62 protein-coding genes, 1 tRNA gene and 1 other RNA gene (1 of these 64 running past the window's edge) are annotated in these 52,612 nt (G+C 66.2%); 31 read left to right on the top strand and 33 right to left on the bottom strand.

What is annotated here, in order from left to right:
- Positions 1-162, bottom strand: the beginning of a protein-coding gene (locus tag CXR42_RS13195; protein WP_180996058.1) for a LysR family transcriptional regulator. The gene continues 690 nt to the left of window position 1, outside the view; 162 of the gene's 852 nt are visible here — the first part of the coding sequence; the start codon lies at positions 160-162; the stop codon falls past the left edge of the window.
- A 120-nt stretch (positions 163-282) separates the two neighbouring features.
- Between CXR42_RS13195 and CXR42_RS13190 the strand changes: the two genes are divergently transcribed.
- On the top strand, positions 283-492 hold the full coding sequence (locus tag CXR42_RS13190) for a DUF1127 domain-containing protein (protein WP_103258012.1): 210 nt from the start codon (positions 283-285) through the stop codon (positions 490-492).
- Between the two features lie 121 nt (positions 493-613).
- Positions 614-1,348 carry a Bax inhibitor-1/YccA family protein gene (locus CXR42_RS13185; protein ID WP_103258011.1) on the top strand — a complete coding sequence of 245 codons (735 nt, stop codon included), beginning with the start codon at positions 614-616 and terminating at the stop codon, positions 1,346-1,348.
- Between the two features lie 56 nt (positions 1,349-1,404).
- Here the strand turns inward: CXR42_RS13185 and CXR42_RS13180 are convergent, their stop codons facing one another.
- From CXR42_RS13180 to CXR42_RS13135, 9 genes are all read right to left on the bottom strand, one after another.
- Positions 1,405-2,097, bottom strand: a complete 693-nt coding sequence (locus CXR42_RS13180) for a VIT1/CCC1 transporter family protein (protein WP_103258010.1) — start codon at positions 2,095-2,097, stop codon at positions 1,405-1,407.
- Between the two features lie 155 nt (positions 2,098-2,252).
- Positions 2,253-2,420, bottom strand: a complete 168-nt coding sequence (gene rpmG, locus CXR42_RS13175; protein WP_008027883.1) for a 50S ribosomal protein L33 — start codon at positions 2,418-2,420, stop codon at positions 2,253-2,255.
- 100 nt (positions 2,421-2,520) lie between these two features.
- Positions 2,521-3,111, bottom strand: coding sequence for an EF-hand domain-containing protein (locus tag CXR42_RS19375; RefSeq protein ID WP_146038071.1), 591 nt, complete (start codon positions 3,109-3,111; stop codon positions 2,521-2,523).
- A 105-nt stretch (positions 3,112-3,216) separates the two neighbouring features.
- Positions 3,217-3,647, bottom strand: an RNA gene (gene rnpB, locus CXR42_RS13160) — RNase P RNA component class A.
- Positions 3,648-3,658: 11 nt separating this feature from the next.
- Complete coding sequence (locus tag CXR42_RS13155) at positions 3,659-4,366, bottom strand: N-acetylmuramoyl-L-alanine amidase (RefSeq protein WP_245875443.1); 708 nt, start codon at positions 4,364-4,366, stop codon at positions 3,659-3,661.
- Positions 4,367-4,378: 12 nt separating this feature from the next.
- On the bottom strand, positions 4,379-5,134 hold the full coding sequence (locus CXR42_RS13150) for a hypothetical protein (protein WP_103258008.1): 756 nt from the start codon (positions 5,132-5,134) through the stop codon (positions 4,379-4,381).
- Between the two features lie 31 nt (positions 5,135-5,165).
- Positions 5,166-6,644, bottom strand: a complete 1,479-nt coding sequence (gene gatA / locus CXR42_RS13145; RefSeq protein WP_103258007.1) for an Asp-tRNA(Asn)/Glu-tRNA(Gln) amidotransferase subunit GatA — start codon at positions 6,642-6,644, stop codon at positions 5,166-5,168.
- Positions 6,641-6,928, bottom strand: coding sequence for an Asp-tRNA(Asn)/Glu-tRNA(Gln) amidotransferase subunit GatC (gene gatC / locus CXR42_RS13140; RefSeq protein WP_103258006.1), 288 nt, complete (start codon positions 6,926-6,928; stop codon positions 6,641-6,643). Before gatC ends, gatA begins: the two co-directional genes overlap by 4 nt.
- 27 nt (positions 6,929-6,955) lie before the next feature.
- The gene (locus CXR42_RS13135) at positions 6,956-7,618 is read right to left on the bottom strand and encodes a ceramidase domain-containing protein (RefSeq protein ID WP_103258005.1); all 663 of its coding nucleotides are present in this window, start codon (positions 7,616-7,618) and stop codon (positions 6,956-6,958) included.
- A gap of 56 nt (positions 7,619-7,674) precedes the next feature.
- On the opposite strand from CXR42_RS13135, the gene CXR42_RS13130 reads away from it, so the two are divergent.
- Both CXR42_RS13130 and CXR42_RS13125 read left to right on the top strand, forming a co-directional pair.
- Positions 7,675-8,370, top strand: coding sequence for a metal-dependent hydrolase (locus CXR42_RS13130; RefSeq protein WP_103258004.1), 696 nt, complete (start codon positions 7,675-7,677; stop codon positions 8,368-8,370).
- Between the two features lie 361 nt (positions 8,371-8,731).
- Positions 8,732-9,367: a hypothetical protein gene (locus tag CXR42_RS13125; protein WP_103258003.1), complete on the top strand. Its 636-nt coding sequence runs from the start codon at positions 8,732-8,734 to the stop codon at positions 9,365-9,367.
- Positions 9,368-9,465: 98 nt separating this feature from the next.
- Here the strand turns inward: CXR42_RS13125 and CXR42_RS13120 are convergent, their stop codons facing one another.
- The gene (locus CXR42_RS13120) at positions 9,466-9,930 is read right to left on the bottom strand and encodes a nucleoside deaminase (RefSeq protein ID WP_103258002.1); all 465 of its coding nucleotides are present in this window, start codon (positions 9,928-9,930) and stop codon (positions 9,466-9,468) included.
- Positions 9,931-9,983: 53 nt separating this feature from the next.
- Here CXR42_RS13120 and CXR42_RS13115 point away from each other — a divergent pair, with 53 nt between their 5' ends.
- The 7 genes from CXR42_RS13115 (at position 9,984) to CXR42_RS13090 (ending at position 16,455) form a co-directional block, all read left to right on the top strand.
- Positions 9,984-10,994 carry a pseudouridine synthase gene (locus CXR42_RS13115; protein ID WP_103258285.1) on the top strand — a complete coding sequence of 337 codons (1,011 nt, stop codon included), beginning with the start codon at positions 9,984-9,986 and terminating at the stop codon, positions 10,992-10,994.
- Positions 10,995-11,063: 69 nt separating this feature from the next.
- Positions 11,064-11,204: a hypothetical protein gene (locus tag CXR42_RS19580; RefSeq protein ID WP_180996057.1), complete on the top strand. Its 141-nt coding sequence runs from the start codon at positions 11,064-11,066 to the stop codon at positions 11,202-11,204.
- Positions 11,204-12,067 (top strand): 5-bromo-4-chloroindolyl phosphate hydrolysis family protein, encoded by an 864-nt coding sequence (locus CXR42_RS13110; protein WP_103258001.1) that lies wholly within the window; start codon positions 11,204-11,206, stop codon positions 12,065-12,067. Before CXR42_RS19580 ends, CXR42_RS13110 begins: the two co-directional genes overlap by 1 nt.
- Before the next feature lie 16 nt (positions 12,068-12,083).
- The gene (locus CXR42_RS13105; RefSeq protein ID WP_103258284.1) at positions 12,084-13,256 is read left to right on the top strand and encodes a toxic anion resistance protein; all 1,173 of its coding nucleotides are present in this window, start codon (positions 12,084-12,086) and stop codon (positions 13,254-13,256) included.
- A 5-nt stretch (positions 13,257-13,261) separates the two neighbouring features.
- Positions 13,262-14,197, top strand: a complete 936-nt coding sequence (locus CXR42_RS13100; RefSeq protein WP_245875441.1) for a DUF2927 domain-containing protein — start codon at positions 13,262-13,264, stop codon at positions 14,195-14,197.
- Positions 14,198-14,216: 19 nt separating this feature from the next.
- Complete coding sequence (locus CXR42_RS13095) at positions 14,217-15,317, top strand: SPFH domain-containing protein (RefSeq protein ID WP_103258000.1); 1,101 nt, start codon at positions 14,217-14,219, stop codon at positions 15,315-15,317.
- A 1-nt stretch (position 15,318) separates the two neighbouring features.
- Positions 15,319-16,455, top strand: a complete 1,137-nt coding sequence (locus tag CXR42_RS13090; protein ID WP_103257999.1) for a TFIIB-type zinc ribbon-containing protein — start codon at positions 15,319-15,321, stop codon at positions 16,453-16,455.
- Here the strand turns inward: CXR42_RS13090 and CXR42_RS13085 are convergent.
- Positions 16,452-16,640 (bottom strand): hypothetical protein, encoded by a 189-nt coding sequence (locus tag CXR42_RS13085; protein WP_103257998.1) that lies wholly within the window; start codon positions 16,638-16,640, stop codon positions 16,452-16,454. The genes CXR42_RS13090 and CXR42_RS13085 overlap by 4 nt on opposite strands.
- A gap of 52 nt (positions 16,641-16,692) precedes the next feature.
- Between CXR42_RS13085 and CXR42_RS13080 the strand changes: the two genes are divergently transcribed.
- Positions 16,693-17,010: an antibiotic biosynthesis monooxygenase family protein gene (locus CXR42_RS13080; RefSeq protein WP_103258282.1), complete on the top strand. Its 318-nt coding sequence runs from the start codon at positions 16,693-16,695 to the stop codon at positions 17,008-17,010.
- On the opposite strand, the gene CXR42_RS13075 is transcribed toward CXR42_RS13080, so the two are convergent.
- Positions 16,952-17,749, bottom strand: coding sequence for a DUF72 domain-containing protein (locus CXR42_RS13075; RefSeq protein ID WP_103257997.1), 798 nt, complete (start codon positions 17,747-17,749; stop codon positions 16,952-16,954). The two genes, CXR42_RS13080 and CXR42_RS13075, sit on opposite strands and share 59 nt — an antisense overlap.
- A 118-nt stretch (positions 17,750-17,867) precedes the next feature.
- On the opposite strand from CXR42_RS13075, the gene CXR42_RS13070 reads away from it, so the two are divergent.
- The gene (locus CXR42_RS13070; protein ID WP_103257996.1) at positions 17,868-18,152 is read left to right on the top strand and encodes a hypothetical protein; all 285 of its coding nucleotides are present in this window, start codon (positions 17,868-17,870) and stop codon (positions 18,150-18,152) included.
- A gap of 62 nt (positions 18,153-18,214) precedes the next feature.
- Positions 18,215-18,721, top strand: coding sequence for an REP-associated tyrosine transposase (locus CXR42_RS13065; RefSeq protein ID WP_103257995.1), 507 nt, complete (start codon positions 18,215-18,217; stop codon positions 18,719-18,721).
- Positions 18,722-18,744: 23 nt separating this feature from the next.
- Here CXR42_RS13065 and uvrB read toward each other — a convergent pair whose 3' ends face one another.
- Positions 18,745-20,928, bottom strand: a complete 2,184-nt coding sequence (gene uvrB, locus CXR42_RS13060; protein WP_103257994.1) for an excinuclease ABC subunit UvrB — start codon at positions 20,926-20,928, stop codon at positions 18,745-18,747.
- Positions 20,929-21,063: 135 nt separating this feature from the next.
- Here uvrB and CXR42_RS13055 point away from each other — a divergent pair, with 135 nt between their 5' ends.
- Positions 21,064-21,921 (top strand): class I SAM-dependent methyltransferase, encoded by an 858-nt coding sequence (locus CXR42_RS13055; protein WP_103258281.1) that lies wholly within the window; start codon positions 21,064-21,066, stop codon positions 21,919-21,921.
- 231 nt (positions 21,922-22,152) lie between these two features.
- A complete protein-coding gene (locus CXR42_RS13050; RefSeq protein WP_103258280.1) occupies positions 22,153-22,464 on the top strand; it encodes an ETC complex I subunit in 312 nt (103 codons plus the stop codon).
- On the opposite strand, the gene CXR42_RS13045 is transcribed toward CXR42_RS13050, so the two are convergent.
- Positions 22,465-23,655 carry a hypothetical protein gene (locus tag CXR42_RS13045; protein ID WP_103257993.1) on the bottom strand — a complete coding sequence of 397 codons (1,191 nt, stop codon included), beginning with the start codon at positions 23,653-23,655 and terminating at the stop codon, positions 22,465-22,467.
- 132 nt (positions 23,656-23,787) lie between these two features.
- On the opposite strand from CXR42_RS13045, the gene CXR42_RS13040 reads away from it, so the two are divergent.
- From CXR42_RS13040 to CXR42_RS13025, 4 genes are all read left to right on the top strand, one after another.
- Complete coding sequence (locus CXR42_RS13040; protein WP_103258279.1) at positions 23,788-24,252, top strand: GNAT family N-acetyltransferase; 465 nt, start codon at positions 23,788-23,790, stop codon at positions 24,250-24,252.
- Between the two features lie 31 nt (positions 24,253-24,283).
- A tRNA-Arg gene (locus tag CXR42_RS13035) sits at positions 24,284-24,360 on the top strand.
- Positions 24,361-24,497: 137 nt separating this feature from the next.
- A complete protein-coding gene (locus CXR42_RS13030; RefSeq protein ID WP_103257992.1) occupies positions 24,498-24,926 on the top strand; it encodes an Rrf2 family transcriptional regulator in 429 nt (142 codons plus the stop codon).
- Between the two features lie 134 nt (positions 24,927-25,060).
- Positions 25,061-25,705 carry an NADPH-dependent F420 reductase gene (locus CXR42_RS13025; RefSeq protein WP_103257991.1) on the top strand — a complete coding sequence of 215 codons (645 nt, stop codon included), beginning with the start codon at positions 25,061-25,063 and terminating at the stop codon, positions 25,703-25,705.
- Between the two features lie 90 nt (positions 25,706-25,795).
- Here the strand turns inward: CXR42_RS13025 and CXR42_RS13020 are convergent, their stop codons facing one another.
- The 5 genes from CXR42_RS13020 to CXR42_RS13000 form a co-directional block, all read right to left on the bottom strand.
- A complete protein-coding gene (locus CXR42_RS13020) occupies positions 25,796-27,034 on the bottom strand; it encodes a mandelate racemase/muconate lactonizing enzyme family protein (protein WP_103257990.1) in 1,239 nt (412 codons plus the stop codon).
- A gap of 137 nt (positions 27,035-27,171) precedes the next feature.
- A complete protein-coding gene (locus CXR42_RS13015) occupies positions 27,172-27,873 on the bottom strand; it encodes an alpha/beta fold hydrolase (protein WP_103257989.1) in 702 nt (233 codons plus the stop codon).
- Entirely contained in the window at positions 27,866-28,642 is a 777-nt protein-coding gene (locus tag CXR42_RS13010; protein WP_103257988.1) for an alpha/beta fold hydrolase, read from the bottom strand. The genes CXR42_RS13015 and CXR42_RS13010 overlap by 8 nt, the downstream gene beginning before the upstream one ends.
- Entirely contained in the window at positions 28,639-29,604 is a 966-nt protein-coding gene (locus CXR42_RS13005) for a threonine ammonia-lyase (RefSeq protein ID WP_103257987.1), read from the bottom strand. The genes CXR42_RS13010 and CXR42_RS13005 overlap by 4 nt, the downstream gene beginning before the upstream one ends.
- On the bottom strand, positions 29,601-30,428 hold the full coding sequence (locus CXR42_RS13000) for an alpha/beta fold hydrolase (protein WP_103257986.1): 828 nt from the start codon (positions 30,426-30,428) through the stop codon (positions 29,601-29,603). The genes CXR42_RS13005 and CXR42_RS13000 overlap by 4 nt, the downstream gene beginning before the upstream one ends.
- A 105-nt stretch (positions 30,429-30,533) precedes the next feature.
- On the opposite strand from CXR42_RS13000, the gene CXR42_RS12995 reads away from it, so the two are divergent.
- The 3 genes from CXR42_RS12995 (at position 30,534) to CXR42_RS12985 (ending at position 34,946) form a co-directional block, all read left to right on the top strand.
- Positions 30,534-32,315 carry an ABC transporter transmembrane domain-containing protein gene (locus CXR42_RS12995; protein ID WP_180996056.1) on the top strand — a complete coding sequence of 594 codons (1,782 nt, stop codon included), beginning with the start codon at positions 30,534-30,536 and terminating at the stop codon, positions 32,313-32,315.
- A gap of 109 nt (positions 32,316-32,424) precedes the next feature.
- Positions 32,425-34,317 carry an acyl-CoA synthetase gene (locus CXR42_RS12990; protein ID WP_103257985.1) on the top strand — a complete coding sequence of 631 codons (1,893 nt, stop codon included), beginning with the start codon at positions 32,425-32,427 and terminating at the stop codon, positions 34,315-34,317.
- A gap of 110 nt (positions 34,318-34,427) precedes the next feature.
- Positions 34,428-34,946: a DUF1176 domain-containing protein gene (locus CXR42_RS12985; RefSeq protein ID WP_146038070.1), complete on the top strand. Its 519-nt coding sequence runs from the start codon at positions 34,428-34,430 to the stop codon at positions 34,944-34,946.
- On the opposite strand, the gene dtd is transcribed toward CXR42_RS12985, so the two are convergent.
- The 4 genes from dtd to CXR42_RS12965 are packed head-to-tail and all read right to left on the bottom strand — an operon-like array spanning position 34,943 to position 37,657.
- Positions 34,943-35,386, bottom strand: a complete 444-nt coding sequence (gene dtd, locus CXR42_RS12980; protein ID WP_103257983.1) for a D-aminoacyl-tRNA deacylase — start codon at positions 35,384-35,386, stop codon at positions 34,943-34,945. The genes CXR42_RS12985 and dtd overlap by 4 nt on opposite strands.
- On the bottom strand, positions 35,383-36,306 hold the full coding sequence (locus tag CXR42_RS12975) for a carbohydrate kinase family protein (RefSeq protein WP_103257982.1): 924 nt from the start codon (positions 36,304-36,306) through the stop codon (positions 35,383-35,385). Before CXR42_RS12975 ends, dtd begins: the two co-directional genes overlap by 4 nt.
- 42 nt (positions 36,307-36,348) lie before the next feature.
- A complete protein-coding gene (locus CXR42_RS12970; RefSeq protein ID WP_103257981.1) occupies positions 36,349-37,314 on the bottom strand; it encodes a phosphoribosylaminoimidazolesuccinocarboxamide synthase in 966 nt (321 codons plus the stop codon).
- A gap of 49 nt (positions 37,315-37,363) precedes the next feature.
- Entirely contained in the window at positions 37,364-37,657 is a 294-nt protein-coding gene (locus CXR42_RS12965) for a hypothetical protein (RefSeq protein ID WP_103257980.1), read from the bottom strand.
- A 172-nt stretch (positions 37,658-37,829) separates the two neighbouring features.
- Here CXR42_RS12965 and CXR42_RS12960 point away from each other — a divergent pair, with 172 nt between their 5' ends.
- The 3 genes from CXR42_RS12960 to CXR42_RS12955 all read left to right on the top strand — a co-directional run bounded on the left by CXR42_RS12960 (position 37,830) and on the right by CXR42_RS12955 (position 38,878).
- A complete protein-coding gene (locus tag CXR42_RS12960; protein WP_103257979.1) occupies positions 37,830-37,964 on the top strand; it encodes an entericidin A/B family lipoprotein in 135 nt (44 codons plus the stop codon).
- Positions 37,965-37,985: 21 nt separating this feature from the next.
- Positions 37,986-38,126: a hypothetical protein gene (locus CXR42_RS19575; RefSeq protein WP_180996055.1), complete on the top strand. Its 141-nt coding sequence runs from the start codon at positions 37,986-37,988 to the stop codon at positions 38,124-38,126.
- 110 nt (positions 38,127-38,236) lie between these two features.
- Entirely contained in the window at positions 38,237-38,878 is a 642-nt protein-coding gene (locus tag CXR42_RS12955; protein ID WP_103257978.1) for an HNH endonuclease signature motif containing protein, read from the top strand.
- Positions 38,879-38,902: 24 nt separating this feature from the next.
- On the opposite strand, the gene lepA is transcribed toward CXR42_RS12955, so the two are convergent.
- On the bottom strand, positions 38,903-40,702 hold the full coding sequence (lepA, locus tag CXR42_RS12950; RefSeq protein ID WP_103257977.1) for a translation elongation factor 4: 1,800 nt from the start codon (positions 40,700-40,702) through the stop codon (positions 38,903-38,905).
- 156 nt (positions 40,703-40,858) lie between these two features.
- Here lepA and arr point away from each other — a divergent pair, with 156 nt between their 5' ends.
- Together arr and CXR42_RS12940 are read left to right on the top strand one after the other, a co-directional pair.
- Positions 40,859-41,266, top strand: a complete 408-nt coding sequence (arr, locus tag CXR42_RS12945; RefSeq protein ID WP_103257976.1) for an NAD(+)--rifampin ADP-ribosyltransferase — start codon at positions 40,859-40,861, stop codon at positions 41,264-41,266.
- Positions 41,267-41,449: 183 nt separating this feature from the next.
- Entirely contained in the window at positions 41,450-41,758 is a 309-nt protein-coding gene (locus tag CXR42_RS12940) for a hypothetical protein (RefSeq protein ID WP_103257975.1), read from the top strand.
- A 184-nt stretch (positions 41,759-41,942) separates the two neighbouring features.
- On the opposite strand, the gene rpmB is transcribed toward CXR42_RS12940, so the two are convergent.
- Both rpmB and meaB read right to left on the bottom strand, forming a co-directional pair.
- Entirely contained in the window at positions 41,943-42,230 is a 288-nt protein-coding gene (gene rpmB / locus CXR42_RS12935) for a 50S ribosomal protein L28 (RefSeq protein ID WP_103257974.1), read from the bottom strand.
- Positions 42,231-42,357: 127 nt separating this feature from the next.
- Positions 42,358-43,332, bottom strand: a complete 975-nt coding sequence (gene meaB / locus CXR42_RS12930; RefSeq protein ID WP_103257973.1) for a methylmalonyl Co-A mutase-associated GTPase MeaB — start codon at positions 43,330-43,332, stop codon at positions 42,358-42,360.
- 242 nt (positions 43,333-43,574) lie between these two features.
- Here meaB and hrpB point away from each other — a divergent pair, with 242 nt between their 5' ends.
- Positions 43,575-46,031: an ATP-dependent helicase HrpB gene (hrpB, locus tag CXR42_RS12925; RefSeq protein ID WP_103257972.1), complete on the top strand. Its 2,457-nt coding sequence runs from the start codon at positions 43,575-43,577 to the stop codon at positions 46,029-46,031.
- 150 nt (positions 46,032-46,181) lie between these two features.
- Entirely contained in the window at positions 46,182-47,375 is a 1,194-nt protein-coding gene (locus CXR42_RS12920) for an MFS transporter (protein WP_219727952.1), read from the top strand.
- Positions 47,376-47,473: 98 nt separating this feature from the next.
- On the opposite strand, the gene CXR42_RS12915 is transcribed toward CXR42_RS12920, so the two are convergent.
- From CXR42_RS12915 to CXR42_RS12900, 4 genes are all read right to left on the bottom strand, one after another.
- Entirely contained in the window at positions 47,474-48,016 is a 543-nt protein-coding gene (locus CXR42_RS12915; protein ID WP_180996054.1) for an isochorismatase family protein, read from the bottom strand.
- Positions 48,016-48,510 (bottom strand): DUF1993 domain-containing protein, encoded by a 495-nt coding sequence (locus tag CXR42_RS12910; protein ID WP_103257970.1) that lies wholly within the window; start codon positions 48,508-48,510, stop codon positions 48,016-48,018. The genes CXR42_RS12915 and CXR42_RS12910 overlap by 1 nt, the downstream gene beginning before the upstream one ends.
- Before the next feature lie 131 nt (positions 48,511-48,641).
- Positions 48,642-49,073: an SRPBCC family protein gene (locus CXR42_RS12905; RefSeq protein ID WP_103257969.1), complete on the bottom strand. Its 432-nt coding sequence runs from the start codon at positions 49,071-49,073 to the stop codon at positions 48,642-48,644.
- Positions 49,066-49,428 carry an ArsR/SmtB family transcription factor gene (locus tag CXR42_RS12900; protein WP_103257968.1) on the bottom strand — a complete coding sequence of 121 codons (363 nt, stop codon included), beginning with the start codon at positions 49,426-49,428 and terminating at the stop codon, positions 49,066-49,068. Before CXR42_RS12900 ends, CXR42_RS12905 begins: the two co-directional genes overlap by 8 nt.
- A gap of 95 nt (positions 49,429-49,523) precedes the next feature.
- Here CXR42_RS12900 and CXR42_RS12895 point away from each other — a divergent pair, with 95 nt between their 5' ends.
- Complete coding sequence (locus tag CXR42_RS12895; RefSeq protein WP_103258276.1) at positions 49,524-50,102, top strand: hemerythrin domain-containing protein; 579 nt, start codon at positions 49,524-49,526, stop codon at positions 50,100-50,102.
- A 48-nt stretch (positions 50,103-50,150) separates the two neighbouring features.
- Here the strand turns inward: CXR42_RS12895 and argF are convergent, their stop codons facing one another.
- Both argF and CXR42_RS12885 read right to left on the bottom strand, forming a co-directional pair.
- Positions 50,151-51,077 carry an ornithine carbamoyltransferase gene (gene argF / locus CXR42_RS12890; RefSeq protein ID WP_103257967.1) on the bottom strand — a complete coding sequence of 309 codons (927 nt, stop codon included), beginning with the start codon at positions 51,075-51,077 and terminating at the stop codon, positions 50,151-50,153.
- 72 nt (positions 51,078-51,149) lie between these two features.
- Positions 51,150-52,340, bottom strand: a complete 1,191-nt coding sequence (locus tag CXR42_RS12885) for an aspartate aminotransferase family protein (RefSeq protein WP_103257966.1) — start codon at positions 52,338-52,340, stop codon at positions 51,150-51,152.
- Positions 52,341-52,612 lie beyond the last annotated feature (272 nt).

The raw sequence follows: 52,612 nt of genomic DNA, 5'->3' as shown, positions 1-52,612 counted from the left end.
CCGCAGGAACAGCGTCAGTCCCAGCGACTCTTCCAGCCGCTTGATCTGCATGGAAACCGCGGATTGCGTCAGGTTCAGGTAGTTGGCCGCCCGCGTCACACCACCGACATCGGCGACGGTGACAAAGGACCGGACGGCGGCGAGATCCAGATTGCGGGGCATATCACAGTTCCTGATGGGTTTCGTCACAATCATTCGTTTGAGAAATATGTCACAGAGGCGCATGTTCATCAACAGAAATGAACGGCCAACCGGCCACCATCACGGAAAAGGATCATCGCCATGCCCGTCCGTACCTTCGCCGCCACCCGCCTGCCCCGCCGCCCGCGCCTTCTGGCCGCCCTGGCCGCGATGCTGGAAACCCGCCGCACCCGCAAGGCGCTGGGTCGGCTTGACCCGCATCTGCGGCGCGACATCGGCCTGACCGACCACGAGGCCCGGGCCGAAGCCAGCCGTCCCTTCTGGGACGCTCCGACGCACTGGAAGCGCTAACATATTCTTCTCGCGCGCGCGTAGAGGTTCTTGAAATCGCATGCGCCTGCCCCGATATTTCGACGACGAGGTCGCGCCGGTTCCCCCGGCGTTGCCCTTAGGGACAACATCGGAGGCTTCAATGGCTCAATACGACACGATCCGCAGCGTAGGCGTCGGCGCCAGCGCCCGGATCGACGAAGGGCTTCGCGCCCACATGAACAAGGTCTACGGGCTGATGTCCGTGGCGATGCTGGTGACGTTCGGCGTGGCCTGGGCGGTCGGCACTTCGGATGCGCTGCTGTCGATCTTCCGCACGCCGACGGGCGGCATGACGATCCTCGGCTGGGTGGCGATGTTCGCACCTCTGGCCATGGTCTTTGCCTTCGGCGCGCTGATCAACCGGCTGTCGGCGGCTGCGGCGCAGCTGTTCTTCTACGTCTTTGCCGCCGCAATGGGCCTGTCGATCGCCTGGATCTTCAAGGCGTTCACCGGCGTCTCGGTTGCGCAGACCTTCCTGGTGACGTCGATCGCCTTCGCCGGCCTGTCGCTCTATGGCTATGTCACCAAGCGTGACCTGTCGGGCATGGGCACGTTCCTGATGATGGGTCTGATCGGCCTGATCGTTGCCTCGATCGTGAACATCTTCCTGGGCTCGGGCGCCCTGGCCTTCGCGATCTCGGTCATCGGTCTGCTGATCTTCGCGGGCCTGACCGCCTTTGACACCCAGCGCATCAAGACCGACTACATCGCGCATGCGCAGTCGATGGACCAGGAATGGCTTGGCAAGTCCGCGATCATGGGCGCGCTGAACCTGTACCTGAACTTCATCAACATGTTCATGTTCCTGCTGCAATTCCTGGGCAACCGCGAATAACGCGCAGTCCGACGACACACAGGCGGGGGCCGGTCGCAAGACCGGCCCTTTTCGTTTCAGATCACCGCGCCGAAGAAATGGCCGACCGCCCAGGTCACCGCCATCGCCACCGCGCCCCAGAAAGTCACCCGCGCCACGGCGCGCGGCAGGCTGGCACCGCCGGCCTTCGCCCCCACCGCCCCAAGCAGCGCCAGACAGATCAGCGACAGGCCGGTGACCCACAGCGCGATCTGCGCCTCGGGCGCCAGGGCTGCCGCCGCCAAAGGCAGGGCCGCCCCCACAGCAAAGGTCAGGGCCGAGGCCCCTGCGGCCACCAGCGGCTGCGCCTCGTTATGCCCGAAGATCCCCAACTCGTCCCGCACATGGGCCGCCAACGGGTCCTTGGCGTGCAGCGCCTCGGCCACCTGGCGGGCAAGGTCGGGCGGCAGACCCCGGTCCTCGTATATTCCGGCCAGGGCGCGCAGTTCCTCGGCCGGGTCGGCGGCAATCTCGGCCCGCTCGCGCGCCACATCGGCCGCCTCGGTATCCGACTGCGACGAGACGCTGACATATTCCCCCGCCGCCATCGACAGCGCGCCGGCCGCCAACCCGGCCGCGCCGGCCAGCAGCACCTCGGCCCGGCCCGAGGCTGCGGCAACCCCCACGATCAACGAGGCGGTCGAGACGATCCCGTCGTTCGCGCCCAGCACCGCCGCCCGCAGCCAACCGACCCGCGCGACATAGTGTTCTTCCCGGTGATTGCGTTCCATGACGATCTCCTGACCTGACCGGCAAGTCTGTGTCCCCCGGGAGTGGGGGCGTCAAGCGGCGGGGCGGAGAGTTCCGTCAGCGCCGGCTTACCGGCAAAGGAAAAGGGCCGCGTCCCTTCGGACACGGCCCCATGATCCAGCGGATCGGCGCGATCTTACTTGATCTTGCCTTCCTTGTATTCCACATGCTCCCGCTTCACGGGATCGTACTTCTTGACGACCATCTTTTCGGTCATCGTGCGGGCGTTCTTCTTGGTCACGTAGAAGTGGCCGGTGCCCGCCGTCGAGTTCAGGCGGATCTTGATGGTGGCGGGCTTTGCCATGGTCGTTTCCTCTGCATCGGGGAATCCGTATCCCCCGGTGAAATCCTTGAAGCCCGCCTTTTATCCGTCTTAGGGGCAGAGTCAACCGCTATCGGCGCGCTTATTGCCACATCGCGGCGCGCAACTCCCATGGGGTGACCTTGCCGTCCTTGTCGGCGTCGGCGGCGTCGTACTGCGCTTTCTCGGCGGCCAGGAATTCGGCCATCGTGACCTTGCCATCCCCGTCGCCATCGCGCGTAGCAAACCGCGCCGCGTGGCGCTCCTGCATGGCGGGCATCATGCCCCAGGGGCTTATCATGCCCATGCGCCCCGCGCCAAATTCGGTGGCCTCCAGCGTGCCGTCGGCATTGGCATCCATCAGCGCGAACATCGCCTCGGCATGGGCCGCCGCCTCCTCGGCCGAGATGTCGCCGCTCTGGTCGGCATCAATCCCGCCCATCATCATCCCGCGTCCCATGCCCGAGCCCTGGCCCTGACCCCAGCCCTGGCCCATGCCCCAGCCCTGGCCCATGCCATAGCCCTGGCCCATGCCCTGGCCCGGCGCCATGCCCTGGCCCCAGCCGGGCCCCATGTCCCAGCCCCAACCCTGGCCCCACCCAGGCATCATGCCCCAGCCCGGCTGTCCCTGAGCCAGCAACGGGCTCGCCGCACCAAACCCGACCATCGCAAGAATACCGATTGCCTTGAACATCACAGCCTCCTGTCCATACCGGGGCGGGTGCGCCCCGACAGTCAGCAGGCGCCTGAACGCGCCGCTCTGCCTTGTTCCAGGTCAAGCGGCACGGGATCGTGATAATTGCGCGGAGAGCCTGTAAGCCGGATTCTGTCCACCCCGGACCGTGACCCGGGGCTGGATGACCATTCCTCTGCCAACCGCGTTACCGCGGCGGTCAAGCTGCCAACCCGGGCCTCTCGGGCGTTGGCGTCCCTGCGGCGGTATCCCGTTTCCAGGACCAGCCCCGCGCGAGGCCCCTATTTGGCATTGCTCCGGGTGGGGCTTGCCGTGCCGGTCCTGTTGCCAGTCCCGCGGTGGGCTTTTACCCCACCGTTTCACCTTTACCACGCTTTGCCGAAGGCGAACCTTGCGGGTCGTGGAAGTCTCTTCTCTGTGGCGCTTTCCCTGGGGTTACCCCCGCCGGGCATTACCCGGCACCCTTGCCAACGGGAGTCCGGACTTTCCTCGAACCCCGGATCAAGTCCGGGGCCCGCGGTCATCCAGCCCTCCGCGCGAGGTTGAGTTAGGCGTCCCCCGCCCCGCCGTCAACCGCAATCCGTCGCAGGCCCGCCGCCAGCGCCCGGTCGGTATCGTCCAGCGGCCCGCAGGCCCAGGGACGGAAGCGCAGCCGAAAGGCGGTCAACAGGGTCTCGGGCGCACTGTCGGGATAGCCGAAAGCTGCAAGGTCGGCCAGAAAACCCGCCATCCCGTCCGAAACGCCTTCGCCCCCCCGCGCGGCAGAGGGGTCGGGGATCGCCGACAGATCCGGCCAGACCGCCAGCCCCTGCGCCGCCAGCCGCCGCCAGTCAAAGCGCGGCCCGGGATCGGACTTGCGGTCGGGGGTCATGTCGCTGTGGCCGATCACCGCCCGCGCGGTCAGCCCATGCCGATCCAGCACGTCGCGCAACAGCCCTTCCAGCGCCTGCATCTGCGGTTCGGCAAAGGGTTCGGCCCCGGAATTCACCAGTTCGATCCCGAGAGAGCGCGAGTTCACGTCCCCCGCGCCGCCCCAGCTGCCCGCGCCGGCGTGCCAGGCCCGCGCGCCCTCGTCCACCAGGGACAGCACCGAGCCATCCCGGTCGATCAGGTAATGCGCCGAAACCTCGGCCACAGGATCGCACAACCGCTCCCGCGCCCCGGCGCAGTCAAGGACCGTGTAGTGCAGGACAACCAGGTCAACCCGCTGGCCACGCCGGTCCCCGAAATTCGGCGACGGATGCGGGCGGATCACCGTCTGGCGGCCTTACTGCAGCGCGGTGCGGAATGGGCGCGGGTCCCAGGAACAGGCGAAACCGTCGCCATCCGGGTCCACGCCCATCCGGTCACGCTCGGGCCCGCCTTTGCTCAGGAATTCCTGCTGCGCCAGATCGGGCGAGGCAAAGCGCGCGCATGCCGCGTTCGGGTCGCGCATCCCCAGGCCGCCACGCTTGTACATCTGGACGCCTGGCGCATGGTTGGTGGCCAGGGCAAATTCCACGATATTCGGGCCGGTATCGCCGGGCCGCTGTGGCAGATCGCCCGGCTGGACCACGACATATTCCGCCCGGTTGCGGGCGATGCGTTCGGCGTCGGATTCGATCGTCTCGCGCGCGGCGACGGCGTTGAAATCCTGCTCGTCCGAGATGCCGGTATTGCCCGCGACTTCCCCGGATTCCTCCTGAATTCCGGCCGGCGCGCCGCCACGCGGGCGGCTATCGGTCAGCAGGCCCGGCGTGGCCGGGGCTGGCGCCGGCGCTGCGGCAGGTGCGGTGACGCCGGAAGCCCGGTCAATCGCGGCCGCCGCGGCGGCGGGGTCGAAGCCCCCGGCGGGGGACGTCCCGGCCGGCGGCAGCACCACCGCTGCCGGAGCAGGGGCCGGCTGCGCGCCACGGATGTAGCTGTCGTAATCCTGAAACCCCACTCCAGAACCTGACGGGCTGGAGGTGGACGGCGTACAGGCACTCAGCAGCAGGGCCGCAAGGACGGCGCCAGCGGCGGGAACGGGGAAGGAACGGCTCATCACTGCCCTCAGAGCAAGGTTTCGCCGCGCATTACCACCATTTCTCGGCCTTGGCCACAAAGCCCGCACGGCTTTCCAACACATGTGCGTAATTCAGCAACTCTGCCTCATCCCAGGGTCGGCCGATCAGTTGCAGACCCAGCGGCAAGCCTTGCGCATCCAGCCCCACCGGAACCGCCACGCCCGGCAGGCCCGCGAGGTTCACCGTCACGGTAAAGACGTCGTTCAGATACATCTTCACCGGGTCGGCATCCGCCATTTCGCCCAAGCCAAACGCCGCCGAGGGCGTGGCCGGGGTCAGGATCGCATCGACGCCATCGGCGAACACCTGCTCGAAGTCGCGCTTGATCAGCGCCCGCACCTTCCGCGCGCGGTTGTAATAGGCGTCGTAGAACCCGGCCGACAGCACATAGGTCCCGACCATGATCCGGCGCTGGACTTCCGGGCCAAAGCCCTCGGCCCGGGTTTTCTCATACATCTCAGTGATGCCGTCCCCGGCGCTCAGCTTCGCGCGGTGCCCGTAGCGCACCCCGTCATAGCGGGCGAGGTTCGACGACGCCTCGGCCGGCGCGATCACGTAATAGGCCGGCAGCGCGTATTTGGTGTGCGGCAGGCTGATGTCCCGCACCTCCGCGCCTGCGTCCTTCAGCATCGCAATGCCGTTCTGCCAAAGCGCCTCGATCTCGGCGGGCATACCGTCCATCCGGTATTCCTTGGGAATCCCGATGACCTTGCCCCGGATATCCCCGGTCAGCGCCGCCTCGAAATCCGGCACCGGGATGTCGGCTGACGTGGAATCCTTGTCATCATGCCCGCTCATCGCCTGCAGCATGATCGCCGCATCGCGCACCGTCTTGGTCATCGGCCCCGCCTGATCCAGCGACGAGGCAAACGCCACCACGCCCCAGCGGCTGACGCGCCCATAGGTCGGCTTGATCCCGACGATCCCGGTGAACGCCGCCGGCTGCCGGATCGACCCGCCGGTATCCGTCCCCGTCGCCCCAAGGCACAGGTCCGCCGCCACCGCTGCCGCCGACCCGCCCGAGGACCCGCCCGGCGTCAGCATCCGGTCATCGACGCGCCAAGGGTTCACCGCATTGCCATAGGCCGAGGTCTCGTTCGACGACCCCATCGCGAATTCGTCCATGTTCAGCTTGCCCAGCATGACCGCGCCCGCGTCGAAGAGCTTGGACGTGACGGTGGATTCGTACTCCGGCTTGAACCCCTTCAGGATGTTCGACGCGGCCTGAGAAGGCACCCCCTTGGTGCAAAAAAGATCCTTGATCCCCAGGGGAATACCGCACATCGCCGGGGCGTCACCCGCCTTCAGTCGCCGATCCGCATCCCGCGCCTGCTCCAGCGCAAGCTCCGGCGTCTTGTGGACAAAGGCGTTCAGCGTATCGCCCGCGTCGATCGCCGTCAGGCAGGACATGGTCAGATCGACCGCCGAAATCTCGCCCTTCCGCAGCGCATCACGCGCCGTCGCGATGGTCCATGTATTCGCGCTCATTCCACCACCTTCGGCACCGCAAAGAACCCCTCGCGCGCATCCGGCGCGTTCTTCAACACCTGGGCCTGGATGTTGCCATCCTTGACCTCGTCCTTCCGGCGCTTCAGTCGCATCGGCGTGACGGAAGTCATCGGCTCCACCCCGGTCACATCGACCTCGTTCAACTGCTCCATGAAGCCCAGGATGCCGGACAACTGCCCCGCCAGTTTCGGCAGGTCCGCTTCCTCGACCCGGATCCGGGCCAGCTTTGCCACCTTGCGGGCGGTATCGATGTCGATTGCCATGGGGCACTCCCTTGGGTTTGGCCCCGTTTAGCCGCCCCCGCCCCGCCCCGCAAGCATGTGGCGCCGCCAGACCTCGATCATCCAGCCCAGCATCAGCGCATTCAGCAGATGCCACAGGAAATGCGTGCCAAAGGGCACCACATCGCAAAGCGGCCCGTCCAGCGTGCGGAAGGTCAGGCTTGCCACCAGGATCGCCGCCCCCACCACCATCCCCCGCGCCGTCGCAGGCGACCGCTGCCACAAAAGGCCAGCATAGGCCAGGATCAGCAGGGGAACCGGCGCATACCCGGCCGAGGATCCAAGGACCGGCATCAGCGCCGCAAAGACCGGCACCATCAACCCGGCATAGGGCAGGAAGGCCAGCACCGCCACCCAGGGGCGCCAGCCGCCCAGGCACAGGAAATCCCGCGTTGCCGCAAAGACATAGATCAGGATGAACCCCAGGATCGGCGTCACATCCAGCGCCGCGGTCAACCCGTTGGCATGGGTATGGAACAGCCACGACCCCACCCCGATCGCCGCAAGCACCGCGCTCAGCGCCCGCCCCAGCGGCAATCCGGCCGTCCGCCGCCACATCACCACGGCCGCCACCAGGAAGGCCAGGTTCGTCAATGCGTTCACCGGCTCGGCCCAATAGGCGGCACTCACGCGTTCGCAATAGGCGTCGATCGGGTCGAACATGGTTGTCATCCGGCTGTCAGTCCTAGATGGTAGGTCCTTCCCAGACATATAGCGAAGGAACACGCATGCAGATCACTTGGCTTGGCCATTCCGGCTTTCGCATCCAGATTGAAGACGCCATCCTCCTTATCGACCCCTGGCTGACCGGAAACCCCCTCTTCCCCGCCGGGCGCGAGGATGAGGCGGTGTCCGGCGCGACCCATATCCTCTTGACCCATGCCCATGGCGACCATGCCTCGGACGCGGCACGGCTGGCCGGCAAGCTGGGCATCAAGGTCCATTGCATCCATGAGCTGTCGGAATGGCTGAACGGCCAGGGCTGCGAAACGGTCGGCTTCGGCAAGGGCGGCACTCTGACCTTGGGCGGGGCGAAGGTCACCATGGTCAATGCCGTCCATTCCGCCAGCATCGACTTCGGCGGCAAGGGCCTCTTGCCCGCCGGCGACGCGGCCGGCTTCATGATCGCGGGCGAGGGCCACACGATCTATGTTTCCGGCGATACCGACATCATGGCCGACATGGCCTGGATGGCCGAGTATCACCAGCCCGACATCGGCATCCTGGCCTGCGGCGGCCACTACACGATGGACATGGCGCGCGCCGCCTGGGCCGCGCGGAAGTGGTTCAACTTCCGCTGGGTGATCCCCTGCCACTACAAGACCTTCGGCCTGCTCGCCCAGGACGCCAGCGTGCTGAAGGCGGGCCTGCCCCCCGGGATCGAAGTGATCGAGCACGAGGTTCTGGACCCGATCCGAATCTGACCTGTCGGCTGCCCACACTGGACCTGCAGCACAGCACTGGAAAAGCAACAGCTTGACCGTGGGCATTTACCTTCGGTCAAGCATGATCGCCACGCCCTGGACGGCTGGCGCTGCTCCACCCGGCCCAGCTCTCTGCATTTGCAGGAGCGGCGTCTGGGCACTTCACCCTGCCCTGCCCCAACTGCTAGGCTTCGCCCTAGGATGACCCAGGCCGCACCGCCCTTCCAAGACGACCTGCGCGCCTCGGTCGAGGCGCTGTTTTCCCATGCGCCCGACCGCGTTCCCAAGACCCTGATGGTCTGCCGCTGCCCGGTCTGCATGACCGAGGCGACGCTGGCCAGCATCCTTGCTACCCCAGTGCGTGCATTGGACCCGGGACCTGATCCGCGAATACTCGAATTCGGCCCACGGCACGCCGACCGACCCGGACGATCTGAACGCCCTTCTGCCCCGATACCTTGACCTGATCGCCCAGGATATCGAGGTGCAGTGGAACCCCGATGATGCGGCGCTGAAACGCTTCGGCACCGCGCGCGACAGCCTGCCCGGCTTTCCCGCCCCCGCGATGGTGGCCGAACTCGACCGTTACGCTCGGCTTCTCCTGCTCCATTTCGGCACCCTTCAGGCCATTGGAACCGGGACGGACCAGACGCTTTGGTCGCTGGTCCAGACGCTGGCCATCGGTGGCTGGGCACCGGCAGTCCTGACCGGCGCGCTGGACGATCTGCTTGCGCAGCCGGACCTTGGCCCACCGGCGCTTGATATCCTTCTGGTCGAGTTGTCAGGCAGCCTGGAGGACGGGCGCCTTGTCCAGACGGCCCTCACCCGCGAACGGCCCGCAGCCGCGCCTGGCTTGGCGGCCTGGGTCGCCGCCCTTCTTGCATCGCCCGCCGTTCAGGCCCGCGTTGCAGCGGCCGACTTGCCCCCCGGGCCCGCAAAGCGCCTGGCCGCAGCCTTTGGCAAAGCGCCCTCGCCCGGCAGCCCGCCCTCTGCGTGAGAGCGCCTTTACGACACAGGCAAACCTTTCCAAATCCCTAACGTCCGCGACCAACCGTCTGATAACATTACCTCATCAGCGATTGTCCACCGTGGACACTATCCCCGCTTTCCCGCGAAAAACCCTTTCAGCAGGGCCTCCGCCTCCCCCGCCCCGATCCCGTCGTAGACCTCCGGAACATGGTGGCACTGGGGGTGGGAAAACACCCGCGCGCCGACCGAGACGCCCCCCGATTTCGGGTCCGCCGCCCCATAGTAAAGCCGCCCCACCCGCGCCGCAGAGATCGCGGCCGCACACATCGGGCAGGGCTCCAGCGTGACGTAGAGATCGCAGCCGACCAGCCGTTCCGACCCAAGGGCCCCGCAGGCCGCGCGGATCGCCAGAATCTCGGCATGGGCGGTCGGATCGGCAAGTTCCCGCGTCCGGTTGCCTGCACGGGCCAGCACCGCCTCGCCCTGGACGACCACCGCCCCCACCGGCACCTCACCGCGCGCCGCCGCCGCCCGCGCCTCCTCCAGCGCCAGCCCCATGAACGACCGGAACCCTTCGCGTTGCTCTTTCATGCCCGCTTCAATATCCTGCCCATCCGGCCACCAAGGCCCGAAGGATGATGGCCATGCCCGGAAAAGAAAAGCCCCCCGCCACCGAGACCCCGGAAGGCGAGCGCATCGCCAAGGTCCTGTCCCGCGCCGGCATCGCCTCGCGGCGCGAGGCGGAGCGGCTGATCGAACTGGGCGAAGTCAAGGTCAACGGCAAGACCATCACCTCGCCCGCGCTGAACGTGACGCCCCAGGACAAGATCACCGTGCGGGGTGAACCCGTGGGCCAGCCCGAACCCCCGCGCCTTTGGCTGTACTACAAGCCCGAGGGTCTGGTCACCTCGGCTTCGGACGAGAAAGGCCGCGACACCGTTTTTGACCACCTGCCCGAGGACATGCCGCGGGTAATGTCGATCGGTCGGCTTGACCTGAATTCGGAGGGCCTGCTCCTCCTCACCAACGATGGCGAGTTGAAGCGGAAGCTGGAACTGCCCTCGACCGGCTGGCTTCGCAAGTACCGGGTCCGCGTGAAGGGCAACCCGACCGAACCCGAGATCGAACCGCTGCGCAAGGGCATCACCATCGACGGCGAGCGGTTCCAGGGAATGGAGGTCAAGATCGACCGTCACCAGGGCGCGAATGCCTGGCTGACCGTGGGCCTGCGCGAAGGCAGGAACCGCGAGATCCGCCGCGCGATGACCCATATCGGCCTGACCGTGAACCGGTTGATCCGCACCTCATACGGCCCGTTCCGCCTGAACGAGTTGCAACCGGGCGAGGTCGAGGAAGTGAAGCCCCGTATCCTGCGAGAGCAGTTGGGGCTGTCCGAGGCCGAGTTGCCCTCGACCCCTCGCGCGGGCCGCAAGCCCGACGCGAAGCCTGCGGCCAAGCCTGCCGGCAAACCAGCGGCCAAGACCGCGAAAGCCGGGCTGAAGCCGGGTGAAGGGCTGAAGCAGCTTTCGGACAGCTGGCAGAAGGCAACCCGCCCGGCCCGCACGTCGGATCGCACGTCCGGCGACCGCCCCGCCCGCCCGAATTCTGCGCCGTCACGCACCGGACCGCGTCCAAGCGGGCCGAAGAAGGGTTGAGGCGGACACCCCCCGGCACCGGGCCATGAGGGGGAAGAATGCCGCCGATTCCCCGCAGGCATGACTGGCATGCGAGGGGACCATCGGCTAAGGTCGATTGACGCGGCAGGAAAAGGAGATCGGGGCATGTCGGGCAGCGGAATTCGGACGCTCTCGCTGGTGCTTCTGGTCTTTCTGGTGGCCTATGTGGCCTGGTCGGGGGGCGCGTGATGGCCGAGCGCTTTGGCGGGAAGTATTCCCCGGGTGGCGGGTCCAAGGGGCCAGTGACGGCGCCCCCGTCTGCGCCCCGGGTGACGGGGAAATGGCGCACGACCGTGCTGTTCCTGAGCGCATTCCTGTTCCTGTTTCCCGCCTTTGGCGATGGCCCGCGCGAGATGCTGCTGGGCCTTCTGGCGGGCGGGATGATCGTGCTGGCGGCCTGGCTCACACGCGAGGGGCTGGTGGCGGAAGCCGCCTACAACGCCCGCAAGCTGGCCCGCCGCCCGGCCTTTCCACGTAAGGCAGCGGGGGCGGTCGCGACAGGGGCGGCTTTGGCTGTCGGCGGGGTGATCGCGGATCAGGGGCTGGTCTATCCGGTGCTGTACGCGCTGGTCGGCGCGGGGCTGCATCTGGCGGCCTTTGGCCTGGACCCGATGGCAGACAAGGGGATGGAAGGCATCGACGCCTTCCAGACTGGCCGGGTCGCCAAGGCCGTTGAAGAAGGCGAGGCGCATCTGGCCGCGATGCAGGACGCAATCCTGCGGGCCAAGGACCGCAGCCTTGAGCGGCGGGTGGCGCAGTTCGCAGGTGTGGCGCGCGGCCTCTTTCGCACGATCGAGGGCGATCCGGGCGACCTGACGGCCGCGCGCAAGTATATGTCGGTCTATCTGATGGGGGCCCGCGACGCGACCATGAAGTTCGCCGACCACTATGCCCAGACCCGCGATGCTGCCGCGCGGACGGATTACGAGGCGCTTCTCTCGGATCTGGAAACCACATTCGCGCAAAAGACGACGGCCTTTCTTTCAAACAACCGGACCGACCTGGACGTTGAAATCGCCGTCCTGCGCGACCGCCTGAAGCTTGACCATTGACCCAAGGGGAATGCCCATGTCCACGACCGTCCAAGCCGATGCCCAGGCCTTCCTGACCGAGGTCGAGAAGGTCACCGCCGTGATCCTGCCCGAACCGATGGCCGAGGTCGTCCCGCTGGAGGCTGCCCCGTCCGACAAGGCCGAGGCGATCCGCAAGCGGATGTCCGAGGTCGACCTGACGAACACGCAGTCGATCATCGCCTTCGGCTCTTCGGCCCAGGCCGAGTTGCAGGTGATCAGCCAGGCCATGCTGCAGGACGTGAAGAACAAGGACGTGGGGCCGGCGGGCGACAGCTTGCGCAAGATCGTCACCACGATCCGCGGGTTCGCGGTCGATGAGTTGGACCTGCGGCGGGAATCGAGCTGGTGGGAAAAGCTCCTGGGCCGCGCCGCCCCCTTTGCCGAGTTCGTCGCGCAGTACGAGGATGTTCAGGGCCAGATCGACAAGATCACCAGCGAGCTGCTGAGCCATGAGCATACTTTGCTCAAGGATATCAAAAGCCTGGACGTGCTGTATGAAAAGACCCTGACCTTCTACAACGAGTTGGCGCTGTACATCGCGGCGGGCGAGGCGAAGCTGGCCGAGGTGGAAGCCACCGCAATCCCGGCCAAGGAGGCCGAAGTTGCCGCCGCCCCCGAGGCCGACCAGGTGATGAAGGCGCAGGAGTTGCGCGATCTGCGCGCGGCGCGGGACGATCTGGAGCGCCGGGTGCATGACCTGCGTTTGACCCGGCAGGTGACGATGCAGTCGCTGCCCTCGATCCGGCTGGTGCAGGAAAATGACAAGTCGCTGGTGACCAAGATCAACTCGACCCTGGTCAACACGGTGCCCCTCTGGGAAACCCAGCTGGCCCAGGCGGTGACGATCCAGCGGTCCAAGGAAGCGGCAGAGGCGGTGCGCGATGCCAACGACCTGACGAACGAACTGCTGAAGGCCAATGCCGAGAACCTGCAGGCCGCGAACAAGGTGGTGCGCGAGGAGATGGAGCGGGGCGTGTTCGACATCGAGACGATCCGCCACGCCAACGCGACGCTGATCGCCACGATCAACGAAAGCCTGGCCATCGCCGACGAGGGCAAGGCCCGCCGCGCCACGGCCGAGGCCGAACTGGTGAAGATGGAAGCGGAACTGCGCGACACGCTGGCTTCGGCCAAGGCCCGGCAGACCACCCCCTCGGCCCAGGCCTAAGCCGCGTGGCGCTGCCCCGGATCATAGGGCGTCTGACGGCGGGAACGGCGATCCTGGCGCTGGTCGGGTGTACCCCGGCCGCCGCGCCGCTCGCCCCGCCGGCGCCGCCCCCCGTGGCGGCTGTCCCTGCCCCGCCGACGCCGAAAAGCGCAGCCGCACTGACCTATTTCGGGCAGGTGCAGCAGATGCTGCTGGCCCAGGGCCTGCTGCGGTCGGATTCCGGGTCCGAGGTTCCGTACACCGACCGGATGCTGGCGGAAAACTTCCTGCGCATCGCGCTTTACGACGAATATCGCCGGTCAAGCGGCGGCTTCGTCCGGCAGGAAACCGCCAGCATCCTGCGGCGCTGGGAAGTGCCGGTGCGCGTCTCGGTCCGCTTCGGACCCTCGGTTCCGGCCGAGCGGCAGGCGACGGACCGCGCCCGGATCGCCAGTTTCGTTGCCCGCCTGGCCGGCATCACCGGCCATCCGATCACGATGGACGAGGGCAATCCGAATTTCTTCATCCATGTCGTCTCGGAGGACGAGCGCGAGGCGCTTGGCCCCAAGGTGCGGGCCGTGCTGCCGAACCTGTCGCCGGGCGATGTGGCCGGCATCACCAACATGCCGCGGTCGACTTATTGCCTGGTCTATGCCCTGTCCGAAGGCAACTCGGGCGCCTATACCCGCGCCTTCGCGGTCATCCGGGCCGAACACCCCGACCTGTTGCGCCTGTCCTGCGTGCATGAGGAACTGACGCAGGGCCTGGGCCTGCCGAACGACAGCCCCCGCGCGCGCCCGTCGATCTTCAACGACGACGAGGAATTCGCGCTGCTGACCGACCACGACGAGCTTTTGCTGCGGATGCTTTACAGCCCCCAGCTGCGCCCCGGCATGACGGCCGAACAGGCGCGGCCCATCGTCTTTGACCTTGCGCGCCGCCTGACGGGCGGTGACAGTTGACCCAGAACCGGAGGGTGCCATGGTTTTCGATTTCCTGAAGGGCGAATTCATCGACGTCATCTCGTGGCTTGATGACACGCGCGACACGATGGTCTGGCGCTTTGACCGGCGCGGACAGGCGATCAAGATGGGCGCCAAGCTGACGGTCCGCGAGGGCCAGGCGGCGGTCTTTATCCATGAGGGGCAGTTGGCCGACGTGTTCGGCCCCGGTCTCTACATGCTTGAGACCAACAACATGCCGATCATGACCACCTTGCAGCACTGGGACCACGGGTTCCAGTCGCCGTTCAAGTCCGAGGTCTATTTCGTCAACACCACCCGGTTCAACGACCAGAAATGGGGCACGAAGAACCCGATCATGGCCCGCGACCCCGAGTTCGGGCCGGTCCGCCTGCGGGCCTTCGGCACCTATTCGATGCGGGTGACCGATCCGGGCAAGTTCATGACCGAGATCGTGGGCACGGATGGCGAGTTCACCGCCGACGAGATCAGCTTTCAGGTCCGCAACATCATCGTCCAGTCGGCAAGCCAGGTCTTGGCCAAGTCGGGCATCCCGGTGCTGGACATGGCGGCGAACCTGGCCGATCTGGGCAAGATCATCGCCAACGCCATCGCGCCGCAGGTGGGCGAATACGGGCTGTCGATCCCGGAATTCTACATTGAAAACATCAGCCTGCCGGAAGAGGTGGAAAAGGCGCTGGACAAGCGCACCTCGATGGGGGTGGTGGGCGATCTGAACCGCTACATGCAGTACAACGCCGCTGAAAGCCTAAGCCAACCGGGCAGTGCGATGGGATCGGCCATGGGCGCCGGGATGGGCATGGGCATGGGCGCGTCGATGGCGCAGAACATGGGGCCCTGGGGGGCGCAACCGGGGGCTGCCGCCGCGCCGCCGCCGCCTCCCCCTCCGCCGCCGGCCGCGAAGGTCTGGCATCTGGCGGTGGATGGGTCCACTTCGGGGCCGTTCGGTGAGGGCGATCTGGCGAAGGCGGCCGCCGAGGGTCGGCTGACCCGTGCAACAATGGTCTGGACCGCCGGGCAGGACGGCTGGAAGATGGCCGCCGAGACCGAGTTGGCGCGGCTTCTGGACCAGGTGCCTCCGCCGCCGCCGACACCCTGAGATGCCGCAGGACGAATACCGCTGGCCCTGCGAACAGTGCGGGGCGCAACTGCGCTTCGCGCCGGGCCAGACGCGGCTGGTCTGCGACCACTGCGGCCATGTGCAGGAGATCCCCGCCTCCGCCGCCCCGACCCGCGACCGGGCGCTGCAAGAGCTTGATCTGCGCCGCGGCCTGCAGGACGATCTGGCCGACCGCGACATGGTCGAGGTGCGGACGACCAGTTGCCCGAACTGCGGCGCGCAGGTGGAAATCACCGGCGCGACCCACGCGACCGAGTGTCCCTTTTGCGCGACCCCCGTGGTGCTGGACACCGGCACGACGCGGCATATCAAGCCGCAGGCGGTGGTCCCCTTCGTCCTGACCGAGACGCAGGCGCGCAAGGCGATGACCGGCTGGCTGGGCAGCCTGTGGTTCGCGCCGAACACGCTGTTGGAATACGCCCGCAAGGGCCGCGCGATGAATGGGGTCTATGTCCCGTTCTGGACCTTCGACGCCGACACCGCCAGCCGCTACACCGGCCAGCGCGGTGAGTATTACTATGAGACCCGCACCGTCCATGTCCGCGTCAACGGCCGGATGGAGGCGCGGCAGGAACGGGTGCGCCATACGCGGTGGTATCCGGCCTCGGGCCGTGTGTCGCGGGATTTCGACGACGTGCTGGTCATGGCCTCGCGCAGCCTGCCCGCGCGGCTGGGCAATGAGCTGACCCCCTGGGACCTTGGCGCGCTGGTGCCCTATGGGCCAGAGTATCTGGCCGGGTTCCAGTCCGAAGGGTACACCGTGGGCCTGGCCGACGGCCATGAGGAGGCGCGCCAGCGCATGTCGGCGGTGATCCTGCAGGACGTCCGCCGCGACATCGGCGGCGACGAGCAGCGGGTGGAGGATGTGGACACCAGCTGGTCGGACGAGACGTTCAAGCACATCCTGCTGCCGGTCTGGATGGCGGCCTACAAGTACAATGGCAAAAGCTATCGCTTCCTGGTCAACGGCCAGACCGGCGAGGTGCAGGGCGAACGCCCCTGGTCGATCTGGAAGATCGGCTTTGCCGTGCTGATGGTGGCGCTTTTGGCGCTGGGGGCCTACTACCTGTCGGAACAGCAGGGCGGAAGCGTCAGCCTGCCCGAGTGGATGGACTAGTCCCTGCCCCGGCGGAAAAACAGCATCCAGCCCGCATAGCCGCCTGCGGCCAGGAACAACATCCCCCAGAACGGCGAGCCTACCCACAAAAGCTCCATCAGGCCCCAGCCGATGGGCAAAAGCACGGTCAGCCAGCGCACCCAGGCCTTGGCGAAGAAGGGGTCGTTCGGGTCAAGAAACTTCATCGCGCGGCGTCTGTCCTGTGGCATCATGTCGGAAGAAGGAAGGGAGGCCGACATGCCCCATATTGTCAAGGATTTCCAAGGACAAACCGTCATCACCACCTTCGAGACCACGCCCGCCATGGCGTTTGATCTGGTCGAGGCGCTGGAGGCCGCCTATCAGGACTGCATCCGGCACCAGCCGGGGTTCATCGCGGCGGGGCTGCACATGAACGATGCGCGGACGCGGATCTGCAACTACAGCCAATGGCAGCGGCGCGAGGATTACCAGGCGATGCTGCGCACCCCGGAAATGCGCGAGAGGAACCGCAAGATCAACGAGTTGTGTCGCGGGTTCGAGCCGGTGATGTATGAGGTGACGGGGGTATTCTGACCCCCAGGCGCTGAAGCAGCGCCTGCGCGGCGGCCGGGTTGGCTGTCTTGTGGCCGGAAATCACGAAAGCAAAGACCGCGCGGTCCCTGGCGATGCGGCGCAGGCGGGTGGCCCAGCGGTCCAGATCACGGGCGGGATAGCCCAGCGGCTCGTCCTTTTGCGTGCCCATCAGGCGTAGATAGGCAAAGTCCGTGGTGGCGACGTCAATCTCGGGATAGGCGCCATCGGCCCCCTGCACGGCGGCGATGCCCCGGTCGGTCAGCAGGGCGGCGAAGGCCGGGGCGTGAAAGCTGTCGTGCCGCGGCTCGATCGCGTGGCGCAGAGGCAGGCCGTTCAGGCGGTCGGGCAAGAGGTCCAGGAAGCTGGCCAGGTCGGCGCAGTCAAACGCCCGCGTCGGCGGCAGTTGCCAGTTGATCGCGCCCAGCTTCGGCCCCAACTCCTCCAGGCCGGAGTCCAGGAACCGCCGGACCCCATCGGCGGTCTCGGCCAGCTTGCGGCGGCTGGTGACATAGCGCGGGGCCTTCAGGGTAAAGACGAAGCCATCGGGGGTTCCACGGGCCCATTTGCGAAAGGTCGCGGGGGTCTGGGTGCGGTAGAAGGTGCCGTTGACCTCGATCGCCGTCAGGGCGCGGGCGGCGAAGGCCAGTTCCTGCGACTGCGGCAGGTCGGGCGGAAAGAAGCTGCCGCGCCACGGAGCATAGGTCCAGCCGCCGACGCCGATGCGGATGGGGTGGGGCATGGGCTCTCCCTGCATGGATCGTGGGGGCAACGCCTGCGGCGCGGTCAGCGTTCCCCCTGACGGCGTTAACCGTTCTGAAAGGTCCGGGGGTCAGGATCGTCGCAAACAGGGGGGCGGCATGGATCCAGTGGACGAATATGCCCGGCTGAAGGACGAGATTCGCCGGCTGCAAGACCGGGCAGAGGTGCTGCGCGCGGGGTTCCTGCACCCCGGCGCGCGGCTGCGGTCGAACCGGTATGAGATCACGGTAAAGCGGCAGAAGCGGCGGGTGTTCCAGAAGGACCAGCTGCCCCAGGCCGTGCTGGACGACCCCCGTTACTGGGAGGAGCGCGAGGGCGAGGTTGTCACCTGCCGCGCGCTGTCCACCGCAACCGAGGATGAGGACATCGTTCTGATCGAGTGACGGGATGTAAGGTGGGCGATATCGCCCACCCTACGCCCGGACAGGATGCAAAGGGTTTGCCCATGCCGAACTATCGCCGCCTGCCGGTTCCGGGTGCCACCTGGTTCTTTACCGTGAACCTCGCCCAGCGTGGCGGCACAGCCCTGACCGATAACCTCGACCTCTTGCGTGAGGCTTACCGGGTAACCGCGGCCGAGCATCCGATCCGCTGCGACGCGATGGTGGTGCTGCCCGACCATATCCACGCGGTCTGGACCCTTCCGCCGGGCGACGCCGACTTTTCCCGGCGCTGGCAGAAGATCAAGGCGCGTTTCACCCATGCGACCGGGCTGCGCGGCATCCAGTCCCGCAGCATGGTCGCGAAGCGCGAGGCGGGGCTTTGGCAGCGACGGTTCTGGGACCACCTGATCCGCAGCCCCGAGGAGGAACGGCGCGCCATCGCCCACTGCCTGGCCGATCCGGTCCGGCACGGTCTGGTAACCTTAGCCGAGGACTGGCCCTTCTCCACGATCCACCGCGACTTGCGGTTGGCAGCATCCGCCCCGCCCGGCGTGAAGGGCGCGGCGTAGGGTGGGCGATTCGCCCACCGACCCTAGCGTCCGCGTCGTGAGCGCTTGCCGCCGCGCTGGCCCGCCCGACCCGCCGTCGACCGCCCGGCCATCTTCGTGGCCTCGACCACCGCTTCCTCGATCACCTCTTGCCGGGCGAAGGGGTCGTCGGCCACCGCCAGTTCCACCGCTTCCAGGCGTTTGACCTCGTCCCGCAGGCGAGCTGCCTCCTCGAACTCCAGGTTCTCGGCGGCCTTGCGCATCTGCAGCCGCAGCGCATCCAGGTGCGCGGCCAGGTTCTTGCCGATCATCGGCTTGTCGACCTTCGTGGTGATCCGCGCCTGGTCGGTATCGCCCTCCCATGTTCCGAACAGCACGTCCTCGACGTTCTTCTTCACCGTTTCCGGCGTGATCCCGTGAAGCGTGTTGTAGGCGATCTGCTTTTCGCGGCGGCGGTTGGTCTCGGCCAGCGCCCGCTCCATCGAGCCGGTGATCCGGTCGGCATACATGATCACCCGGCCCTCGCTGTTCCGCGCCGCGCGGCCGATGGTCTGGATGAGGCTGGTTTCCGAGCGCAGGAACCCCTCCTTGTCGGCATCGAGGATCGCCACCAGGCCACATTCCGGAATGTCCAACCCCTCGCGCAACAGGTTGATCCCGACCAGCACGTCGAACGCGCCCAGCCGCAAATCCCGCAGAATTTCAATGCGTTCGATGGTGTCGATATCACTGTGCATGTAGCGCACGCGGATGCCTTGCTCGTGCAGGTAATCCGTCAGGTCCTCGGCCATCCGCTTGGTCAGAACGGTGGCCAGGGTCCGCAGACCGCGGGCGGCGACCTTGCGAATCTCGTCGAGAAGGTCGTCGACCTGCATCTCGACCGGGCGAATCTCGACCTGCGGATCGATCAGGCCGGTCGGGCGGATCACCTGTTCGGTAAAGACGCCGCCGGTCTGCTCCATTTCCCAAGCCGCGGGGGTGGCACTGACGAAGACGGATTGCGGGCGCATCGCGTCCCATTCCTCGAACTTCAGCGGGCGGTTATCCATGCAGCTGGGCAGGCGGAACCCGTGTTCGGCCAGGGTGAACTTGCGCCGGAAGTCGCCCTTGTACATCCCGCCGATCTGGGGAACCGAGACGTGGCTTTCGTCAGCAAAGACGATGGCATTGTCGGGGATGAACTCGAACAGCGTCGGCGGCGGCTCGCCCGGCGCGCGGCCGGTCAGGTAGCGCGAGTAGTTTTCGATCCCCGCGCAAGATCCGGTGGCCTCCAGCATCTCGATGTCGAAGTGGGTGCGCTGCTCCAGCCGCTGCGCCTCCAAAAGCTTGCCCTCGGCCTGCAACTGCTTCAGGCGGTGGAAAAGCTCGTCCTTGATGCCCTTGACCGCCTGCGCCAGCGTCGGGCGTGGGGTGACATAGTGGCTGTTGGCATAGATGCGGATCTGTTTGAAGTTGTCGGTCTTGGCGCCGGTCAGGGGGTCGAACTCGACAATCGACTCAAGTTCTTCGCCGAAGAAGGAAAACCGCCAGGCCCTGTCCTCAAGGTGGGCGGGCCAGACTTCCAGGCTGTCGCCCCGCACCCGGAAGGCGCCGCGCTGGAAAGCGGTTTCCAGACGGCGGTACTGCTGGGCCACCAGTTCCGCCATCACCTTGCGCTGGTCGTACATCTGCCCGACCACCAGGTCCTGCGTCATCGCCGAATAGGTCTCGACCGAGCCGATGCCGTAGATGCACGACACCGAGGCGACGATGATCACGTCATCGCGTTCCAGAAGCGCCCGGGTGGCCGAGTGGCGCATCCGGTCGATCTGTTCGTTGATCTGGGATTCCTTCTCGATATAGGTGTCGGTCCGGGCGACATAGGCCTCGGGCTGGTAATAGTCGTAGTAGCTGACGAAGTATTCCACCGCGTTGTCGGGGAAGAAGCCCTTGAATTCCCCATACAATTGCGCGGCCAGCGTCTTGTTCGGCGCCAGGATGATCGCGGGGCGCTGGGTTTCCTCGATCACCTTGGCCATGGTGAAAGTCTTGCCCGTCCCCGTGGCGCCCAGCAGGACCTGATCCCGCTCTCCGGCCAGGACCCCGGCCGTCAGTTCGGCAATCGCCGTGGGCTGGTCGCCTGCGGGCTTGAACGGGGTCTGCATGACAAAGCGCCGGCCTCCCTCCAGCTTGGGCTTGCTCAGGACGTCGGGACGCTCGGTCAAAGCGTTGCTGTTGTTGTGCGGCATGCGCGCCTCATCGAGTCGGGGGGACAGGACAGATTTGATCCGTTTTTGTTCCAGTTCAAGCGGCGATCGGCCCTTTGGGGCGAAACCGTTGCCCCAGACCGGCCAAGCGGCTAAGGCAGGCGCCAGAGGTGCATGATGGCAGAAAAGATCGACACGCGGGCCGTGGGGCTGGATGTTGGGCTGGCGTTCATCCGCTGGCTGACCGGGGCCGAGAACCTTCATTACGGGCTTTGGACCGGCTTGGATGTCACGGCCGGAAACCTGAAAGCCGCGCAAGAGGCGTATACGGCCAAGCTGTTCGGCTATCTGCCGGAGGGTCCGTTGCGCATCCTGGACATCGGCGGCGGTGCGGGCGAGACGGCGAAGAAACTGCTGGCGCTGGGCCACCGGGTGGACATCGTCGTGCCCTCGGCCTTCCTTGCCGCGCGCTGCCGCGAGAATGCCGCTGGAGCGACGGTGCATGAATGCACCTTCGAGGATTTTGCCGGAACGGGGCCGTTCGACCTGTGTCTGTTCTCGGAAAGCTTTCAGTACATCCCGATGGCCGAGAGCCTGCCCAAATGTGCGGCCCTGTTGGCTCCGGGCGGTCAGGTGGTGATCGCCGACTGCTTCCGAACCGAGGCTTACAAGGGCCGCCATCTGCACGGTCCGCAGCCCGGCGGCGGCCATCAGCTTGCCGCCTTCCGCGCGGCGGTCGAGGCGTCGGCCTTCCACGTGGTGGCCGAAGAGGACATCACTGACGCTGTCGCCCCCTCCATCGACCTGGAACAGCAGTTGTTCAACGTGCTGGGCCATGGGGTTACCCGCGTCTCGGACGAGATTCGGGCGACGAAACCCACCGCGCACTGGGCGCTGTCGCGGCTGATCGGCCTGTTCCTAAGCCGCAAGCGGCGCGCCAACCTGATGCGGCGCCTGACCGCGACCGAGCGGAACGCCGAGGTCTTTCGCCGTTTCAACCGCTATCTGATGCTGCGGCTGGCGCCCAGGGCCTGACACCGCGCACAGCCTGAGGTTTTTTTGTGGCCGTTAACACATCTTTTAGTTGAATCGCTGTCGCAGCTGGGGCAATGTGAAGGGGCAAGCAGCAACTGAAGCTGTCGGTCGGTCCCACCACACCCCACCCACACTCCCCCGGGATCGGCCGACAGTCTTTTCTCCGCACGGACCGGCTTGCGCTTTCCCGAAAGCTTCGACAAAACAGAAGTGATCTTCGGAGGATTTTCCATGCGCGCCCGCATCTATCAGCCCGCCCGGACCGCCATGCAATCCGGCACCGCCAAGACCCAGGGCTGGGTTCTGGAATTCGCCCCGGCCAGCGCCCGCGGGATCGACCCGCTGATGGGCTGGACCTCGTCGGACGACACGCAGTCCCAGGTCCGCCTGCGGTTCGACTCGCGTGAGGCGGCCCAGGCCTATGCGGCCGAAAAAGGCATCGAGTACGACCTGATCGAGCCGAAGCCGCGCCGTGCGAATATCCGCGCGCGTGGCTATGGCGAGAATTTCGCCACCGACCGCAAGGGCGCCTGGACGCACTGATCATTTCAGGATTTCCGAGCCGATCCAGATCGTGTCTCCGGCCTTGAAGATATAGTCGGACCAGACAAAGCTACCGTCCTCGGCGAAGAGCGTCACCAGCCCGTCCTTCACCAGGTATCGCCCGGATTCGGATCGGTCCGAGCCGGTTGCGAAGCCGCTGCCGTTTTCGAATGTGGCGGACGCCCCGGCATAGGCGCCATAGTCCCATGTCCCGTCGGGATGATAGGTGGTGTCAGTCATCCGCGTCACGCCGCCCGACATGCCGATGCCCGGGGTGAAGCCCGAGACGAAGATCGTCGAGACTGTCCCGTTGATCTTCGTGCCATCGGCCAGAAGGTCGATGGGATCTATCCGGCGATCCCCCTTCTGGAATGTGTCGTCGGTGACCTGATAGCTTTCGACCTCGCCCGAGGCGTAGTGCAGGGTCAGCGTCGCGCCGTCCTGGCTGTAGCTGCCCCAGTCCATGTCACCCAGCGCCAGGCGTTCGGCCCGATCAAACGGCGCCGTGCCAGTTGGGGGCGTCCCATCGTAGAAGGTGCCGTCGGGATAGAGCGTCAGCCAGTGGTAATCGATCTGCATGGTCATCATGCCGTCGATCCCGAGCAACCACCAGTTCGTCGTCCCCCACCAGACCCCCTGCATCTCACCCGGGACCGGAGGTGGCATCAGCGGTGCGGCCCCTTCCGAGACGAACCGGGCGCCTTCCAGCAGGGGGACAACATCGCGCTGGAAGACGGTCATGGCCGAAGGGATATCCTCCATGTCCGAGGCAGGCGCGGTGAAGGCTATCAGTTCCATCCGCCCGAACAATTGCACTGCAAACAGGACCTGCAATTCGCCATCGACGGTCTGTCCCAGGATGGCGCCTGGCCGGCCCTTCAGGTTGAACACCTCGGGTGCCACGATCTGGGTAATCTTCGGCGGATCGGTTTCATCCGGGTCGATGAAGCGCCGGGTCTGCTGGTCCAGCCAAGTATCCACACGCCCGCCGGTCACCGAACCCGCCGTGACACGGATCGCGCAGAACTCGCATTCGTCGTCCGGCAGTTCGGATCGCAAGGTCAGGATGCCATCGTCCGAACCGCCGGACACCCAGCCCTTCGGCACGACAAAGATCAGGTTCCCATGCTGCCGGGTTTCCGCGCAGATCGGGCTGGTGAAAAGCAGGAAGAAGGTCAACAGGAGCCGCATGAACCACCTCTGGCCCGGATGATTGAACAAAACCTTGCCAGCGCGAGGTGGGAAAGCCAGATCGCCTTCGGACCAAGCTGCGGGCCTTGCAAGGGCCGCATCGGCACGCCAGAAAGGGTGCCGGAGGAACCGATGTCGATCAAGATCACCGAAGAACACCCGCTGACGCCGGACCTGGAGCTGCTGTTTCAGCGGCACACCGCCGACATGCATGCGGACACTCCACCCGAGTCGATCCATATGATGGACAAGGCGGCATTGGCGGCACCCGGCATCCGCTTCTTCGTGCTGCGCGACGGGGGCGAGCCGCTGGCGATGGGGGCGTTCAAGCGGATCGACGCAGCCCATGCCGAAATCAAGTCGATGCATGTGCTGGCCGAGGCAAGGGGGCGCGGGTTGTCGAAAGCGATGCTGGAGCATCTGGTCGCGGCGGCCCGGCAGGACGGATTCACCCGGCTGAGCCTGGAGACCGGTGTGCAGCCAACCTTTGTCGCGGCAAGGGCGCTCTACATGCTGGCGGGATTTTCGGAATGCCCGCCCTTCGACGGCTATGAGGACGACCCGAACTCGGTCTTCATGACGAAGGCGCTTGCCTGATCCTTTTGGCTTCTGCAAAAGGACGAGGTGCGGGCTCATAGCTCAACTGGATAGAGCAAGGACCTTCTAAGTCCGAGGTTGGGGGTTCGAGTCCTCCTGGGCCCGCCAATTGACCCTCGCGTCTGAAACGGTTCGACCGCTTTTGATCGAAGTCCGAAAGCTTGGGCTGCGGTGCCCTGATCGATTCACGTTTGACAGGTCGGAATTAATGTAATAGTGATACTTACACATAAACGGATAACAACATGCCCACCAGCACCCGCTTCGCCGTCGCTTCGCATATCCTGACCGCGCTCGCCATGACCGAGGGCAAGCCCGTCCGGTCGGAGGACATCGCCACGTCGGTCAACACCAGCGCAGTGGTCATTCGCGGAATTTTGTCCCGATTGAACGACGCCGGGCTGACGCGGTCGCAACTTGGCAGTGGCGGGGGGGCCTTGCTGGCAAGATCGGCGGCCGAGATCCGCCTGCTGGATGTTTACGCGGCGGTCGAAGACACCGAACTTTTCGCCGTCCATCGGACCGCACCCTGCACAAGCTGTCCGGTGGGGGCAAATATCCTGGACGTGATAAACCCGGCTTTGGCCCGTGCCCGGGCCGCGCTGGAAGCCGAGCTTGGCAAGACGACCATCGCTGATCTTGCCGGCACCATCCGCGAACTGGCCAAGACGTGAGGTCAGACGCGCGTTTCTTTCGCTCAAAAATGTCAGTGTGACGCTTTCACATTTATACTTAATTCGGCCCGGCAGCAATCAGGGCGCTGCCGGACCGGTCAAGATCGCCCTGCTTGGTAAAACGGAGAGTAAACATGACAATCGGAATCATCGGCGCAGGTGCGCTTGGCAGCAACGTGGCACGCGCCTTTGGCAAGGTCGGCATCGCGGCCACGATCGCGAACAGCAGGGGACCGGAAAGCCTGGCGGACCTGGTCGCCGAGGTGGGACCAACCCTTACCGCAGGCACATTGGCCGAAGCGGCAAGCGCGGATATCGTCGTGCTTGGCCTGCGCTGGTCCGATGCCGCAGCAGTCCTGAATACGCTGCCCGAATGGCAGGGGCGGATCGTGATCGACGCCACAAACCCCGTCGCCTTCCTTGCGCCGGATTCGCCGGACCGGTCGGACCCCAGCAATCCGCTGGCGGCCTATGGTATCAAGCCGGTCCAACATGGCCGAAATCATTCAAGCGAAGTGATCGTCGACCTGCTGCCCGGTGCGCGGGTGGTTAAGGCGTTCAACCATCTTGACGTAAGTGCGTTGGTGGAGCCGGATACAGGGGCCGGACAGCGCGTCCTGTTCTATTCGGGCGATGATGCGGATGCCAAGGCGCAGGTTGGCGGATTGCTGGGGAAGATAGGCTTCTTTGCCGTCGATCTCGGCCCGCTGGATGTGGGCGCTCCGCTTGCGGAACTGCCCTTCGGCCCGCTGGCGGCGGGGGCGTTCGTCAAGGTCTGAGACAAGCGATTTGCGGGCCATCGCGAAGATGCGATGGCCCGCCTTGTGAAACGGACGGTTGAACCGGTGGCCGCACCAACGGGGGCTGGATCAGATCTTCGCGGCTGGCGCGCCACCTTCGAACCGGTTGCCATGCCGGTAGTCGCAGGGGGCCTCCTGCATTTGCAGATGGAGACCGGTGCCCGTGAAGGGATGGGCGCGGGCGACGTCCTCGTCGAAGTCGATGCCAAGGCCGGGCGCCTCGGGCGGGAGGATATAGCCGTCCTCCCACTTGATCGAATTCTTGATCAGTTTCTGATGGAAAGCGCCGCCGGTCTCGATGGTCTCGGCGATCAGCAGGTTCGGGATCGAGGCGGCGAAATGGACGTTGGCCGCCCATTCGACCGGGCCTGCATAAAGGTGCGGGGCCATCTCGGCGTTGAAGATTTCGGCCATGGCGGCGATCTTCTTCACCTCCCAGATCCCGCCGACGCGACCCAGCGCGGGTTGCAGGATCTTGACCCCTCCGGCGCGCAGGAGGGTGCCGAATTCGGCCTTGGTCGTCATGCGTTCCCCGGTGGCGAGGGGCACGCGGACGGATTTGGCGACCTCGGCGAATTCCAGCAGGTTATCGGGCGGGATCGGCTCTTCGTACCAGAGCGGGTTGTAGGGTTCCAACTCGCGGCCCATTCGGATTGCGCCGGGGGTGGTGAACTGGCCATGAGTGCCGAAGAGAAGGTCGACACGGTCGCCCACCGCGTCCCGGATCGCCTTGCAGAAGGCGATACTGCGGGTGATGTCGGACATGGCAGGCTCGTGCCCGCCGCGGATCGTGTAGGGGCCGGCCGGGTCGAATTTGACGGCGGTAAAGCCGTGGTTCATGAAGCGCACCGCAGCCTCGGCGGCGGCGTCGGGGTCGACCCAGAACTCGGCCGATTCCTTGCCGGGTTCGGGATAAAGATAGGTATAGCTGCGGATGCGCTGGTTCATCTTGCCGCCGAGAAGCGCATAGACCGGACGGTTACGCGCCTTGCCGAGAATGTCCCAGCAGGCAATCTCCAGCCCCGAGAAGGCGCCCATCACCGTGGGATCGGGACGCTGGGTGAAGCCGGCGCTGTAGGCGCGGCGGAACATAAGCTCGATGTTCTCGGGGTTTTCGCCCTGCATGTGGCGTTCGAACACATCCTCGATCACCGCACGCATCGCGGTCGGCCCGACGGTCGAGGCGTAGCATTCGCCGTAGCCGACAATGCCGGTGTTGGTGGTCAGCTTCGGGAAGATCCAGTAGCGCCCGCCCCAGCCGGGGAACGGAGGGGCGACGACGAAGATTTCCAGGTCCTTGAGTTTCATCGGTCGCGCCCCTTGGTTGGCCGAGGAGCGGGGGTTTCACACCCCCGCACCCCCGTGGGATATTTGTCGAAGGGAAAGCTAGAGGCGGTTCGCATGGAGCGGCCGCAGGAAAGCGACGCGAAAGTGCCGCAAATCTGCTAGGTCAGGATGGTCTGGCGCAGACGGGCCAGAAGGTCGGCCAGCCGGGCAGGCATGGCAAGGAAGGGCGAGTGGCCGGAGGGCAGCGCGTGGCGGCATGCTTCGGGCAGGCGGGCAGCCATCTGGCGCTGGTAATCCGGCGGGATGGTCTGGTCGTTCTCGCAGATGACGTAATGGCGCGGCAGGGTCTCGGCCGCTGTGGGCCAGAGCGGGGTCTGTTGCGGGGTCACGGGCTGCGGGCAAAGCTGGGCCGTAGCCCAGGCGGCGAGGTCTGCGGAGCAGTCCTGGTAGAAGGCCTGCGGCGCGAGGGCGGGGTCGATGGTGAAGCTGCCCCTGTCCTCGGCCATGCGGATCGCGGGGAGGAGCGGTTGCGACGGCCCGGCGCGGCGCATGTCGGCCAGGCTTTGGCCCTGGGCTGGCAGATAGGCGCAAAGGTAGATCAGGCCCTTGAAGCGCGCGGGCTCGGCCTCGGCCGCGGCGGTGATGGCGTATCCGCCGGCGGAATGGCCGACAAGGATCGTGTCGGGCTTGGCGGCGGCCAGGATGGCCCGGGCGTAGTCATGAAGGCTGGTGGGGCTGCCATCGCGGCCGGGCAGGTCGATGGCGCGGGCTGGGATGCCGCGCTGTGCCAGTTCGGACAGCAGGGGCTGGAAGCACCAGGCGCCGTGGCAGGTGCCGTGGATCAGAAGCAGCTCAGACATGGGCAATCCGGGTCAGGAAGGACAAAAGCGCCTCGGCAAAGGCCTGGGGGTGGGTCAGCATCGACAGATGGCCGCCGCCGCGCAGCAGATGGAAGGTAGAGCCCGCGACCAGATCTGCCAGTTCGCGTTGCAGGTCGGGCGGCGTCTTGCGGTCGTCAGCTCCGGCCAGGACCAGCGTCGGCAGGGTCAGCGTGGCGGTCGTCTGGTAGAAATCGGCCGTGGCGATCGCATTGGCAAAGCCCTGCCAGCCCTCGGGCGGGGTATGGGCAAGCATGGTCTGGACGGCCCCCGCCACTGGCGAGTCTTGCCAGCGTGGGCCGAGCAGCGCGGCACTTTCCGCTGCAAGGTCGGGGCCATGGCTGGCAAGGCGCGCGAGGCGGGTCTCCCACACGGAGGGATTGGCAAAGCGCGTGGCGCTGCCGGTCAGGACCATGGCGCGGACAAGGTCCAGCCGTTTGACCGCTAGGCCCTGCGCGATCAGCCCGCCCTCGCCTGCGCCAAGGATGACCGCATCCGTCAGCGCGAAATGGGTCATCAGGCGTTCGACGTCGCGGATCAGCGCGCCCATGGCATAAGGCGGCGGTGGCCGGTCCGAGTGCCCGTGGCCGCGCAGGTCCAGACGCAGGGTGCGGGTCGGCAGAAGTGGCAGCACCGCGTCCCACAGGCGCAGGTCCAGGCCCAGACCATGGATCAGCACCAAGGGCGGCGCACCCTCCGGCCCGGTCAGCTCGGCATTCAGCCGCAGGTCCTCCAGCCAGACCAGCGTCACGCGAAGCGGTCCAGCGCCATGGCGAAGGTGGCGGGGTCCACATTGCCGCCGGTGGCGACGGCGATGACCGTCTCCGGAAGGTCCGGGCCGAACAGGGCGGCGGCGAGTGCGACGGCGCCGCCCGGCTCCAGCACGATGCGCAGATGGGTGAAGGCCAGTGCCATCGCCTGCAGGGCCTGGTCGTCGGTCACCACCGCCCCCGGCCCGGCCAGGCGCTGCAGGATCGGCAAGGTCAACTCTCCCGGGCTGGGGGTCAGGATCGCGTCGCAGATCGATCCGGTGCTGGCCGCGTTCCGCTGCCGCTGACCCGATGCGAGAGAGCGCGCCATGTCGTCGAAGCCCTGGGGTTCGGCGGTGCGGACCTGCAGGACCGGGGTCTTGGCCTCCAGCGCCAGGGCGATGCCCGAGGCGAGGCCGCCCCCGCCGCTGCAGACGAACACGGGGGCCGCCGTGACGCCGGCCTCCTTCGCCTGTTCGGCCAACTCCAGCCCGACGGTCCCCTGCCCCGCGATCACCTGGGGGTCGTCGAAGGGCTTGACCAGGGTCAGCCCACGGTCCGCCGAAAGGCGCGCGCCGATGGCGTCGCGGTCCTGGGTCGCGCGGTCGTACAGCACCACCTCGGCCCCATAGGCGCTGGTGTTGGCGATCTTCACCTGCGGCGCGTCGGACGGCATCAGGATGACGCAAGGCGCGCCGTGGCGGGCGGCGGCATAGGCCACGCCCTGCGCATGATTGCCCGAGGAATAGGCGATCACCCCCCGCTTTCGCGCGGCCTCGGGCAGGGCCGAGACGGCCGACCAGCCGCCGCGGGCCTTGAAGCTGCCGGTCACTTGCAGGCACTCGGCCTTGACCAGGACACGGCGACCCACGGCCTTGTCCAGAAGCGGCGCGTTCAGCAGCGGCGTGCGGCGGACATGGCCGGCCATCCGGGCGGCGGCGGCCTCGATCATCGTCAGGTTCATGCCAGAGCTGCCAGAAAGTTGCGGATCAGGGCGACGGATTCGGGTTCGTCCAGAAAGGGGATATGCGCGCGGTCCGGGACTTCGGCAAAGGCCATGTCCGGGCGGCGGGCCTGCATCTTCGCCACGGTATCGGCGGTCAGCAGGTCGGAATTGGCACCCCGGATCAGCGCCAGGGGCAGGCCGGCCAGCGCATCGAACAGCGGCCAAAGGTCCACCGGCGGGCCATCGAAAGCGGCCAGGAACGACTCGCGCAGGGCGGGGTCATAGGGAATGCGCAGCCCCTCGGGCGTCTGGACGGCGTGCTTGCGGGCCTCCTCCAGCCAGCGGGCCATCGGCACGCCTGCAAAACCGGGGGAGCGGGACAGGAGTTCGGCAAAGCCCTGGTGCGTCTTGCCGGCGGGGTTGCGGCCGACATAGTCGAAGATGCGGACAAGGCCGGGCCGCGCAATCTCGGGGCCGACGTCGTTCAGGATCAGCCCCAGGACACGGTCGCGCGCCACCGCGCCCAGGACCATGCCGATCAGCCCCCCGCGCGAGGTGCCAAGGATCGCCGCCCGCGGCACCCCCAGGTGGTCCAGCAGCCGCAGGGCGTCCTTGCCCTCCTGCTCGACCGTGTAACTGGCGGCGCCGGTCCAGGCGCTGTCACCCCGGCCACGATAGTCCATGCGGACTAATCGGACAGGCGGCAGGTGCGGGATCAGATAGTCGAAATCCGCCATGCTGCGGGTCACGCCCGGCAGGCATAGAAGCGGCAGCCCCGTGCCCTCATCCTGGAAGGCCAGGCGGGCACCGTCTTCGGCCAGAAAGTGCTGTGTCGTCGTCATGGCGGGCAAGGTGGCACGGGGCGGCGGCCAAGGAAAGGGCAGCGGCGCTTGTGGCCCCGGCCCTGGCGGATTAAGTGGGAACGCGAAACTGGATGAGGCGGGCCGATGTCGGACAGCTCGGTGGTCGAGGATCGGCCCAAGTCGAAACGCGTGGGCGCCCTGCGGGGGCTGGCCCCGTTTGTCCGTCCCTACAAGGGCCTGGTGGCGCTGGCGGTGGTCGCGCTGATCCTGACCGCTGGGATCAGCCTGATCCTGCCCCTGGCCGTGCGCCGGGTGGTGGACGGGTTCAACGACAGCGACGCGGCCCTTCTGGACCAGTATTTCGGCGCGGCGCTGGTGATCGCGGCGCTGCTCTCGCTGGGGACCGGGCTGCGCTATTACCTGGTCACCCGACTGGGTGAGCGGGTGGTGGCCGACATCCGCCGCGCGCTGTTCGACCGCGTGCTGGGCATGTCCCCGGCCTTTTTCGAGCGCATCCTGACCGGCGAGGTGCTTAGCCGGATCACAACCGACACCACGCTGATCCTGTCGGTCCTTGGCTCCTCGGTCTCGGTCGCGTTGCGCAACGTGCTGATGCTGGTGGGCGGGCTGGTCCTGTTGTTCCTGACCTCGGCCAAGCTGACCGGCCTGGTGCTGCTGGTGGTCCCGGCCATCGTGGTGCCGATCATCGTGCTGGGCCGCCGGCTGCGGCGGCTGTCGCGCGAAAACCAGGACTGGATCGCCAGTTCCTCGGGCTCGGCCTCCGAGGCGCTGTCCTCGGTCCAGACGGTGCAGGCCTTCACCCACGAGGGCCCGACCCGCGCTGCCTTTGCCGGGGTGACCGAGAAAAGCTTCGACTCGGCCCGGGCGCGGATCAAGACGCGGGCGGTGATGACCGTGATCGTGATCTTCCTGACCTTCGCGGGGATCGTCGGCGTCCTTTGGATCGGCGCGCGCGACGTGCGCGGCGGGATGATGAGCGTGGGCGAACTGATCCAGTTCGTGATCTATGCGGTGATGGTCGCGGGGGCCGTGGGCGCCCTGTCGGAAATCTGGGGCGAGTTGCAGCGCGCGGCAGGTGCGACGGAACGGCTGGTCGAGCTTTTGAACACCGACGATACGGTGCAGGACCCCGCCCGCCCCGCAGCCCTGCCCCGCCCGGTACGTGGCGAGATCGCCTTCCAGGACGTGACCTTCCGCTACCCCGCCCGGCCCGAGACCAGCGCGTTGAACGGGGTCAGCCTGCATGTGAAGCCCGGAGAGACTGTGGCGCTGGTCGGCCCCTCGGGCGCGGGCAAGACCACGATCCTGCAACTGCTGATGCGGTTCTATGACCCGCAGTCCGGCCAGGTGGTGCTGGACGGCATTGCCCTGCCCGACATGGCGCGGGCCGATTTCCGCCAGCATATCGCGCTGGTGCCGCAGGACCCGGTGATCTTCGCGACCTCGGCGCGCGAGAACATCCGCTTCGGCCGCCCCGATGCCACCGACGCCGAGGTCGAGGCGGCGGCAAAGGCGGCGGCGGCGCATGATTTCCTGACCGCCCTGCCCCAGGGCTATGACAGCTATCTGGGCGAACGCGGCGTGATGCTGTCTGGCGGGCAGAAGCAGCGGGTGGCCATCGCCCGCGCCATCCTGCGCGACGCGCCGATCCTGCTTCTGGACGAAGCCACCAGCGCACTGGACGCCGAAAGCGAGCGGTTGGTCCAGGCGGCGGTCGAGAAGCTGGCCGAAGGGCGCACGACCCTGGTGGTGGCACACCGCCTGGCCACCGTCAAACGCGCCGACCGCATCGTCGTCTTTGACCACGGGCAGATCGTCGCGCAAGGCACCCACGACGAGTTGGTGGCCGAAGGCGGCCTTTACGCCCGGCTGGCCCGCCTGCAATTCACCGACGGCACGGTCTGACGCAGCGTAGCGGGCACGGTCCGGACAAACCGACTTCACAAACGCGTTCCCGGCCCCCATCTTGGCCCGAAGCCTGCGGCAACAGCGGGCACCATAGGGGAGGAACCGCATGACCACCTTCGCGACACTCGCGGACCTGAAAGCCATCGAGGCCGAGAAACCCTGGGCCGATCGTGGCCAGGCGCGCTCGATGTACGATTACCTCAGCCGCGCCAAGGCTGCCCACGGCTCCAGGCCGGCGATCAGCTATCAGTTGCTTTCGGGGCCCGACACGAAAAAGGTCACCCTGACCTGGACCGGGTTGCATGGGCAGGTTACGCGCGCCGCGAACCTGTTCCGGTCCCTTGGCGTGGGCGAAAAGGACGTGGTCGCCTTCGTCCTGCCCAATGCGATGGAAACCGCGGTCACCCTGCTTGGCGGGGCGGTGGCGGGGATCGTGAACCCGATCAACCCGCTGCTGGAACCGGAAAAGATCAGCGCCATCCTGCGCGAGACGAATGCCAAGGTCGTCGTCACCCTGAAGGCCTTTCCCAAGACCGATCTCGCCCAAAAGGTGTCCGAGGCGGTGCAATATGCCCCGAACGTCAAGACGGTGCTGGAGGTCGACCTGGTCCCCTACCTCTCGGGGCTGAAGAAGCTGATCGTCCCGCTGATCCGCCCGAAGAACCCCGCTCAGCACACCGCCAACGTGCTGGACTTCCGGGCCGAGATGGCCCGGATGCCCGCCGACAAGCTGACCTTTACCGATGTGACCCATGATCGCGTGGCCGCCTATTTCCACACCGGCGGCACCACCGGGATGCCCAAGGTCGCGCAGCACAAGGTCTCGGGCATGGTCTACAACGGCTGGCTGGGCGCGAACCTCTTGTTCAAGCCGACCGACGTGGTGATGTGCCCGCTGCCGCTGTTCCACGTCTTTGCCTGCTATCCGATCCTGATGTCGATGATCGGCTCGGGGGCGCATGTCGTGTTCCCCACCCCGCAGGGCTATCGCGGCGAGGGGGTGTTCGACAACTTCTGGAAGCTGATCGAACGCTACAAGGTGACCTACATGATCACCGTCCCGACCGCGCTGGCCGCGCTGATGCAGCGCCCGGTCAATGCCGACATCTCCTCGCTGCGCAGCGCATTTTCGGGGTCCTCGCCCCTGCCGATCGAGCTTTACAACCGCTTCAAGAAGGAAACCGGGATCGAGATCGTCGAAGGCTATGGCCTGACCGAAGCGACGTGCCTGGTGTCGATCAACCCGCCTGACGGGGCGAAGAAGGTCGGCTCGGTCGGCCTGCCGTTCCCCTATTGCCACGTTCGCATCCTGACCAGCCAGGGAGCCATCGGTTACCGCGAATGCGCGGTGGACGAGGTGGGCGAGATCTGCATCTCGAACCCCGGGGTGTTCGAAGGATCGACCTACACCGAGGCCGACAAGAACCGCGAGCTATTTGCCGAGGGCCGCTTCCTGCGCACCGGCGACCTGGGCCGGATCGACGCGGATGGCTATCTGTTCATCACCGGGCGGGCCAAGGACCTGATCATCCGCGGCGGCCACAACATCGACCCGGCGATCATCGAAGAGGCACTGATGGGCCATGAGTCCGTCGCCTTTGTCGGTGCCATCGGCCAACCCGACGCCCATGCCGGCGAGTTGCCCTGCGCCTATGTCGAACTGGTCAAGGGTGCCAGCGCCAGCGTCGATGACCTGATGGCCTATGCGACCCAGCATATCCACGAACGCGCGGCGGTCCCGAAGTATCTGGAAGTCCTGCCGGAACTGCCCAAGACGGCCGTGGGCAAGGTGTTCAAGCCCGACCTTCGCCGGCTGGCCATCACCCGCACCTTCGACGCCGCCCTGACCGAGGCCGGCCTGCCTGCCCGCGTGACCGGCGTGATCGAGGACAAGAAGCGCGGGCTGGTGGCGCAACTGTCCAAGTCGGCTCCAGTTGAGGATGCGGCCGTGCAGGCGGTCCTGGGACAATTCAGCAACCCGTGGGAGTGGGCCGCATAGGGCCCACAACCTTTCCCGACGCTGCCATGAAAATGACAGCAAGTTTCATTTGCCTGAATCGCATGTGGCGGCGAAAACGACCGCAGGGATATTGGTTCGGGATGTGGAAGATGGGCATTCGAATGGGTGTGGCCGCCGCAGTGCTGGCGGGTTTTGCGGGATCTGCTGGCGCTCAGCAGTCCGAGGTGTTGTTTTCGCACAAGCACTGGCAGGTCGAGGTCGTGGGCTGGGAGGACGGCTCGGTCGGCTGCGTGGCCCAGGTGACGGCACCGGGGGAAAGCTTTTCGCTTTGGACCTTCCCGGATGGCGCGGTGCAGTTGCAGTTCTATTCGACGGCCTGGCAGTTCGGCGAAGGTGACACGGCGGACCTGGAAGTGCAGATCGACCGCCGCGCGCCCTGGAACCTGACGGGGGCTGAACTTTACCAGAATTCGGTGCTGTTCAACCTGCCCGATGACCAGGCAGGCGTGAACTTCATCCTTGAGGTTGCCAAGGGCAATCGGCTTTACCTCCGCGCGGCTGACGGGGCCGACGTGCAGAATTACTCGCTGGCCGGCTCGCGCGCGTCGATCGATGCGCTGGTGCAATGCGGCGACGTGATCTCTGCGCCGGGCAATCCGTTCAACTAAAGCGCGTCGGTGTCCATCCAGATGGTCACCGGCCCGTCATTCACCAGACTGACCGCCATATCCGCGCCGAACTGACCATTCGCGACCGGAACCCCTTCCTTTTGAAGGGCTTGACTGAAGTGCTGGTACAACCGCTCACCTTCGGCCGGGGGGGCGGCGGTGGAAAAGCCCGGCCGGTTGCCGCGCAGATCGGCGGCCAGGGTGAACTGGCTGACCACCAGCGCGCTACCGCCGATGTCGCGGACCGAAAGGTTCATCTTCCCCTGATCGTCCTTGAAGACCCGCAGCTTGGCAAGCTTGGCCGCCAGCTTTTCGGCCTGAACCTCGGTATCCCCGCCCATGGCACAGACCAGGATCAGGAACCCCTTGCCCGTCTCTCCGACCAACGCGCCGTCAACATGGACCCGCGCTTCGGTGACGCGCTGCAGAACCGCCCTCACAACTCGTTCGCCCAGGGCGGGTTGGCCCCGGCGCGGCTGACGGTGACCGCCGCCGCGCGGGTGCCAAGGGTCAGCGCGGCGGTCAGCGTGGCATCGTCAAGGGCGGCGACCCCGGCCTTGGTCAGCGCGCCCGCCTGGTGCAGCGCGGCCAGAACGCCGGCGTTGAACGTATCCCCGGCACCGACCGTATCCACGACCGTAACCTTCTGGGCGGCCACGAAGATATCCTGGCTTGCCGTCACCGCCCGCGCGCCGTTGGCGCCTTCGGTGATGAAGACGACCTTCGGCCCCCTGGCCAGGATACCCCGCGCCAAAGCGGTCAGGTCGCCCTGACCCTCCAGCCAGTGCAGATCCTCGTCCGAAAGCTTCACGATATCGGCGCGGGCCAGCATCCGGTCGATCCGGGCGCGGTACTCCGCCTCTTTTCCGGCGATGAAACCGGGGCGGATGTTCGGATCCACCATGGTGACACGGGTCGCACATTCACGGGCCTGCAGCGCCTCATACGTGCTGGCAGCAGGGTCGTTCACCAGGCTGATTCCGCCCAGGAACAGGGTGGAAATGTCGTCCGGCAGCGCGGGAAGCTGATCGACCGACAGCATCCGCCCGGCCGTCGCCTCGTCATAAAAAGCATAGGTCGCCTGGCCATTCACCAGCTTGACGAAAGCCACCGTCGTGGGACGGTCCGAGCGCGCCAGAAACCGGGTATCGACCTTGGACGCCGCCAGCGTATCGGCCAGGATTTCCCCCAGCATGTCATTTGAAACGCCCGAGAAAAACGCCGAAGGCGCACCCAGCCGACCCAGCGCGATCGCCGTGTTGAACACCGCCCCGCCGGCATAGGGGGCAAAGCAGGCCTCACCTTGCGTCGAGGTCCTGGGCAGCATGTCGATCAGTGCTTCGCCACAGCTGAGAATCATGGTCGGTTCCCCCTTGGTTTCGCCACTGTTAGCGCAAACAGCCTAGGCCGTGAAGAAGGGTGTCAAATTGGCGTGGATGCGGTCCAGGGGCGTGGCGCCGCTTGCGTCCGGCACGAAGGACTGGCCGGTGATCCTTTCGAAGGCATCGATATAGACCTGCGCCGTCTTTTCGATCATTTCCAAAGGGATAGCAGGGACCGGGTCCTTGTAGGGATCGCAGCGCGCCACCACCCAGGACCGGATGACATCCTTGTCAAAACTCGGCGGTCGCGCGCCGGAGGCGAACGCCGCTTCGTAACCATCGGCGATCCAGTACCGGCTGGAGTCCGGCGTGTGGATTTCATCGGCCAGAAGTATGTTGCCTGCGGCGTCAATCCCGAATTCATACTTGGTATCGACCAGGATCAGGCCGCGTTCGGCTGCGATTTTCTGCCCCCGTGCAAACAGCGCCAGGGCCTTTTCGCTGACCTCATCCCATTGTTTTTCGGTAAGCAGGCCGGTGCCAACAATCTCCTCTGCCGTCAGCGGTTCGTCATGGCCGCCGTCAAACGCCTTGGAGGTCGGCGTGATGATCGCCTGCGGCAGGGCCTGGTTCGGACGCAGGCCGTCGGGCAGGGTGTGGCCGTACATCTGGCGCAGGCCCTTGGAGTACTGCGTCAGGATCGAGGTCGACGTGGTCCCGGCCAGATAGCCGCGTACGACGATCTCGACCGGAAGGATGGTCACGCGCTTGCAATGCACGGTGTTGGGGTCCGGGTAGCCGATCACGTGGTTCGCCGCGATATCGGCGGTGTGGTCGAACCAGTAACGCGCCAGTTGGGTCAGGACCTGGCCCTTCCAGGGGATCACCGCAAGGATCTGATCAAACGCAGAAATCCGGTCGGAGGAGATCAGAAGCCGCGTGCCGTCGGGCAGGTCATAGCAGTCGCGGACCTTGCCGAAATAGGGGTTCGGCAGCTCGGCTATGCGGGCGTGCGGCAGGGTGCGGGAAAGGTCGATCTGGCGCATGGCAGGCCCCCGGTTTGGTGCCTGCTTCTTGGCGTTTCAGGGCTTCAAGTCAAGCCGGACAGTCAAGCGAGCCACGCATTTCCCCGCTGTCGCCGGTCAACGTCGTTTCCCGCAGCTTGCAGCCGGTGACACGGGGAATCAGCTCGATCATCGTGGCGCGGATTTCCTGATGCTCACCGCGACGGGCGTAGCCAAGGCGGATGACCTCCACCCGCTCCCCTTTCTGGAAAACCGTGTAAGTCCGGTTGTTCACGGTAACATCGGTGCGGGTGGCCCCAAAGAACTCGGGCGCGGGAGAGGCACCGCAGGCGGCAAGGAACAGGAGGGGGACAAGGGCTTTCATGGCGCCAGACTGGCAGGGGTTGGTTAACAGGGGGTTAAGCGGCCTGTGTGCTTCCGGCCGGCAGGGCACTGGGTCAGAGGCCCCGTTGCGCTGGTGCAGGAAGGGGAAGACCTGCGGGAACATCCTGGGCGCGGGGCTGTTAATGGCGGGACACCATTGATGGAGCCGACCCATGACCCGACTGATCGTCCTTCTTGCCCTTTTGGGCGTCACCGCCTGCGAAACCATCGAAGGCGCGGGCCGCGACCTGGAAATGACGGGGGAAGCGATCACCGAGGAATCTCAGGAAGCCCAGGCCGGGCTGTGACCCTTTGACAGGAGAATGGCGATGAACGCTGGTTTCAAGACCCTGACCGCGCTGCTGGCACTTCTGCTGGCCACATCCTGCGGCCCTCTGATCGGCGCCGGCGCGGCCGTGGCGGTGGATGAGGCGGAAGAGCGGGAAGACGGCGGGGATGGGTTGTTTTGAGGTGGCTGCGGTGGTGCGTGTGAACACGCACCCTACGCTTTTTATCTTGTGACCTCGGTAGCAATATGCCAACAATTAAGAGTCGATGAAAACTCATTTGCGGATGAGGGATGGTTAACGTCAATTCGCCTATAGAGGAAAGCAATCAGTTAAGGTCGCTGCTGAGTGAAGCGCTTGCTTTGGCAAATTCAGCCGACATCAGGCGGAATATTATAGATGCTATTGAGCTAATTGATGCGCGGGAATTTGCGCCGAAAGCAGCAAATCAAAGATCCCCCTTAGGATTTTACTGCATTCCAGATTTCCCCAAGTACGTTGTCGACAGTAAGGGCAGAGTTTTCGGCCTCTTCAGGAAAAAGCTCCTAAATCCTTGGCGAAGCCCAGAGGGTTACCTTCGTGTCGACATACGCAATGGAAATGGGCAGCAAAAGAAGCCATATGTTCACGAGCTAGTAGCCGCAGCCTTCATCGGCCCAAAACCCAAAGGAATGCTAATTAGGCATCTAAACGACGACCCATCAGATAATAGAGTAGAAAACCTAGCTTATGGCACCCAGTCTGAAAACACTACAGATTCAATCGTGAACGGGCGAAATCGGTCAAAGTTCAGTACCGACCAGATTTCTCACATGCTTCAACTTAGGGAAAGTGGGCGCACAGTTGAGGACATAATGGAACTTTATCCCTGCTCAATGAGAACCATGACAAAGATTCTCACCGGGTCCCTCCACTCTAAACACGGAGCCAATTAGAGGTAGACCAAGTGCCTTTACACCTCACCCATCCATCTTCAGCGCGGCAATGAACGCTTCCTGCGGGATCTCGACCTTCCCGAACTGGCGCATCTTCTTCTTGCCGGCCTTCTGCTTCTCCAGCAGCTTCTTCTTCCGCGTCGCGTCGCCGCCGTAGCACTTCGCCGTCACGTCCTTGCGCATGGCGGACAGGGTCTCCCGCGCGATCACGCGGCCGCCGATGGCCGCCTGGATCGGGATCTTGAACATGTGGCGGGGGATCAGGTCTTTAAGTTTCTCGACCATCGAACGGCCCCTAGCCTCGGCGCGGTCGCGGTGGACCATCATCGACAGGGCGTCGACGGGTTCGTCGTTCACCAGGATCGACATCTTGACCAGGTGATCCTCGCGGTATTCGCTGATCGTGTAGTCAAAGCTGGCATAGCCCTTGGTCACCGATTTCAGGCGGTCGTAGAAGTCGAACACCACTTCGGCCAGGGGCAGGTCGTATTCGACCATCGCGCGCTGGCCGGCGTAGGTCAGGTTCAGCTGGATGCCGCGGCGGTCCTGGCAGAGCTTCAGGATGTCGCCCAGGTATTCGTCGGGGACCATGATCGTGGCCTTGATCCGCGGCTCCTCGATATGGTCGACGTAGGTCAGGTCGGGCATGTCGGCGGGGTTGTGGAGGTCCATGACCTCGCCGTCCTTCATGTAGAGCTTGAAGACCACCGAAGGCGCGGTGGTGATCAGGTCGAGGTCGTATTCGCGTTCAAGCCGGTCACGGATCACCTCAAGGTGCAAAAGGCCAAGGAAACCGCAGCGGAAGCCGAAGCCGAGGGCGGCGGAGGTTTCCATCTCGGTGGAGAACGAGGCGTCGTTCAGGGACAGCTTCTCGATGGCGTCGCGCAGCGCCTCAAAGTCGTTGGCGTCGACCGGGAAGAGGCCGCAGAACACCACGGGGACCGAGGGTTTGAAGCCCGGCAGCGGTTCGTCGCAACCCCGGCGTTCGTGGGTGATGGTGTCGCCGACCTTGGTGTCGCGGACCTGCTTGATCGAGGCGGTGAAGATGCCGATTTCGCCCGGCCCAAGTTCGGGGATGTCCACCATCTGGGGTTTCAGGACGGCCAGCTTGTCGATGCCGTAGACCGCGTTGGTCTGCATCATGCGGACGCGGTCGCCCTTCTTCATCACGCCGTCCATGATCCGCACCATGACGACGACGCCAAGGTAGGCGTCATACCAGCTGTCGACCAGCATCGCCTTCAGTGGCGCGTTGCGGTCGCCCTTGGGGGCGGGAAGGCGGGTGACGATGGCCTCCAGCACGTCGGGGATGCCAAGTCCGGTCTTGGCCGAGATTTCGATGGCGTCAGAGGCGTCGAGGCCGATCACGTCCTCGATGTTCTGCTTGACGCGGTCGGGTTCGGCAGCGGGAAGGTCGATCTTGTTCAGGACCGGGACAATCTCGTGCCCGGCATCCAGCGCCTGATAGACGTTGGCGAGCGTCTGCGCCTCGACGCCCTGCGACGCGTCCACCACCAGAAGCGAGCCTTCAACGGCGCGCATGGAGCGGGAGACCTCATAGGCAAAGTCGACGTGACCGGGGGTATCGATCAGGTTCAGGATATAGGTCTGGCCATCCTTGGCCGGATACTCGATCCGCACCGTGTTGGCCTTGATCGTGATGCCGCGTTCCCGCTCGATATCCATGCTGTCCAGCATCTGCGCCTTCATGTCGCGCGCAGCCACCGTGCCGGTCATCTGGATGAGCCGGTCGGCGAGGGTGGATTTGCCGTGGTCGATGTGCGCCACGATGGAGAAGTTGCGGATATGGGAAAGCTCGGTCATGGCGCGCGTATACCCGACGGCGAAGGGGCCGGGAAGGGCTTATAAAGCGGGGAATACCGGGGGGCTTTGCACTGATGTGGGGGCAAAGGAGATTCGTTCAAGTCTGGGCGGAATGCCCGGTTTACGGCAGGCTTGGGGGCCCTGGCGGAATGGAGAATGGCGATGATCGAAGGGACGGCACATTACTTCCACGGGACCAAGGTGGCGCTGCGGACGGGCGACCGGATCGTGCCGGGACATGCGGCGAACTATGGCGCCGGGCGGCCCGCGGGATGGGTCTACATGACCGCCCGACTGGAGATCGCGGTGCTGGCGGCAGAACTGGCGGCGGACGGCGCCGGGGCGCGGGTCTATGTGGTGGAACCGGAGGCGGAGGTCGAGGATGATCCGAACGTCACCGACAAGAAGTTCCCCGGCAATCCGACGCGGTCCTACCGCACGCGTGGCGCGTTGCGCGTGCTGGGCGAGGTGACGGGGTGGACGCCGACCGAGGCTGGGCGTCTGGCCGACCTGCGGGCCTTTGCCGCACGCACGCGGGCCGAGGGAATCGAGCCGATCGACTGATCGGCCACAGGATGTTGTAGCGGCCGGCGCCGGGGGCTCCAGCAGTTGCGGAATCTCGCCGATGGCGGCAACCCACTGACAAGCCTTGAAAAATTCGCTTGGACTTGGCATAATCCCGCCTACAGAATGATCGGCGTCGGATCGGGGCTTCCCCGACCGTGCCCGGCAATTGAGGCAGAACGAATGAAATCCATCGTGCTTGCGGTCGCTGCGGCGGCCCTTCTTCCGCTGATGTCCACGCTGGCGGCGGCCGGCCCGATCGAGCGGGCCTGCATGGCCTCGGACCGGGGCGGCAACCGGGCGCTGTGCGGTTGCATCCAGCAGGCGGCCGACATGACGCTGTCGGGGGGCGACCAGCGCCGCGCGGCGAAGTTCTTCAAGGACCCGGAACGGGCGCATGCGACGTGGATCTCGCAATCCTCGTCCGACGATGCCTTCTGGGATCGGTACAAGCAGTTCGGCCAGGCCGCCGAATCCTATTGCGCCGGCTGACACCCGCGCCTTGCTGAGCAGACGGACGCGATTTCCTTGCGGAAGTCGCGGCACATCCTTCGGGCTGCCAGGAATCCCTGTCGATCTGCGCCTGCCTTGAATGCAGCGCGCCTTCAGGCCGGAACAAGCGAAAAGGTCCCGCCTTCACACCGAAGGCGGGACCTTTTCAGCAGTTCCAATCGGATCAGGCCGAGGCTTGTGCCTTGGCGATGTCCTTCTTGATCTTCTGGGCGGCGGTCGAGAGTTCCTCGTCCTTGGCCTTGGCCAGATAGGCATCAAGCCCCCCACGGTGGTCGACCGAGCGCAGCGCCGCAGCGGTGACGCGCAGCTTGAACGACTGGCCCAGAACGTCAGAGATCAGGGTCACTTCGTTCAGGTTCGGGAGGAACCGACGGCGGGACTTGTTGTTGGCGTGGGAGACGGTGTTCCCCGTCATCGGGCCCTTGCCGGTGAGTTCGCAGACGCGCGACATGGCGGTGTTCCTTCGATTCGTCAAAAGCGGGGGAAGGCAGGGAATCCCCGGCCCTCGAATTCGATTGGGGGCGTGTAAGGGGAAAGCCGGGGGAGGTCAAGCAGGAAGCGGCGGCCTGCAGCTTGGGTCAGGCGCGACCCAGAAGGCGCAGCATCTCGGCCGCAGCGGCCTCGGGTGCAAGCTCTCCGCGCGCCACCCGGTCGCCAAGGCCCGCCATCAGGCCCTTTTGCGGTTCGCGGGTCAGGGCGGACAGCAGGCCCTGGCGGACCTCTTCCTCGAACCAGTGCCGGGCCTGGTCGGCGCGGGTGCGGTCCCAGTGGCCATTCGCCTTGCGCCAGGCAGTCAGGGTCTGCACTTCCTCCCATGCCGTGGCCAGACCTTCCGACGCCAGCGCCGAGACCGGCATAGCCTTTGGAAAGCCCTTGGGGTCCTGGGGACGCCGGCGCAAGAGGTGCAGCGCGCCAGAATAATCCGCGACGGTGCGCATCGCGGCGGGCTTCAGGTCGCCGTCAGCCTTGTTGACCAGAATCAGGTCGGCCATCTCCATGATCCCGCGTTTCACGCCCTGAAGTTCGTCACCCCCTGCGGGGGCGAGGAGGAGGAGGAAAAGGTCGGAAAGTTCCGCCACCACGGTTTCGGATTGGCCAACGCCGACGGTTTCGATCAGGACGATGTCAAAGCCCGCTGCTTCGCACAGGGCCACCGCCTCTCGCGTGCGGCGGGCGACGCCGCCAAGCTGGGTCTGGCTGGGCGAGGGGCGGATGAACGCGTTTGGGTCGCGCGAAAGCTGCTCCATCCGGGTCTTGTCGCCCAGGATCGATCCGCCGGAGCGGGCCGAGGACGGGTCGACCGCCAGAACGGCGACCTTGAGGCCCTGTCCGGTCAGCATCAGGCCGAAAGCCTCGATGAAGGTGGACTTGCCCACACCGGGCGTGCCGGAGAGGCCGATGCGCAGCGCCTGCGGGCCGGGGCGCAGGGCGGCAAGCAGCGCCAGCGCCTGATCCCGATGGTCGGGACGGGCGCTTTCGACCAGCGTTATCGCACGGGCCAACGCCCGGCGGTCGCCGGCACGGATCAGTCGGGCGCGTTCGGTGGTGTCCATTGTCCCCCTCGTTTACCCCTCTTTTGCCGTAAGGCTGGCGGCTTGGCGAGAGGAGACTGCGGTCCTGCGGGTTCGGGCGGTTTCCATAAGGAGCGCGTGCCGCGCGAAGACTCTTTTTCTCGCCGTCCCGCGCGCGAAGGGGCGCGCAGGACGGCTCGCGTTTGCCTCCGGCGGGGATATTTGGGCAAATGTGAAAGGGCTTGGGTCTGGTCATGTGCAGGGGCGCAGGCGATAAGCGGGGCATGATCGAGCTGCCCGTTTCTCATGTCCTGCCCGAGCTTGCCGAGGCGCTTGCCTTGCGCGGGGTGGCGGTGCTGCAGGCGCCCCCAGGGGCGGGCAAGACGACGCTGGTGCCGCTGGACCTGCTGGCACGGGGGATCGTGGCGGGGCGCATCCTGATGCTTGAGCCGCGCCGGCTGGCCGCCCGCGCCTCGGCCGAGCGGATGGCGGAGACCTTGGGCGAACCCGTGGGCAAGACGGTCGGGTACCGCATCCGGGGGGAGGCGAAGGTTACATCGGCCACAAAGATCGAGGTGGTGACCGAAGGCATCCTGACCCGGATGATCCAGTCGGACCCGGAGCTTACGGGCATCGGGCTGGTGATCTTCGACGAATTCCACGAGCGGTCGCTGAATGCGGACCTTGGCCTTGCCCTGTGTCTGGAGGTGCGGGGGGTGCTGAGGGAGGACCTGAAACTCTTGGTCATGTCCGCGACCCTGGATGCCGCGCCGGTGGCAGAGCTGATGGGCGGGGCGCCGGTGGTGACCTCTGCCGGGCGGGCGTTCCCGGTGGAGACGCGGTGGCTGCCACGGTCACCAGATGCGTCCTTTCGGCTGGACGCGATGGTGGCCGGGGCGGTGAAGGCGGCCTTGGACGAGACAGAAGGCGGGATGCTGGTTTTCCTGCCGGGCGAGGGCGAGATCCGCCGGGTGGAGGGGCTGTTGCAGGGCCTGCCGGGCGTGGTGGTGCGGCCCCTGTTCGGCGCGATGGACTTTGCGGCACAGCGGGCGGCCCTGGCCCCGGTTCCGGGGCGGAAGGTGGTGCTGGCAACCTCGATCGCCGAGACATCGCTGACGTTGCCGGACATCCGCGTGGTGGTGGACGCAGGCCGCGCACGGCGGGCGCGGTTCGATCCGAACTCGGGCATGTCGCGGCTGGTGACCGAGCGGGCGACGAAGGCCGAGGCCGAGCAGCGCCGGGGCCGCGCGGGGCGGGTCGCGGAAGGGGTCTGCTACCGGCTGTGGACCAAGGGCGAAGAGGGCGGGCTGGCCCCCTACCCGCCCGCCGAGATCGAGGTGGCCGACCTGGCCGGACTTGCGCTGGAACTCGCGTTATGGGGCGGGGCCGAGTTGCCCTTCCTGACGCGGCCGCCGCCAGGACCCATGGCCGAGGCGCGGGCTTTGCTGCAGGGCTTGGGCGCGCTGGACGATCAGGGGCACATCACGGCGCATGGCCGGGCGCTGGCGGGCCTGCCGTTGCATCCCCGGCTGGGGCACATGCTGGCGGTGGCGGGGCCGCAGGCGGCGACGCTTGCGGCGCTCTTGGCCGAGCGCGACCCCTTGCGCGGGGCGGGGCCGGACCTGGCCTTGCGGATGCAGGCGATCCAGCGGCCGGGACCGCAGGCGGATCGCGGGGTCGTCGAGCGCATCCGGGCCGAGGCGAAGCGGCTGGAAGCGGCAGCGCGGGGGTTGGTCGAGGCGGCGGCGCCACCTTCTGGACAAGGAGGGATGGGGGAGAAAGGCGCCGGCGGCTTCACCCTGGCCGAGATGGCGGCGCTGGCCTACCCGGACCGGATCGGGCTGCGGCGGAAGGGCGAGGCGCCACGCTGGGTCCTGTCCGGGGGAAAGGGGGCGGCGATGGCGGCGGGGCTTTCCCTGTCGGGCGCGCGGCTGATCGTGGCGACGGACCTGGACGGCGACACCCGCGAAGCCACCGTGCGGCAAACGGTGGCGATCAGCGAGGCCGAGGTTCGCGGGCTTTACGCGGGCCGCATCCGGTGGGTCGAGGTCTGCGACTGGTCGAAGCGCGATGGCAAGGTTCTGGCGCGCCGGCAAGAGCGGTTGGGGGCGCTGGTGCTGGACGACCGCCATTGGGACGCCCCACCGGAAGCGGTAGCAAAGGCGGCGCTGGAGGGGGTGCGGCTTCTGGGCCTGCCCTGGTCCCCGGCGGCGCGGCGGCTGCGGGCGCGGGCGCGGCTGGCGCGGGGCGAGGGCTGGCCGGCGGTGGAGGATCAAGACCTTCTTGCCACCGCAGAGGACTGGCTGTTGCCGCATCTGTCCGGGGTCAGGACCGAGGCGGATATCCGGTCCTTCGATCTGGTGCCGGCCTTGCAGGGCCTGCTAGGCTGGGACCGGCTGGCCGAAATGGACCGGCTGGTGCCGGGCAGCTTTGAAACCCCGCTGGGGCGGAAGATCCCCATCGACTATGACGGCGAGGCGCCGGCAATCGAGGTCCGGCTGCAGGAGATGTTCGGGGTCACCGTGCATCCGGTGGTGGGTCAGGCGCGGATGCCGCTGCGGATCACGCTGCTGTCGCCCGCACGCGCGCCGGTACAGGTGACGACCGATCTGCCGCGGTTCTGGGCAACCTCTTACGCCGATGTCCGCAAGGACATGCGCGGGGCCTATCCGCGCCACCCCTGGCCCGAGGACCCGACCGAGGCCGAGCCGACGCTGAAGGCGAAACCGCGCGGGACGTGAGGGGCGCAAAAGCTTTCGAAATCCTTTGCAGTCCTTCGAAGGATCTTGGCCCGCGCATCCTTTTAGCGCTGCAACATGGATTGATCGGCCGCCCCTTTCGCCCGCCCGGCGACAGGCCTATGACAGGCGCTAACATATCAGGGGCAGACGATGCAGATGGAAGCGCAGGCGCGGCGCGCACGATGGGCGATTGCGGCCATGTTCATGGCCAACGGCTTCGTCATGGGGGCCTGGGCGCCGCAGATCCCGCTGCTCATGCCACGGCACAACGTGACCGAGTCCGTGCTGGGGCTGCTGATCCTTGTCCTGGGGCTGGGGGCGGTCTCGGCCATGCTGTTCGCCGGGCGGCTGATCTCGCTTTACGGCGGGCGCAAGGTGCTGCTGTGGTTCTCGTTGGCGCTGATCCCGGTGCTGCCGATGGTGGTCTTTTCGCCGAACCTATGGGTGCTGGCGCTGTTCATGGCGGTTTTTGGCGCGATGGCGGGCTGCATGGACGTGGCGATGAACGCGCAGGCGGTCGAGGTCGAGCGGCGGCTGCACAAGGCGATCATGTCCTCCTCCCACGGGTTCTGGAGCCTGGGCGGCTTTTTCGGCGGGTCCACCGGGGCCTGGATCATCGCGAAATGGGGGTCCGAGGAGCAGTCGCTGGTCACTGCGGGCGTCGTGGCGGTGCTGGTCCTGGGCGCGATGCCGTTCCTGCTGCCCGATGCGCCAAAGACCGCTGCGGTCGAGGTGGCTGTGCCCAGAACCAAGCTTTTCCCGAAAGAGCTGCATGTCTGGCTGCTGGGCTTTCTGGCGCTGTTTTCGATGGTGCCCGAGGGCGCGGTGCTGGATTGGGCGGCAATCTATCTGCAAAAGGAGATGGGGTCGGATGTCTTTGTCTCGGGCCTGGGCTTTGCCTTCTTTGCCGGGACCATGGCGGTAATGCGTTTTCTGGGCGACTCGGTGCGCAACCGCTTTGGCGCAGTGCGGACGCTGCGGATCTCGGGCCTGATCGGGGCGGCGGGACTTATGGGGGGTGCGCTGGCGCCGACGGACTGGATCGCGATTGCTAGCTTCGCGCTGGCGGGGCTGGGCGTGGCGAACATGGTGCCGGTCCTGTTCTCGGCTGCGGGGAACCACCCGTCGCTGCCCCCGGCCAGCGCGATTTCGATTGTCACCATGGTCGGTTATTGCGGCATCCTGGTCGCGCCATCCTCGATCGGTTTCCTGGCCGAGCATGTGGGGTTCCGGCCCACCTATCTGGGGCTGTCGCTTCTGTTGGTGGTTGTGGCGCTGCTGGCGGCGCGGGCGGCGGATGCGGATGCGGGGAAGGTGCTGACCCCGCTACCACAGGCCGCTTGAGCGCGGCGCGCCTGGGCTTTCGCGGTCCGGCCCTGCGGCGGCTCGTCAAGCACGTCGTGCAAGCCTCGCGGGTCGCCGGCCGCGCCGTGACGCATGCCTTACGCCGCCAGCGCGTCGACCGTGGTCAGCGTCGCGAAATCGGCCCCCAGAAGCGAGAGGGTGACGCGGAAAACGGTGGCCGCATCAAGCTGTCCGCCGTCATAGGCTGGCAGGTCGAAGCCCAGAAGCGCGTCCTGCGGCAACAGCACAGAATAGCCAAGGTCCGAGGCCTGGCGCACCGTTGATGTCACGCAAAAGGCGGCGACAGCCCCCGCTACGACCAACTGCGTGATCCCATGCGCCTTGAGATGCCCGTCAAGCCCGGTGCCGTGAAAGGCCGAGGAGCCGTGTTTCCAAAGGACAGTCTCGCCCGCCTGCGGGACAGCGCAGGACATGGGTTCGGCGCCTGGCTCGCCCTTGCGGAAAGGCGAGTCGGGGTGCGGATCGTCGTGCAGCACATGGATCACCGGGGTGCCCGTCGCGCGCGCCGCCGCCAGAAGGGCGGCGATGCGGGCGGGCGCGTCTGGGGTCGCCGTGGGGCGGCCAGAGCGGATACGGTCGGCCATGCCTTCCTGCATGTCGATGATCAGGACCCCGCGCATCAGGGCGCACCCATGTAGTCGCGCTTGCCAAGCTCTACCCCGTTGGCGCGCAGGATGTCGTAGGCGGTGGTGACATGGAAGAAGAACTGCGGCAGGGCATAGAAGGAGAGGAACTCATCCCCCTTCAGCATCATGTCGCGGCCACCGGCCTTGAAATGGATCTCGCGGCTGTCGGCATGGGCAAAGTCGGCGGCCTGAAAACCGCCCATGTAGCCGCGCGCGGCAGCGACGCGCTGTTTCAGCTCGGCAAAGGTGGTCTCGGTGTCGGGAAAGCCCTTCGGCTCGACCCCCGCCAACCGGGCGGTGCCCCGCGCGGCGAAGTCGCAGGCAAGCTGGACCTGGCGGATGAAGGGGAACATGTCGGGGAAAAGGCGGGCGGCAAGGATGACCTCGGGCTTGATCTTCTTCGCCTCGCAATGCGCCTCGGCCTTGTCCAGGATGGTGGCAAGGGCCGACAGGAAACGGTCGAAGACGGCGACGGAACGGCGGTGCATGGATGGCCTCCCTTTGAGATGGGGGCAGCCTAGACCGCAGCGGGAAGGGCGGAAAGGGGTTGGCCGATTGGTTTTCTGACCAACCCCCCGCGAAACGCCCGTTGCCCCACGGGGACAAGGGCCGCGACGGATCAGGCCGCAGCTTCCGCCATGACGCCCGCCAGACGCTGCAGGATCAGGTCCCAGCCCTGCCGGTGTCCATCCCGCGCGCTTTCGGACAGGAAGCGCACCTGGGTAAGGGTGACCTCTGTCCCTTCGGCGACTGGTGCAAGGCGGATCGTCACCTCGCTGTCAGCGGGGGAATAGAGGCTTTCCCAGGTGAAGCGGATCAGTCTGTGGGGGACAAGGTCCAAGTAGATGCCCTGGTGCGGGATGGCCTTGTCCGAGGTCATGACGATGCGGAACGCGCCGCCGACACGGGGGTCGGTCCGCGCCTCGGTCACGGTTTGGCCCGCGCCCCCGGCCATGAACCGGGCGATGGTGTCCGGGTCAAGCCAGGCGTCGTAGACCGCCTTGGGGCTGGCCTTCAGGATGCGGGTCACGGAGAGGGTCAGGTCAGTCATCGGTCGTTTCCTTTGCAAGATGGGCTTCAAGGGCATCCAGCCGAAGGTCCCAGACCGACCGCAGGTCCTGGAACCAGCGGAAGGCCAGGGTCAGGGGCGCAAGGTTCGCCTCGATCAGATGCTCGCGCCATTTGGTCCGGCGCGTGACCAGGCCGGCCTTTTCAAGCACCATGATGTGCTTCGACACGGCGTTCAGGCTGATGTCGAAGCGCGCGGCGATGTCGGTGACGCGGGCGGGGCCTTCCTGGGCAAGATGCGTCAGGATTGCCCGGCGGGTCGGGTCGCCGGCGGCCTTGAGCGTCAGGGACAGCGGGTCTGTCTCGGGTGCCGGGTTTGCGTCTATTCGTTCAACCATGTGGATGAATTACCACAGCACAGCCGATTCGCTCAACCGTTTTGGTGAATGATGCGCTGGTTGCCCTTGCCACAAGCGGCTGGCAGGATGCGGGGATGAGCACGCCCCCCGCCCGCGACCCCGCGCTTTTGCTGGAACACCGCGCCGCCCTGCCCGACGAATTTTGCCTGATCCTGGCGGACCTTCCCCGGGCAGAGTGGGCCGCCCACCCCGATTTCAATGGCTTGGCAGCCTTCTGGCTGGATCGGCACCTGGCTTTCCGCCGGATGCTGGACGCGCTGGGAACCGAAGCAAGGGCGCGGATCGACGGCGCGCTGTCGGCCGAGACCTATGCAGCGCGGCTGTCACGGCTGGGATCGCGCCTTCTGGGCGACCTGATGGGCCATCACCAGATCGAGGACGACGTCTATTTTCCCGAACTCGCCCGGCTGGAGCCGCAGATTGCACGCGGGTTCGAGATGCTGGACGCTGACCACCACGCGCTGCACGGGCTGATCGACCGCTTTGTCACCGGGGCCAATGCGGTGCTGGCCGCCACGCGGGATGCGCCCCAGCGTGAGGCGACGGGACGGTTCCTGGCCGATCTGGCGGGGTTCGACCACCTTCTGGCCCGGCACCTGGCGGATGAGGAGGACCTGGTGCTGCCGGTGGTCTTGAAGCATCGGTTGGGCTGAACGGCTTGGCGGTGGCCCCCCTGCAAAGGAAGGGGGCCGTAGTCAAGTTCAGACGCCGAGGCACCAGCGCATGATCGCCTTTTGCGCGTGCAGGCGGTTTTCGGCTTCGTCGAAGATCACCGAATGGGGGCCGTCCATCACCGCGCTGGTCGCCTCGTCGTTGCGATGCGCAGGCAGGCAATGCATGAACAGCGCATCCGGCTTGGCGCGGGACATCAGCTGCTCGTTCACCTGATAGGGGCGCAGCTGGTTATGGCGGCGCTCTTTCGCGGATTCCGGGTCGTGCATCGAAACCCAGGTGTCGGTAACCACCAGATCGGCGCCCTCGACCGCGGTGAACGGGTCACGCTGGATGGTGATCTTCGACCCCTTCTCGCGGGCGAAGGCGACAAACTTGTCCTCGGGGTCCAGCGTCTCCGGCCCGGTGAAGGTGAAGTCAAAGCCGAACTGCCCGGCGGCATGCAGGAAGCTGGCGGCCACGTTGTTGCCATCCCCGCACCACACCACCTTCTTGCCCGCGATGGGGCCGCGGTGTTCCTCGTAGGTCATCACGTCAGCCATGATCTGGCAGGGATGGGTGCGGTTCGTGAGGCCGTTGATCACGGGGACAGTGGCGTGTTCGGCCATCTCCAGCAGCGTGGCTTCCTCGAAGGTGCGGATCATGATGAGGTCGACATAGCGCGACAGGACCCGGGCGGTGTCGGCGATGGTCTCGCCGTGGCCCAACTGCATTTCCTTACCGGACAGCACCATCGTCTCGCCGCCCATCTGGCGCACGCCGACGTCAAAGCTGACACGGGTGCGGGTCGAGGGCTTTTCGAAGATCAGCGCGACCATATGGCCCTTGAGCGGCTGATGGTCGTCGGGCGAGCCCTTGGGACGGCCGTTGCGGGCGGTCTTCATCGCTTGCGCAGAGTCGATCATGGTCCGAAGCTGCGCGGGGTCGGTCTTGTGTATGTCGAGGAAGTGCTTCATTTCGCTTCGCTTTTTGGCTGGTAGCCGGGGGCCTTGCCCCCGGACCCCCAGGATATTTGGACCAGTATGAAATCAGGCAGCTTGTTCGAGGTGGGTGGCGGCCTGGTCGAGGCGGGTTAGCGCCTCGGCAATGTCGGCGTCGGGGATGTTGAGTGCGGGAAGAAGTCGCAGGACGTTGTCGGCGGCGGCGACAGTCAGGACGCCGGCCTCGTAGCCGGCCTTGACCACTTCGGTCGGGGCGGGCTTGCATTTCAGGCCCAGCATCAGGCCCTCGCCCCGCACGCCCTCGAACACCTGCGGGTGGCGGGCGACAAGGGACTCCAGCCCTTGCCGCATCAGGGCACCCTTGCGGGCGACCTCGGCCAGGAAGGCGGGGTCGGAGATGAGTTCGACGACCTTCGCGCCCACGGCGCAGCCGAGCGGGTTGCCGCCGTAGGTGGAGCCGTGGGTGCCCGCGGTCATGCCCGAGGCCGCGCGTTCGGTGGCAAGGACCGCGCCCAGCGGGAAGCCGCCACCGATGCCCTTGGCGACCATCATGATGTCGGGGGTGACGCCGGCCCATTCATGCGCGAAAAGCCGGCCGGTGCGGCCCATGCCGCATTGCACCTCGTCGAAGATGAGGAGCGTGCCGGTCTGGTCGCAAAGGTCGCGCAGGCCCTTGAGGCACTGGTCCGGGACGACGCGGATACCGCCCTCGCCCTGGATCGGCTCGATGATCACGGCGCAGGTCTGGTCGGTGATCGCGGCGCGGATCGCGGCGTGATCGGCGTCGTTCGCAGGCCATTTCAGGTTCTTGAAGCCGGGCATCAGCGGGCCGAAGCCCTTGACCATCTTTTCCGACCCCGCCGCCGCGATGGCACCGGTGGAGCGGCCGTGGAAGGCGCCCTCGAAGGCGACGATCTCGGTGCGGTCGGGCTGGCCCGCGTCGTAGTGGAACTTGCGCGCCATCTTGATCGCCAGTTCGGCGGTCTCGGTCCCCGAGTTGGTGAAAAATACCGTGTCGGCGAAGGTGGTGTCGGTCAGGAGCTTCGCCAGACGCTCTTGTTCGGGGATCGTGTAGACGTTCGAGACATGCCAAAGCTTGCCCGCCTGTTCGGTCAGCGCCTGCACCAGCGCGGGATGGGCGTGGCCCAGCGCGTTCACCGCGATGCCCGAGCCGAGGTCCAGGTATCGGCGGCCGTCCTCGGTCCAAAGCCAACTGCCCTCGCCCTTCACGAAGGCAAGGGGGGCGCGGTTGTAGGTCGGCAGAACGGCGGGGATCATGGGTCTGTCCTTGCAGCTATGGCCAATGGGTGCCCGAGGGCGTGGCCTGAGTCAACGAAAGGAGGGTGGGTGCGGCCGGGTATAAACGAACCGGAACCGCGCGGGCCGGGGGATCAGACGCTACGGCGTCGGCGCGAAAGCGCGATATGTCCGGTCCGGGTGGCCATGCATCGGGCATAGCGGCGGATCGCCGCGACGTAAAGCCGGAAATGCGCTGCACCGCCGCTTGCGCGTTTTCGGGTCGAAAGCCTGAAACTTTTATGCAATTGCTG

This window comes from Tabrizicola aquatica, from assembly GCF_002900975.1.
GTDB classification, from domain to species: domain Bacteria; phylum Pseudomonadota; class Alphaproteobacteria; order Rhodobacterales; family Rhodobacteraceae; genus Tabrizicola; species Tabrizicola aquatica.
This window is presented reverse-complemented; position numbering and strand designations above follow the sequence as displayed.

Excerpts from the sequence above, each read along its gene's own strand:
- CXR42_RS19375 (WP_146038071.1), bottom strand. The coding sequence starts at position 3,111 with ATGTTCAAGGCAATCGGTATTCTTGCGATGGTCGGGTTTGGTGCGGCG.
- lepA (WP_103257977.1), bottom strand. The coding sequence starts at position 40,702 with ATGACCGAGCTTTCCCATATCCGCAACTTCTCCATCGTGGCGCACATC.
- CXR42_RS12910 (WP_103257970.1), bottom strand. The coding sequence starts at position 48,510 with ATGCACCGCCGTTCCGTCGCCGTCTTCGACCGTTTCCTGTCGGCCCTT.
- CXR42_RS13085 (WP_103257998.1), bottom strand. The coding sequence starts at position 16,640 with ATGAAGTTTCTTGACCCGAACGACCCCTTCTTCGCCAAGGCCTGGGTG.
- CXR42_RS13135 (WP_103258005.1), bottom strand. The coding sequence starts at position 7,618 with ATGACAACCATGTTCGACCCGATCGACGCCTATTGCGAACGCGTGAGT.
- CXR42_RS13115 (WP_103258285.1), top strand. The coding sequence starts at position 9,984 with ATGCCCGGAAAAGAAAAGCCCCCCGCCACCGAGACCCCGGAAGGCGAG.
- argF (WP_103257967.1), bottom strand. The coding sequence starts at position 51,077 with ATGAAGCACTTCCTCGACATACACAAGACCGACCCCGCGCAGCTTCGG.
- CXR42_RS19575 (WP_180996055.1), top strand. The coding sequence starts at position 37,986 with ATGAACGCTGGTTTCAAGACCCTGACCGCGCTGCTGGCACTTCTGCTG.
- CXR42_RS12995 (WP_180996056.1), top strand. The coding sequence starts at position 30,534 with ATGTCGGACAGCTCGGTGGTCGAGGATCGGCCCAAGTCGAAACGCGTG.
- CXR42_RS13150 (WP_103258008.1), bottom strand. The coding sequence starts at position 5,134 with ATGAGCCGTTCCTTCCCCGTTCCCGCCGCTGGCGCCGTCCTTGCGGCC.
- CXR42_RS12940 (WP_103257975.1), top strand. The coding sequence starts at position 41,450 with ATGAAATCCATCGTGCTTGCGGTCGCTGCGGCGGCCCTTCTTCCGCTG.
- CXR42_RS13025 (WP_103257991.1), top strand. The coding sequence starts at position 25,061 with ATGACAATCGGAATCATCGGCGCAGGTGCGCTTGGCAGCAACGTGGCA.
- CXR42_RS13105 (WP_103258284.1), top strand. The coding sequence starts at position 12,084 with ATGTCCACGACCGTCCAAGCCGATGCCCAGGCCTTCCTGACCGAGGTC.
- CXR42_RS13045 (WP_103257993.1), bottom strand. The coding sequence starts at position 23,655 with ATGCGGCTCCTGTTGACCTTCTTCCTGCTTTTCACCAGCCCGATCTGC.
- CXR42_RS13080 (WP_103258282.1), top strand. The coding sequence starts at position 16,693 with ATGCCCCATATTGTCAAGGATTTCCAAGGACAAACCGTCATCACCACC.
- CXR42_RS12990 (WP_103257985.1), top strand. The coding sequence starts at position 32,425 with ATGACCACCTTCGCGACACTCGCGGACCTGAAAGCCATCGAGGCCGAG.
- CXR42_RS13095 (WP_103258000.1), top strand. The coding sequence starts at position 14,217 with ATGGTTTTCGATTTCCTGAAGGGCGAATTCATCGACGTCATCTCGTGG.
- CXR42_RS13090 (WP_103257999.1), top strand. The coding sequence starts at position 15,319 with ATGCCGCAGGACGAATACCGCTGGCCCTGCGAACAGTGCGGGGCGCAA.
- CXR42_RS13110 (WP_103258001.1), top strand. The coding sequence starts at position 11,204 with ATGGCCGAGCGCTTTGGCGGGAAGTATTCCCCGGGTGGCGGGTCCAAG.
- hrpB (WP_103257972.1), top strand. The coding sequence starts at position 43,575 with ATGATCGAGCTGCCCGTTTCTCATGTCCTGCCCGAGCTTGCCGAGGCG.
- CXR42_RS12885 (WP_103257966.1), bottom strand. The coding sequence starts at position 52,340 with ATGATCCCCGCCGTTCTGCCGACCTACAACCGCGCCCCCCTTGCCTTC.
- rpmB (WP_103257974.1), bottom strand. The coding sequence starts at position 42,230 with ATGTCGCGCGTCTGCGAACTCACCGGCAAGGGCCCGATGACGGGGAAC.
- CXR42_RS13190 (WP_103258012.1), top strand. The coding sequence starts at position 283 with ATGCCCGTCCGTACCTTCGCCGCCACCCGCCTGCCCCGCCGCCCGCGC.
- CXR42_RS13185 (WP_103258011.1), top strand. The coding sequence starts at position 614 with ATGGCTCAATACGACACGATCCGCAGCGTAGGCGTCGGCGCCAGCGCC.
- CXR42_RS12975 (WP_103257982.1), bottom strand. The coding sequence starts at position 36,306 with ATGATTCTCAGCTGTGGCGAAGCACTGATCGACATGCTGCCCAGGACC.
- arr (WP_103257976.1), top strand. The coding sequence starts at position 40,859 with ATGGCGATGATCGAAGGGACGGCACATTACTTCCACGGGACCAAGGTG.
- CXR42_RS13120 (WP_103258002.1), bottom strand. The coding sequence starts at position 9,930 with ATGAAAGAGCAACGCGAAGGGTTCCGGTCGTTCATGGGGCTGGCGCTG.
- CXR42_RS13180 (WP_103258010.1), bottom strand. The coding sequence starts at position 2,097 with ATGGAACGCAATCACCGGGAAGAACACTATGTCGCGCGGGTCGGTTGG.
- CXR42_RS13055 (WP_103258281.1), top strand. The coding sequence starts at position 21,064 with ATGGCAGAAAAGATCGACACGCGGGCCGTGGGGCTGGATGTTGGGCTG.
- CXR42_RS12895 (WP_103258276.1), top strand. The coding sequence starts at position 49,524 with ATGAGCACGCCCCCCGCCCGCGACCCCGCGCTTTTGCTGGAACACCGC.
- gatC (WP_103258006.1), bottom strand. The coding sequence starts at position 6,928 with ATGGCAATCGACATCGATACCGCCCGCAAGGTGGCAAAGCTGGCCCGG.
- CXR42_RS19580 (WP_180996057.1), top strand. The coding sequence starts at position 11,064 with ATGCGAGGGGACCATCGGCTAAGGTCGATTGACGCGGCAGGAAAAGGA.
- CXR42_RS13040 (WP_103258279.1), top strand. The coding sequence starts at position 23,788 with ATGTCGATCAAGATCACCGAAGAACACCCGCTGACGCCGGACCTGGAG.
- uvrB (WP_103257994.1), bottom strand. The coding sequence starts at position 20,928 with ATGCCGCACAACAACAGCAACGCTTTGACCGAGCGTCCCGACGTCCTG.
- CXR42_RS13075 (WP_103257997.1), bottom strand. The coding sequence starts at position 17,749 with ATGCCCCACCCCATCCGCATCGGCGTCGGCGGCTGGACCTATGCTCCG.
- CXR42_RS13050 (WP_103258280.1), top strand. The coding sequence starts at position 22,153 with ATGCGCGCCCGCATCTATCAGCCCGCCCGGACCGCCATGCAATCCGGC.
- CXR42_RS12900 (WP_103257968.1), bottom strand. The coding sequence starts at position 49,428 with ATGGTTGAACGAATAGACGCAAACCCGGCACCCGAGACAGACCCGCTG.
- gatA (WP_103258007.1), bottom strand. The coding sequence starts at position 6,644 with ATGAGCGCGAATACATGGACCATCGCGACGGCGCGTGATGCGCTGCGG.
- CXR42_RS12985 (WP_146038070.1), top strand. The coding sequence starts at position 34,428 with ATGGGCATTCGAATGGGTGTGGCCGCCGCAGTGCTGGCGGGTTTTGCG.
- CXR42_RS13020 (WP_103257990.1), bottom strand. The coding sequence starts at position 27,034 with ATGAAACTCAAGGACCTGGAAATCTTCGTCGTCGCCCCTCCGTTCCCC.
- CXR42_RS13005 (WP_103257987.1), bottom strand. The coding sequence starts at position 29,604 with ATGAACCTGACGATGATCGAGGCCGCCGCCGCCCGGATGGCCGGCCAT.
- rpmG (WP_008027883.1), bottom strand. The coding sequence starts at position 2,420 with ATGGCAAAGCCCGCCACCATCAAGATCCGCCTGAACTCGACGGCGGGC.
- CXR42_RS13065 (WP_103257995.1), top strand. The coding sequence starts at position 18,215 with ATGCCGAACTATCGCCGCCTGCCGGTTCCGGGTGCCACCTGGTTCTTT.
- CXR42_RS12960 (WP_103257979.1), top strand. The coding sequence starts at position 37,830 with ATGACCCGACTGATCGTCCTTCTTGCCCTTTTGGGCGTCACCGCCTGC.
- CXR42_RS13070 (WP_103257996.1), top strand. The coding sequence starts at position 17,868 with ATGGATCCAGTGGACGAATATGCCCGGCTGAAGGACGAGATTCGCCGG.
- CXR42_RS12965 (WP_103257980.1), bottom strand. The coding sequence starts at position 37,657 with ATGAAAGCCCTTGTCCCCCTCCTGTTCCTTGCCGCCTGCGGTGCCTCT.
- CXR42_RS12955 (WP_103257978.1), top strand. The coding sequence starts at position 38,237 with ATGGTTAACGTCAATTCGCCTATAGAGGAAAGCAATCAGTTAAGGTCG.
- CXR42_RS13015 (WP_103257989.1), bottom strand. The coding sequence starts at position 27,873 with ATGTCTGAGCTGCTTCTGATCCACGGCACCTGCCACGGCGCCTGGTGC.
- CXR42_RS12970 (WP_103257981.1), bottom strand. The coding sequence starts at position 37,314 with ATGCGCCAGATCGACCTTTCCCGCACCCTGCCGCACGCCCGCATAGCC.
- CXR42_RS12915 (WP_180996054.1), bottom strand. The coding sequence starts at position 48,016 with ATGCGCGGGGTCCTGATCATCGACATGCAGGAAGGCATGGCCGACCGT.
- CXR42_RS12920 (WP_219727952.1), top strand. The coding sequence starts at position 46,182 with ATGCAGATGGAAGCGCAGGCGCGGCGCGCACGATGGGCGATTGCGGCC.
- CXR42_RS13030 (WP_103257992.1), top strand. The coding sequence starts at position 24,498 with ATGCCCACCAGCACCCGCTTCGCCGTCGCTTCGCATATCCTGACCGCG.
- CXR42_RS12905 (WP_103257969.1), bottom strand. The coding sequence starts at position 49,073 with ATGACTGACCTGACCCTCTCCGTGACCCGCATCCTGAAGGCCAGCCCC.
- CXR42_RS13000 (WP_103257986.1), bottom strand. The coding sequence starts at position 30,428 with ATGACGACGACACAGCACTTTCTGGCCGAAGACGGTGCCCGCCTGGCC.
- meaB (WP_103257973.1), bottom strand. The coding sequence starts at position 43,332 with ATGGACACCACCGAACGCGCCCGACTGATCCGTGCCGGCGACCGCCGG.
- CXR42_RS13130 (WP_103258004.1), top strand. The coding sequence starts at position 7,675 with ATGCAGATCACTTGGCTTGGCCATTCCGGCTTTCGCATCCAGATTGAA.